Source organism: Gilliamella sp. B2911 (assembly GCF_026536965.1).
In the GTDB taxonomy this organism is placed as follows: domain Bacteria; phylum Pseudomonadota; class Gammaproteobacteria; order Enterobacterales; family Orbaceae; genus Gilliamella; species Gilliamella apicola_E.
This window is the reverse complement of record NZ_JAFNNA010000001.1, coordinates 173015-230685: the sequence shown is the minus strand read 5'-3', so window position 1 is coordinate 230685 and position 57671 is coordinate 173015. Positions and strand designations below refer to the sequence as shown.

At 34.6% G+C, this 57671-nt stretch carries 45 protein-coding genes and 4 tRNA genes (2 of these 49 running past the window's edge); 18 read left to right on the top strand and 31 right to left on the bottom strand.

Annotated features, from left to right (window positions below; all coding sequences use genetic code 11):
- From alaS to J3U27_RS00980, 6 genes are all read left to right on the top strand, one after another.
- Positions 1–879, top strand: the final stretch of a protein-coding gene (alaS, locus tag J3U27_RS01005; protein WP_220225106.1) for an alanine--tRNA ligase. It extends 1755 nt beyond the left edge of the window; only the last 879 of its 2634 coding nucleotides appear in the window; the start codon falls outside the window, past its left edge; its stop codon occupies positions 877–879.
- Positions 880–1018: 139 nt separating this feature from the next.
- Positions 1019–1219, top strand: coding sequence for a carbon storage regulator CsrA (gene csrA / locus J3U27_RS01000; protein WP_065562297.1), 201 nt, complete (start codon positions 1019–1021; stop codon positions 1217–1219).
- 123 nt (positions 1220–1342) lie between these two features.
- Positions 1343–1435 (top strand) — tRNA-Ser (locus tag J3U27_RS00995).
- Between the two features lie 18 nt (positions 1436–1453).
- A tRNA-Arg gene (locus J3U27_RS00990) sits at positions 1454–1530 on the top strand.
- A gap of 16 nt (positions 1531–1546) precedes the next feature.
- Positions 1547–1623, top strand: a tRNA-Arg gene (locus tag J3U27_RS00985).
- A 19-nt stretch (positions 1624–1642) separates the two neighbouring features.
- A tRNA-Arg gene (locus tag J3U27_RS00980) sits at positions 1643–1719 on the top strand.
- Between the two features lie 503 nt (positions 1720–2222).
- Here the strand turns inward: J3U27_RS00980 and J3U27_RS00975 are convergent.
- Positions 2223–2495: a DUF4190 domain-containing protein gene (locus J3U27_RS00975; RefSeq protein ID WP_065734217.1), complete on the bottom strand. Its 273-nt coding sequence runs from the start codon at positions 2493–2495 to the stop codon at positions 2223–2225.
- A 600-nt stretch (positions 2496–3095) separates the two neighbouring features.
- Between J3U27_RS00975 and serS the strand changes: the two genes are divergently transcribed.
- Both serS and rarD read left to right on the top strand, forming a co-directional pair.
- Positions 3096–4388, top strand: coding sequence for a serine--tRNA ligase (gene serS / locus J3U27_RS00970; protein ID WP_065734216.1), 1293 nt, complete (start codon positions 3096–3098; stop codon positions 4386–4388).
- A 74-nt stretch (positions 4389–4462) separates the two neighbouring features.
- Positions 4463–5359, top strand: a complete 897-nt coding sequence (gene rarD / locus J3U27_RS00965) for an EamA family transporter RarD (protein WP_267376592.1) — start codon at positions 4463–4465, stop codon at positions 5357–5359.
- 53 nt (positions 5360–5412) lie between these two features.
- Here the strand turns inward: rarD and pflA are convergent, their stop codons facing one another.
- From pflA to J3U27_RS00930, 7 genes are all read right to left on the bottom strand, one after another.
- The gene (pflA, locus tag J3U27_RS00960) at positions 5413–6189 is read right to left on the bottom strand and encodes a pyruvate formate lyase 1-activating protein (RefSeq protein ID WP_267335049.1); all 777 of its coding nucleotides are present in this window, start codon (positions 6187–6189) and stop codon (positions 5413–5415) included.
- Between the two features lie 243 nt (positions 6190–6432).
- A complete protein-coding gene (gene pflB / locus J3U27_RS00955; RefSeq protein WP_267336726.1) occupies positions 6433–8715 on the bottom strand; it encodes a formate C-acetyltransferase in 2283 nt (760 codons plus the stop codon).
- 64 nt (positions 8716–8779) lie between these two features.
- A complete protein-coding gene (gene focA / locus J3U27_RS00950; RefSeq protein WP_218058385.1) occupies positions 8780–9628 on the bottom strand; it encodes a formate transporter FocA in 849 nt (282 codons plus the stop codon).
- A 293-nt stretch (positions 9629–9921) separates the two neighbouring features.
- On the bottom strand, positions 9922–19743 hold the full coding sequence (locus J3U27_RS00945) for an SdrD B-like domain-containing protein (protein WP_267376590.1): 9822 nt from the start codon (positions 19741–19743) through the stop codon (positions 9922–9924).
- Positions 19743–23285 (bottom strand): hypothetical protein, encoded by a 3543-nt coding sequence (locus J3U27_RS00940; RefSeq protein ID WP_267376588.1) that lies wholly within the window; start codon positions 23283–23285, stop codon positions 19743–19745. Before J3U27_RS00940 ends, J3U27_RS00945 begins: the two co-directional genes overlap by 1 nt.
- 387 nt (positions 23286–23672) lie before the next feature.
- Positions 23673–24743, bottom strand: coding sequence for a membrane-bound lytic murein transglycosylase MltC (gene mltC / locus J3U27_RS00935; RefSeq protein WP_065562304.1), 1071 nt, complete (start codon positions 24741–24743; stop codon positions 23673–23675).
- A gap of 9 nt (positions 24744–24752) precedes the next feature.
- The gene (locus J3U27_RS00930) at positions 24753–25022 is read right to left on the bottom strand and encodes an oxidative damage protection protein (RefSeq protein WP_065562305.1); all 270 of its coding nucleotides are present in this window, start codon (positions 25020–25022) and stop codon (positions 24753–24755) included.
- A 200-nt stretch (positions 25023–25222) separates the two neighbouring features.
- Between J3U27_RS00930 and J3U27_RS00925 the strand changes: the two genes are divergently transcribed.
- The 3 genes from J3U27_RS00925 to J3U27_RS00915 all read left to right on the top strand — a co-directional run bounded on the left by J3U27_RS00925 (position 25223) and on the right by J3U27_RS00915 (position 28112).
- Positions 25223–26434 (top strand): aspartate aminotransferase family protein, encoded by a 1212-nt coding sequence (locus J3U27_RS00925; protein ID WP_267330059.1) that lies wholly within the window; start codon positions 25223–25225, stop codon positions 26432–26434.
- A 67-nt stretch (positions 26435–26501) separates the two neighbouring features.
- Positions 26502–27113, top strand: a complete 612-nt coding sequence (yihA, locus tag J3U27_RS00920; protein ID WP_065562307.1) for a ribosome biogenesis GTP-binding protein YihA/YsxC — start codon at positions 26502–26504, stop codon at positions 27111–27113.
- A 12-nt stretch (positions 27114–27125) separates the two neighbouring features.
- A complete protein-coding gene (locus J3U27_RS00915) occupies positions 27126–28112 on the top strand; it encodes a serine/threonine protein kinase (RefSeq protein WP_267376586.1) in 987 nt (328 codons plus the stop codon).
- An 89-nt stretch (positions 28113–28201) separates the two neighbouring features.
- Here the strand turns inward: J3U27_RS00915 and J3U27_RS00910 are convergent, their stop codons facing one another.
- The 10 genes from J3U27_RS00910 to J3U27_RS00865 all read right to left on the bottom strand — a co-directional run bounded on the left by J3U27_RS00910 (position 28202) and on the right by J3U27_RS00865 (position 36152).
- Positions 28202–28498, bottom strand: coding sequence for a GIY-YIG nuclease family protein (locus tag J3U27_RS00910; RefSeq protein ID WP_065734823.1), 297 nt, complete (start codon positions 28496–28498; stop codon positions 28202–28204).
- Positions 28499–28581: 83 nt separating this feature from the next.
- Positions 28582–29217, bottom strand: a complete 636-nt coding sequence (locus J3U27_RS00905) for a histidine phosphatase family protein (RefSeq protein ID WP_267376584.1) — start codon at positions 29215–29217, stop codon at positions 28582–28584.
- 14 nt (positions 29218–29231) lie between these two features.
- The gene (locus J3U27_RS00900) at positions 29232–29603 is read right to left on the bottom strand and encodes a hypothetical protein (protein ID WP_267336720.1); all 372 of its coding nucleotides are present in this window, start codon (positions 29601–29603) and stop codon (positions 29232–29234) included.
- Positions 29604–29685: 82 nt separating this feature from the next.
- Positions 29686–30720, bottom strand: coding sequence for a zinc-dependent dehydrogenase (locus tag J3U27_RS00895; protein WP_267336719.1), 1035 nt, complete (start codon positions 30718–30720; stop codon positions 29686–29688).
- Complete coding sequence (locus tag J3U27_RS00890) at positions 30698–32230, bottom strand: FGGY-family carbohydrate kinase (RefSeq protein ID WP_267376582.1); 1533 nt, start codon at positions 32228–32230, stop codon at positions 30698–30700. Before J3U27_RS00890 ends, J3U27_RS00895 begins: the two co-directional genes overlap by 23 nt.
- A gap of 200 nt (positions 32231–32430) precedes the next feature.
- Entirely contained in the window at positions 32431–33777 is a 1347-nt protein-coding gene (locus J3U27_RS00885) for a PTS galactitol transporter subunit IIC (RefSeq protein ID WP_267330052.1), read from the bottom strand.
- Between the two features lie 2 nt (positions 33778–33779).
- On the bottom strand, positions 33780–34067 hold the full coding sequence (locus J3U27_RS00880; RefSeq protein WP_220217996.1) for a PTS sugar transporter subunit IIB: 288 nt from the start codon (positions 34065–34067) through the stop codon (positions 33780–33782).
- Positions 34068–34078: 11 nt separating this feature from the next.
- Entirely contained in the window at positions 34079–34537 is a 459-nt protein-coding gene (locus J3U27_RS00875) for a PTS sugar transporter subunit IIA (RefSeq protein ID WP_267336717.1), read from the bottom strand.
- Positions 34538–34559: 22 nt separating this feature from the next.
- Positions 34560–35408: a class II aldolase gene (locus J3U27_RS00870; RefSeq protein WP_267330051.1), complete on the bottom strand. Its 849-nt coding sequence runs from the start codon at positions 35406–35408 to the stop codon at positions 34560–34562.
- A 9-nt stretch (positions 35409–35417) separates the two neighbouring features.
- On the bottom strand, positions 35418–36152 hold the full coding sequence (locus J3U27_RS00865) for a GntR family transcriptional regulator (protein ID WP_267330050.1): 735 nt from the start codon (positions 36150–36152) through the stop codon (positions 35418–35420).
- A 526-nt stretch (positions 36153–36678) separates the two neighbouring features.
- On the opposite strand from J3U27_RS00865, the gene J3U27_RS00860 reads away from it, so the two are divergent.
- The 7 genes from J3U27_RS00860 to J3U27_RS00830 all read left to right on the top strand — a co-directional run bounded on the left by J3U27_RS00860 (position 36679) and on the right by J3U27_RS00830 (position 44103).
- On the top strand, positions 36679–37383 hold the full coding sequence (locus J3U27_RS00860) for a lipopolysaccharide core heptose(II) kinase RfaY (RefSeq protein WP_065734822.1): 705 nt from the start codon (positions 36679–36681) through the stop codon (positions 37381–37383).
- Positions 37384–37572: 189 nt separating this feature from the next.
- Entirely contained in the window at positions 37573–38157 is a 585-nt protein-coding gene (locus J3U27_RS00855) for a hypothetical protein (RefSeq protein WP_065734821.1), read from the top strand.
- Positions 38158–38256: 99 nt separating this feature from the next.
- A complete protein-coding gene (locus tag J3U27_RS00850; RefSeq protein WP_267376580.1) occupies positions 38257–38700 on the top strand; it encodes a hypothetical protein in 444 nt (147 codons plus the stop codon).
- A 433-nt stretch (positions 38701–39133) separates the two neighbouring features.
- The gene (locus J3U27_RS00845) at positions 39134–40429 is read left to right on the top strand and encodes a 2-hydroxycarboxylate transporter family protein (RefSeq protein ID WP_065562313.1); all 1296 of its coding nucleotides are present in this window, start codon (positions 39134–39136) and stop codon (positions 40427–40429) included.
- Between the two features lie 113 nt (positions 40430–40542).
- Positions 40543–41703 (top strand): NAD(P)-dependent malic enzyme, encoded by a 1161-nt coding sequence (locus tag J3U27_RS00840; protein ID WP_065562314.1) that lies wholly within the window; start codon positions 40543–40545, stop codon positions 41701–41703.
- Positions 41704–41810: 107 nt separating this feature from the next.
- Positions 41811–43427, top strand: coding sequence for a DcuS/MalK family sensor histidine kinase (gene dcuS, locus J3U27_RS00835; protein WP_267376577.1), 1617 nt, complete (start codon positions 41811–41813; stop codon positions 43425–43427).
- 4 nt (positions 43428–43431) lie between these two features.
- On the top strand, positions 43432–44103 hold the full coding sequence (locus J3U27_RS00830) for a response regulator (RefSeq protein WP_267376574.1): 672 nt from the start codon (positions 43432–43434) through the stop codon (positions 44101–44103).
- Between the two features lie 53 nt (positions 44104–44156).
- On the opposite strand, the gene yfbR is transcribed toward J3U27_RS00830, so the two are convergent.
- The 13 genes from yfbR to murE all read right to left on the bottom strand — a co-directional run.
- Positions 44157–44750, bottom strand: coding sequence for a 5'-deoxynucleotidase (yfbR, locus tag J3U27_RS00825; RefSeq protein ID WP_065562317.1), 594 nt, complete (start codon positions 44748–44750; stop codon positions 44157–44159).
- 81 nt (positions 44751–44831) lie between these two features.
- On the bottom strand, positions 44832–45776 hold the full coding sequence (lpxC, locus tag J3U27_RS00820; protein WP_065734818.1) for a UDP-3-O-acyl-N-acetylglucosamine deacetylase: 945 nt from the start codon (positions 45774–45776) through the stop codon (positions 44832–44834).
- A 37-nt stretch (positions 45777–45813) separates the two neighbouring features.
- Positions 45814–46947, bottom strand: coding sequence for a cell division protein FtsZ (ftsZ, locus tag J3U27_RS00815; RefSeq protein ID WP_370632624.1), 1134 nt, complete (start codon positions 46945–46947; stop codon positions 45814–45816).
- 92 nt (positions 46948–47039) lie between these two features.
- Complete coding sequence (ftsA, locus tag J3U27_RS00810; protein ID WP_065734817.1) at positions 47040–48293, bottom strand: cell division protein FtsA; 1254 nt, start codon at positions 48291–48293, stop codon at positions 47040–47042.
- A gap of 21 nt (positions 48294–48314) precedes the next feature.
- Complete coding sequence (locus tag J3U27_RS00805; RefSeq protein WP_081299464.1) at positions 48315–49148, bottom strand: FtsQ-type POTRA domain-containing protein; 834 nt, start codon at positions 49146–49148, stop codon at positions 48315–48317.
- A 14-nt stretch (positions 49149–49162) separates the two neighbouring features.
- Positions 49163–50071, bottom strand: a complete 909-nt coding sequence (locus tag J3U27_RS00800) for a D-alanine--D-alanine ligase (protein ID WP_065734816.1) — start codon at positions 50069–50071, stop codon at positions 49163–49165.
- A gap of 2 nt (positions 50072–50073) precedes the next feature.
- Positions 50074–51522, bottom strand: a complete 1449-nt coding sequence (gene murC, locus J3U27_RS00795) for a UDP-N-acetylmuramate--L-alanine ligase (protein ID WP_065562322.1) — start codon at positions 51520–51522, stop codon at positions 50074–50076.
- A 97-nt stretch (positions 51523–51619) separates the two neighbouring features.
- A complete protein-coding gene (murG, locus tag J3U27_RS00790; protein WP_065734815.1) occupies positions 51620–52666 on the bottom strand; it encodes an undecaprenyldiphospho-muramoylpentapeptide beta-N-acetylglucosaminyltransferase in 1047 nt (348 codons plus the stop codon).
- On the bottom strand, positions 52666–53817 hold the full coding sequence (gene ftsW / locus J3U27_RS00785; RefSeq protein ID WP_065562324.1) for a cell division protein FtsW: 1152 nt from the start codon (positions 53815–53817) through the stop codon (positions 52666–52668). The genes murG and ftsW overlap by 1 nt, the downstream gene beginning before the upstream one ends.
- Positions 53814–55148 (bottom strand): UDP-N-acetylmuramoyl-L-alanine--D-glutamate ligase, encoded by a 1335-nt coding sequence (murD, locus tag J3U27_RS00780; RefSeq protein ID WP_267376566.1) that lies wholly within the window; start codon positions 55146–55148, stop codon positions 53814–53816. Before murD ends, ftsW begins: the two co-directional genes overlap by 4 nt.
- Positions 55149–55171: 23 nt before the next feature.
- On the bottom strand, positions 55172–56254 hold the full coding sequence (mraY, locus tag J3U27_RS00775) for a phospho-N-acetylmuramoyl-pentapeptide-transferase (RefSeq protein WP_065734813.1): 1083 nt from the start codon (positions 56252–56254) through the stop codon (positions 55172–55174).
- Positions 56255–56259: 5 nt separating this feature from the next.
- Positions 56260–57624: a UDP-N-acetylmuramoyl-tripeptide--D-alanyl-D-alanine ligase gene (murF, locus tag J3U27_RS00770; RefSeq protein ID WP_267376564.1), complete on the bottom strand. Its 1365-nt coding sequence runs from the start codon at positions 57622–57624 to the stop codon at positions 56260–56262.
- A protein-coding gene (gene murE / locus J3U27_RS00765) for a UDP-N-acetylmuramoyl-L-alanyl-D-glutamate--2,6-diaminopimelate ligase (protein WP_220225122.1) crosses the window boundary here: on the bottom strand, positions 57621–57671 show its 3' end. Its footprint extends 1497 nt past the window's final position; only the last 51 of its 1548 coding nucleotides appear in the window; the start codon falls outside the window, past its right edge — the gene reads right to left on this strand; its stop codon occupies positions 57621–57623. The genes murF and murE overlap by 4 nt, the downstream gene beginning before the upstream one ends.

The following is a 57671-nucleotide window of genomic DNA, read 5'->3' as shown; positions in this document are numbered from 1 at the left end:
TCATTAGTTAACGATAGCTATCTTCGGTTTGATTTTTCACATAATCAACCGATTACATCAGAACAAATTGAAGAAATTGAAAATTTAGTTAATCAACAAATTCGACGTAATTTACCAGTAGACATAGAACTCATGCCTATTGATCAGGCTAAAAATAAAGGTGCTATGGCGCTATTTGGTGAAAAATACGAAGATATTGTAAGAGTATTAACTATGGGAGATTTCTCCATTGAGCTTTGCGGTGGAACACATGTTGATAGAACTGGAGATATAGGGCTATTTAAAATTATTTCTGAGTCAAGTATTGCATCAGGAGTACGTCGTATTGAAGCTACTTCAGGTCAAAATGCGATGGAATATATACACCATGAATCCAATTTGCTAAATCAAATTGGACAATTGGTTAAAAGTGATAAATCTGCTGTTTTATCACGAATTGAGCAACTGCTCGATCAAACCAAAACACTTGAAAAAGCAATAGAGCAGTTAAAAGCCCAACAAGCTAGCCAACAAAGTGGGCAATTGCTTAATCAATGTGTGGAAATCAATAATAAAAACTTACTAATTGCTAAGGTTGATAACGTCGAGGCAAAAATGTTACGTACCATGATTGATGATCTCAAAAATCAATTAAAAACTGGCGTAATTATTTTAGCTGCTGTCAATGATGGCAAAATCAATTTAGCTGCTGGTGTAACCAATGATTTATTAAACATTGTTAAAGCTGGCGAATTAGTTTCTCAATTAGCATTAAAAGTAGGTGGTAAAGGCGGTGGGCGGCCTGATTTCGCCCAAGCAGGTGGAATGGATCTTTCGGCGTTACCAGAAGCGTTATCTTCTGTAAAAAAGGAAATCAGTAATAAATTACAAGCAAGTTAGCCGGAAGTACTCCAGTGTTGTTAATTAGACATTAGTGTATTTCTGTAAAATTACGTCTTTCTATCTCTTCGATAGTAGGCTGACGAAGCTATATCTTAAAATTGTTTGGATATATACTTAACTGATATTAGGAGATCTAATGTTAATTTTAACTAGGAGAGTAGGTGAAACACTTATCATTGGTGACGATGTTGTTATTACCGTCTTGGGCGTGAAAGGTAATCAGGTCAGAGTCGGTATTAACGCACCTAAAGAAGTTTCTATTCATAGAGAAGAAATCTACAACCGTATTCATCAATCACAAGACAAAGTTGATGAATTAGTTCAACCCAAAGAGTAATATTGGGCACTAAATAAACAACCAGCACGTGTTCGCAAAAAAATGTTTGACTTATTTTTTGTAGAACGTAATATGTGCGCCACACATTATGATTTTGTTGTTCAAGCAGAGTCATAATGTTTTGGTGAGATGGCCGAGAGGCTGAAGGCGCTCCCCTGCTAAGGGAGTATGCGGTCAAAAGCTGCATCGAGGGTTCGAATCCCTCTCTCACCGCCATTTTAAAAATTAAAATATGCATCCGTAGCTCAGCTGGATAGAGTACCCGGCTACGAACCGGGCGGTCAGGGGTTCGAATCCCTTCGGATGCACCATTTTAAAATCTAATACGCATCCGTAGCTCAGCTGGATAGAGTACCCGGCTACGAACCGGGCGGTCAGGGGTTCGAATCCCTTCGGATGCACCATTTTTTTACGAACTTACAAGCATCCGTAGCTCAGCTGGATAGAGCACTCGGCTTCGAACCGAGCGGTCAGGGGTTCGAATCCCTTCGGGTGCGCCATTTAAGCATCCTAAAAACCTTCTTCGATTTATAATGCCAATTAAACGTTATATTGAATATCATAAAAGGTTATACTCATTAACAATGTTATTTACTTTTAGCTTATTAGGACTACAAACTATTTTAAAAACGTTGAATGCTATAAATCACTATACAAAGCTTTTTCTGTTTTCCCTTAAATATTACCCTACCCGCTCTTAAAAAGCTTCGTACAAGCTTAAATTTTAAATTGGCAATAATAAAATTAAAGTACATCGACTTAGAAAAATAAAGTTATAAAAAGAACATCAAGGACAACCGAAAAATAATTACTTAAAAGCTTTGTTTATACTTTCAATGATGAAATTAAAGAATTAAATATTAAGAAGCCTATATTGAATGTTTGATATGAAATGCAATGCGTTTATTGCAGAAACAATTGGGTATTTATTAGAACACAATCTTTTATTCATAATAAGCTGACAGCTTTTAATTCACCATAACATTATTCTTTATTTATGAGATTAATGGTTAGCTGATAATAATATACTGCCAATTACGAAAAAGAATAAAAACCATAATACAAGGGTAATGATTCCACAAACGATTCCTGCTGTTGCAAAACCAGAACCACTTTTGTTATTAGTTTTTATATCACTTTTAGCAACTGCACTTAATACTATAGCTACAATAGCTAATACAATGCTTATAAGGCCTATTGGGATTAGTGATATAATTCCGCAAACCATCCCTGCTATAGCTAAACCACTTATTACTTTATATTGCTGTTGATCCACTTAATTTTTGCTCCGTAAAGATTTCGAAAAGTTAAACAAATTGTGATTAAGTATAATATTATCGGTTTAGCAGATCAATCTAAGACAGATTCCACTTTACCAATGGCAAATCATAATAATTTATTCCATTAAATATCTTAATAAGATTTATATCAGCAAAAATATACATATAATCTTAAATAAATGGTTTGTACGTTGATTTACAACTATGAAATACAGAAAAATAGACTTCAACTCAAAATACAGCATTGGTATTATAAAATTTACTAAAAAATGATTGTTAATAACTTGTATTTGTTTTTCCTTTTATGAATAATAGTTAAGTTAAAATATTCAACAGTATTAGCAAATAAAATAATAAATAAAATTTATATATGTATAAAATCAGCGTATATAAAAAATGATTATTTTTTATCCTATTGAACTACATTGGTTTATGGCTATCAGTTAGATTTCTTCGGGTTTACCACTTCGGTTGAAACCCGATATAATTCTAGTATACTAAGCTCACAAATTTCATATGTGTTATTCATCATATTTTTTGTTAACTCAAACAGAAAATTAAATAGATAACATTAATAAACGATAATGGACTTTTTTATGTTGGACCCAAATTTACTTCGAAACGAATTAGATCTTGTTGCTAGCAAATTAGCACGTCGTGGTTTTAAATTAGATGTTGAAACCATTCGACAATTAGAAGAAAAGCGCAAAATATTACAAGTTGAAACTGAAAATTTACAAGCACAGCGTAATGCCCGCTCTAAAGCTATTGGGGAAGCTAAAGCACGTGGTGAAGATATTTCAGTTGTACGAGAAGAAGTAAACCAATTAGGCGAAAAGCTTAACAGCGCTAAAGCAGAGCTTGATATCCTTTTAAACCAAATTAAAGATATTGCATCCAACATTCCAAATATCCCTGATGACTCTGTACCCGATGGTAAAGATGAAAGCGATAATGTTGAGGTATCTCGTTTTGGTACACCAAGGACTTTTGATTTTCCAATCCAAGACCATGTCGCTTTAGGTGAACGTTTTGGTGGCCTTGATTTTGCTGCTGGGGTAAAACTTACTGGTGCACGTTTTGTGGTGATGAAATCACAATTAGCCCGTTTACATCGAGCGATTACTCAATTTATGTTAGATCTGCATACTGAACAACATGGCTATGCTGAAATCTATGTTCCATATCTTGTTAATCATGCTACCTTATTTGGCACAGGTCAATTACCTAAATTTGCAGGTGATCTTTTCCATACTAAACCTCTCGATGAAGAAGCTGAAAGCAGTAACTATGCATTAATTCCAACGGCAGAAGTGCCGGTAACTAACTTAGTGCGTGATGAGATACTTGATGAAAGCCAGCTTCCGATGAAAATGACTGCTCATACACCTTGTTTCCGTTCTGAAGCAGGCTCTTATGGCAAAGATACCCGTGGCTTAATTCGTATGCATCAGTTTGATAAAGTTGAACTTGTGCAAATTGTTAAACCGGAAGAATCTATGAAAGCTTTAGAAGAGCTGACAGCACATGCGGAAAAGGTTTTACAGCTACTTGAATTACCATACCGTAAAATCGTATTGTGTACCGGCGATATGGGCTTTGGTTCATGCAAAACTTACGATCTTGAAGTTTGGGTACCGGCTCAAAACACTTATCGAGAAATCTCGTCTTGTTCTAATATGTGGGATTTCCAAGCTCGCCGAATGCAAGCTCGATATCGTAATAAAGCGGATAACAAAACCTATTTAGTCCATACCTTAAATGGCTCAGGATTAGCTGTTGGACGCACATTAGTGGCAATCATGGAAAACTACCAACAGGCAGACGGAAGCATTAAAGTGCCTTCTGTTTTAGTACCATATATGAATGGTGTTGAAGTAATCGGTTAACCATGTACTAAAAGTTTGCTTACTTCATTTTTAGCGCTATTAATTAGCGCTATTTTTTTATTAAAGGTGGAAAAATGATTAAAGGTGTTGTCCTTTCAATACTCGCATCATGCCTTTTTGGCTTACTTTACTACTATCCGGTTTTACTACAGCCTCTTCCTGTGGTTGACATCTTTTGCTGGCGTTTATTAACCTCGTTTCCAGCCATAGTGGTGTTAGTCTTTATAGAACACCAGTGGTCTGCAATTAGGGATTTATTTAAGCGTATTAGAGAGCAACCGATGATTTTAGTCGGATTGATCTTTTCCTCCCTATTGTTAACTATTCAGATGTTAATTTTCATTTGGGCACCGCTTAATGGGCATGGCTTATCGGCTTCTTTAGGTTATTTCTTATTACCATTAACCATGGTGATTTCAGGTCAAATTTTTTACAAGGAAAAACTCAGTTTTTTGCAAAAGATTGCCGTTTGTCTTGCTGCTATCGGCGTAGCCGTTGAAATCTATACCACAGGCGCATTTTCGTGGGAAACAGCAGTGGTTGCATTGGGTTACCCCATTTACTTTATTACACGTCGTAAATTGCAAATAGAGGGGATTTGTGGCACCTTTTCCGACTTCTTTTTTATATTTATTGGTTGCGTGATTTATTTCGCCTTTAATTACCCATTTAGCCAGATTGTGAGTGATATTACGCACTTTCACATTTTTATCCCAATGCTAGGGATCATTACTGCTATCGCCTTTGCTATGTACTTTTTAGCTAGACGACTATTACCTTTGGGATTATTTGGTTTGCTTGGATATGTTGAACCCGTTTTATTAACGCTTGTATCAGTTCTATTTTTGCATGAATCGATCTCGGCACAACATATTATCTCTTACAGCTTTATTTGGTTGTCAGTATGTGTACTTGCGCTGGAGGGAACGATTTTTGTTTTGCGGGCAATAAAGCGTAAAAGAATTAAATAAAAAAGGATAGCAACTAAAAAGGTACCCTAGCTGGTACCTTTTTTATTATCATGTTATTTACTAAATGTAACCGATTGACCATAACTTTCTATGATCTGTTGTATTCTGTCTAAGGTTTCTCGTGGTGGCGCCTCTACCCCTTCTAACTGATATTTATCCCCTATTGTATCCCATTTGTAAGCGCCCATTTTATGATAGGGTAATAACTCTACTCGCTCAATATTCTCCATACCTTGAATAAATTGCCCTAAAAGATGTGCTGAATTATCATCATCAGTCCACCCCGGAACGACCACATATCGTATCCATGTTCGCTTATTAATTTTTTGTAGATATTTAGCAAACTCGAGCACACGTTTATTAGGTACGCCAACTAGTTTCTGATGTATTTCATCATTGATTTGTTTAAGATCTAACATGACTAAGTCTGTCACTTCCATAAGTGCTTCAACTGTGTGATCTAACTGTCTTGCATAACCATTGGTATCTAAACATGTATGAATACCTTCTTGATGACAAGCTTTAAACCATTCAGTAATAAACTCAGATTGTAGTGTCGCTTCGCCGCCAGAAGCGGTTACGCCCCCGCCATTAGGCATAATAAAACTTTTGTAAGTAACGATCTCTTTCATCAGTTCATCAACAGTGACTTCACGGCCTGCTTTTAAATCCCAAGTATCTCGGTTGTGGCAGTACAAGCAACGCATCAAGCAACCCTGAAAAAAAACAATGAAACGTATACCTGGCCCATCTACGGTACCAAACGACTCATAAGAGTGGATGCGACCTTTGATTGGTTGCTTTGTTGTCATAATAATATTTTGTTCCATAAAAATTCTCTAGTGCTTGCTCATATTACTTTTTTATTGTTTAAGATATTTTAACTCATATGATACTTTCTTACACCAATTGTATTAATTGGATAATCGCTTATTAAATTAATGATGAGAATAACAGTTGAAAAACATTCTTTTTAAGAATATTGATATGGAATCAATAAATCTTAATCTTATTCTGATAAAAAAATAGCGCCTCAAGTAGGCGCCATTTTAAGTTAGTATCAGTTAACTAAATTACATTGATTGTGTGAAAGTACGTGTAATAACGTCTTTTTGTTGTTCTTTAGTTAGTGAGTTGAAACGTACTGCATATCCAGAAACACGAATAGTTAATTGTGGATATTTTTCAGGATGTTCCATCGCATCTAATAATGTTTCACGATTTAATACGTTAACATTTAAATGTTGACCACCTTCAATAGTAGCTTCGTGATGGAAGTAACCATCCATTAAACCAGCTAAGTTACGTTTACGAACATCATCATCTTTACCTAATGCATTAGGAACGATTGAGAAAGTATATGAAATACCATCTTTCGCATAAGCAAATGGTAGTTTAGCAACAGATGTTAATGAAGCAACCGCACCTTTTTGGTCACGTCCGTGCATTGGGTTAGCACCTGGTCCAAATGGCGCACCAGCACGACGACCGTCTGGAGTGTTACCTGTTTTCTTACCATATACAACGTTTGAAGTAATGGTTAATACAGATTGTGTAGGAATCGCATTACGATAAGTTTTAAGTTTTTGAATTTTCTTCATGAAACGTTCAACTAAATCAACTGCAATATCATCTACACGTGGATCGTTGTTACCGAATTGTGGATATTCACCTTCGATTTCAAAGTCCACTGCTAAACCATCTTCATCACGAATAGTTTTTACTTTTGCATATTTGATAGCTGATAATGAGTCAGCAGCAACAGATAGACCTGCAATACCACATGCCATTGTACGAATAATGTCACGATCATGTAGTGCCATTAATGATGCTTCGTAGCTGTATTTGTCATGCATATAGTGAATTGCATTTAGTGCAGTTACGTATTGTTTTGCTAACCAATCCATAAAGTGATCTAAACGTGCAAATACTTTGTCAAAATCAAGATATTCGTCAGTGATTGGATCTTCTTTTGGTCCAACTTGCATTTTAAGTTTTTCATCTACACCGCCATTGATTGCGTATAGAAGAGTTTTAGCAAGGTTGGCACGCGCACCGAAGAATTGCATTTGTTTACCAACGATCATCGGGCTTACACAACATGCGATTGCATAGTCATCGTTATTGAAGTCAGGACGCATTAAATCATCATTTTCATATTGTAATGATGAGGTATCAATAGATACTTTAGATGCGAACTCTTTGAATCCACTTGGTAACTGTTCTGACCAAAGAATAGTCATGTTAGGCTCAGGTGATGGACCCATTGTATATAGTGTGTTTAAGAAACGGAATGAAGTTTTAGTAACTAAAGTACGTCCGTCAACACCCATACCTGCGATTGATTCAGTTGCCCAAATTGGGTCACCAGAGAATAATTCATCATATTCAGGCGTACGTAAGAAACGAACCATACGTAATTTCATAACGAAATGGTCAACAATTTCTTGAGCGTCTTTTTCAGTAATTAAACCTGCTTCAAGATCACGTTGGAAGTAAATATCAAAGAATGTAGAAGTACGACCAAGAGACATTGCCGCACCATTTTGAGATTTAACTGCAGCTAAGTAACCGAAATATGTCCATTGCACTGCTTCTTGAGCTGTTTTAGCTGGTCCAGAGATGTCGTAGCCATATTTAGCTGCCATTTCTTTGATTTGACCAAGAGCACGATGTTGTTCAGCGATTTCTTCACGACGTTGCATAGTCATTGCTAAATCAACACCATTTTCAAAATCAGCTTGTAATGAATTGAATTGAGCAAATTTATCTTGCATTAAGAAGTCGATACCGTAAAGTGCAACACGACGGTAATCACCAATGATACGACCACGGCCATAAGCATCAGGAAGACCAGTGATAACACCTGATTTACGACAACGAAGAATATCAGGAGTGTAAATATCGAAAACACCTTGGTTATGAGTTTTACGATACTCTGTAAAGATTTTTTTGACTAAAGGATCAAGAGTTCGGTTGTATGCTTTACATGAGTTCTCGATCATTTTGATACCACCAAACGGGATAATCGCACGTTTTAATGGTTTTTCAGTTTGTAAACCAACAATCTTCTCTAAATCTTTTTCGATATAACCTGCATCATGAGCAGTAATAGTAGAGATTACACTTGTATCAAAATCTACAGGAGCATGAGTAGCATTTTCAATTTTAATGCCTTCCATGACTTTATCCCATAATTTAGTTGTAGCATCTGTTGCGCCAGCTAAAAAAGATTCATCACCTTCATATGGTGTGTAATTTTTTTGAATGAAATCGCGAACATTGACATTACTTTGCCAATCACCCTCTTTAAATCCTTTCCAAGCCGTTGCTTGTACTTCGTTTAAATTACTCATAGTTATTAACCTCAGGTTTACAAAAATATCTATCTACTCTTACATAAGGGTAAATATTATAAAATCAATGTGGCTTACGAAGATGTAAAGCCCAATTAGGGATAGCGACTAACAAGCCTCCTAAAATATTCCCGATAGTAACAGGAATTAAATTATTTACAATAAAATGCTCAACGGTTAATGCCTTAAATGAATCAGGAGATATTCCAACAGTAGTCCAAAACTCAGGTGATGCAAAATTATTAATTACAATTCCCATAGGAATCATAAACATATTTGCAATACTATGTTCAAAACCACTTGCAACAAACATTGCTACAGGTAATACCATAATTAGCATTTTATCAAGTAGACTGCGACCAGCATAACTCATCCAAGCAGCTAAGCAAACCATTAAATTAGCTAATAAACCAAGAAATACAGCTTCGATGAAAGTATGATGTAATTTATGATCTGCGGTTTGTAATACATTCAATCCCCACAAACCATTGGCTACCATATATTGCCCAGAAAACCAAATAATTCCTACAAATAGTATAGCACCGATAAAGTTACCAATATAGACCAAAATCCAATTACGGAACATTTTTATCCAACTAATTTTATGTGTCATTTTAGGTAAAATGGTTAAAATAGTTGAAGTAAAAAGATCTGTTCCACAACATACAACAAGCATCAAACCTAACGAGAAGCAGATACCGCCAACTAATTTAGCCAAGCCAAAAGCAACGGTTGAAGTCCCTGTTGTAGCAGTAATATAGAAAACGAATGCGATAGAGATAAAAACACCAGCAAGGATAGCTGATACTATAGTACTAGTAGGGTTTTTATTTACTTTATAGTTGCCAAGTTCCTCGGCGATTTGGGTCATTTGCGCGGGAGAAAACGAGTCCACAAGCTTATCATTACTCAAGTTGACATCCTCAAAAAAACTATGCTTTTATGAGGCGCATAGTATACTACTAATTTAAGTCAGATCATCAATTTTTTAGTTAAAAAAAAACATTTTTTTTAACCAATTGTTTTTTTAGTTACTTTTCAATGTTTTTTTTCTGCACTTAAATAGTTAATATTTAGAGATAAACAATTATAAATCAATGTAATTATCAGTTAGAAATAAAAAATTCCGCCCTTTTCCTAATAAATCAGAAAAGGACGGAAATTAAGGTGGTTTAAAATTTGGATCTTACGATCCAAATTCATTTGTTATTGACTCTTTTCCTCTGAAACTGTGAAGTCAACTTTACTTGGTAAGCCTGGTGATACTCTCACTACTTTAGGATTACGCCCAATTACTTCATAGCCTTTCGGTAGTGATCTTGTATCTAATTTAAGAACAAAATTCGCACCTCGTTCCCAACGTCCACCAGATACACCGACTATGTGATAACGACCACTAGCATCAGTTGTAATAATTTCACCACGTACAGTAACTAGTTTTACACCACCTAAGCCTTCTTCACCTTCGTCCTGAACACCATTACCATTTTTATCAACATACACTTTTCCGAAGATTAGTGCATCATCAAATAATGGATCAGCAGTAACAGTTACTGTTGCCTGAGAAGTATTAGATACAACTTTTCCATTTATTGAATTAACTGCTACAGCTGTATTAGTGTATTCACCTTGAGTGACACCAGCACCAACAACAAGCATATAGGTAAAGGTTAATTCACCTTTTGGTTTTAATTGAATAAGTTGTGAATTTACTGTTCTTCCTCCAGTAGGATCTTCAACTTTTTTACCATTAAGGCGAGTGGAGCCTTTAACAAATTTAAAGCCTGCTGGTAAAACGTCTTTGATCTTAATAGTTGAAACGCGTGAACTATTATTCGTTATTTTAATAGAGTAAGGAACAATATCACCAACCGTTACCTTATCTTTTAATGCAATTTTAGCAATAGTTATATCAGCATCTGAACTACGATAACCTAATAAAATTCCATATGCTAAATTACTTGTTCCATCATTTACCATAACTGGTACAGTATGTTCACCACCTACACCATTAAAGTTTATTGTAGCCGGTGGGTTAGAGAGATTAATTAAATCATGCTCTACTAAATTACCACTAGCATCTCTATACTTATCAAATGATGGTATTAGATCATATAAAGGATTACCTCGACCTACACTAACAGTTCCATCATTATAATCGCCATAAAGAACACGGATAAAGTAACGTGCGCTTGTACTACGAGTAGTATCACTGATTAGATTACGGAAATTAAATTTACCATTGTCATTGCTGGTCGAAACAATTGGACGACCATTTCTATCCATTATATGGTTTTTATTACCATCTAATAAGTAAACTTTTACTCCAGATAAACCTTTATAACCAGATACTCCAGTTAAACCAGCACCTTGATTATCATCTAGAACTTTACCTTCGATAATACCACCATTGATATAACCAAAGTTTTGATCAGATAACTTACCTGTAATATTTATGACGGCAATATTCGCAGTTTGCGGTAATTTTAATTCACCACTTGCATTATGATGGGCATCATCAGGGTCAAAGCTAGCTTTTAGTGTTGATGGTACGCCAGCAATTTCAATACTCCATTTGCCCGGAATAAGATTAGCAACATCATAATCTATATCACCAGCAGCTAAATTACGTGTGAAGTTAATTGACGGATTATTCACATTTTTAAAGGTAATTGTTATTGGAGCATTAATAGCTGTATCTATTGAAGGATTATATTCTCCATCATCATTATTATCCAAGAACACTTTACCTTTAATGCCACTAATACCACTCCAAGCAAATGTAACGTTTTTAGCTTGATCTGTTGCACTAGCAAACTGATAGGTTTCTTCCATCAAGTTATCTGTTTTATTGATTGTTGCGGCAATATTACTATCAGTAAGCATGAAGCTACTAATGTAACTATTACTTCCCATACTAACTTTAACTTTATAACTAATACCAGAAGCTAAATTGTCAAATTGATATTTACCAAGCTCATCAATATTTGTTCCAGTAGTAGTTGCGGCTTTCTTATCAATTAAATTATCGTCTACAAATAACTCAACTTGATAATTTGGAATTAGAGAATCAATACCGATATCCCGAGATGAAATAGCATTACCATCTTGAGTATCAACATCAATTACAACTTGACCGCTAATACTTGCTTGTCCCTTCAATCCAAAATCAACATTCGTGACCAAATTAGAAGATGTTGCTTCAATTTTAATTCTTGTTCCATTTGTTATAGATGTTGAATTTGAACCTTGAGGCTGAATCACATAACTGTAACTATAACCTGCAACGGCTGTTGCGTTTACAGTTACATCCCATTGACCTTCAGCTATATTATTAATTTCATATTGACCATTAGGATCACTAATTGCAGTTAATACTATATTATGATCATTAACATCTCTTGCCTCAACGGTAACTCCCGCTAAAGTTGTATCGTATGTTTGATGCACACCTTTTCCAGAAACATCTTTATAAATAGTTCCTTTCAAGGTTTTTTGGCTCTTATAACCATAGTCAATCTGAGCAAGATCTTGAGTAGCAGATGTTAATGCTAATGTATCATGATTAATTGCAGACCCACCATTTATCATAGCTGGACTGAAACTGATTTGATAGCCAGCTCCAGTCAAGTTACTATCATTAACAGTCAATTCATAATCATTATATGCGGTAAGGTTTTCAAACTTATAACTACCGTCACTTCCTGTAGTTGTTGAAATAGCCGTTGTACCGTTTAAACCATTTGCTTTAAGGGTAACCTCTACACCGCTTAATGGTCTATCAATTGATGCTGCATGATAATTTAAACCGACATTATCATTTACATCCACGTCAACAACAACTTTACCTGATATTTTTGCACTACCTTTCAAACCGAAATTAATATTTTTTCCTACCGTATCATTTGACGCGATTATTATTTTCAATTCGCCAGGGTTAACTTCGCTAATAGTTGCATTACCTACGGCAGCATCAAAATAACTATAATTCCAACCTGACGGTGAATTTGAAATTTTAATTATCCAAGTACCAGCAATCAGATTGTTTAGTGAATAACTACCATCTGCAAGAGAAACTGCATTAATAGTTAAATTATTACTTTGATTAACTGCGGTAATTCCAACACCTGCTAGCGGAGGATAGTTAGTATTATGCTGACCATTACCCATAATGTCTTGATAGATATGTCCACTTATACCTAAATTAGATTTATAACCAAAGTCATTCCTATCTGATTGCGCAGCATCGCCTGAAATAGAAATTGTCGCAATATCCGAAGCAGTATTTGCTGATGCTTGACCAGAAGGACTAAAGCTAATGACATAACCATTTAATTTATTAGATGGGTCAGTCACTCTAATTCGGTAGCTACCATTAGCTAAATTATCAAAAGTAAATTCACCATCACTATTCGATACCGCTTCCTTATAAATAACGGTATCACTATTTGGGTCTATCAATTTTATGGTTAAACCATCGACACCAGTATCGAATGATGACAATTGCTCATCCGCATCATTATCAAACACGACTTTACCAGTAATCTTAGCTTGGCCTTTCATACCTAAATCAAGTTTGATCTCATTGCCAGTATTTGAATCTACTTCATAAGTGATACTATTATTATTGACAGCAGTTGGGGTTACCACTTTTTCAACAAAATAACTATAGTTTAAATCAGTTCGTGTCGGATGAGAGACAGATACTGTCCATTTACCTTCAGTAATATTATTGAAGGTAAATTCACCGTTACTTCCTACAGTTTTAGTATGAGTTACATGCTTATTGTTACTCAATTCGCCTTCAACTTTAACTACCGCCCCATCTAGTTTTGGATTAAATGTTTTTTCAGACTCATTCCCACCGATATCTAAATAAACATTCCCTGATAATTTACGATCAAACTGATACCCAAACACTCTTGTATTTGGATTTGCTTCAAAACTTGTATCATTTGGTCCATTTACATTAAAAGTTGCTGTCTCAGATACAGGTGATGGATTTCCAGGACTAAAGACTAATTTATAATTAGAATCACTCACATTACTACTTATTTCATAATTATAAGCGCTCAATCCTGTTATTTCGAAAAGACCAGTTGATGCATCAACAGTAAATTCTTTTGTTTTAAATCCAGCTTTATTAGTTGCCGAAGTTAGTGTTATTTTCGGCGTTATAGGAGTAGCTAGCTGACCAAAGCTTATATCGTTAGAACTATAAACTCCATCACTATCACGATCAATAACGACATAACCGGTAATCTTACTATTACCTCGATAACCAATATCAATGTTATCAACAACATTTTGATCAGCTGTCACTTCAACTTCTAACGATAAATTATTACTTTGTTGTATTGGAACAACATTATTTCCAATAGTCGTATAATTTAGAACATAACTATTCCAATCAGTTATTGTTTGTGAAGATGCTGTTGAAATAGCCCATGTTCCTACCGGAATATTATCAAATACAAAGTTACCATTTGGATCAGTTGTTGCTTCAAATGGAGTTTGTCCACCACTGAAATTTGAACTTGATACTTTCGTTAGAACCAGTTTAACACCTGCAAAACTAGTGTCTACACCGGTTCTATCTTTGCTATCATCAACATCAATAACAACTTGACCTGATACTCGTCCAGTATATTTGAAAGCTGTACTGCTATTAAAATCATTATCAGTTAAAGGTTCAAAATTGAATGTATTAGTATTATTCGGTATATCAGTCGCTGGTACTAATACAGTCGAATTAGGCGTACTAACCTTAATTTGATAATTATAATCTTTTGGTAATTTATCAAACAAATATTGCCCATTTTTCGATGCATTACCATTCAATGCAATGTTAGCCGTTTTTGTCTTGTTAAGCGTTTTAAAAGTATCTGTATTTGGTTCTTGATAAGATAATTCAACCTCAACATCATTAGTCAGTTTTTGATCAGTTTTAATCTTATCACTATTATTATCTATCCAAACATCACCACCTAGTTGTAGTTTACCTAAAACTACATAGTGATTATCTAATGATCCCTCTTCTTTCAATGCTTTTACAGGAATAACAATATCTTGCGCTCTATTACCTGCTTTACTGAATTTAAAGTCATAGCCCGGAAGAGTGTTCATTTCAATTTTAACTGAGTAATCAACATCATTTCCATATAAAAGATCTGCAAAATGATAGTGCCCATTGGTTGTCAATTGTGTCATTAACAACTGACCTGTACCATTTAAACCATCATAAAGCTTAACTGTTACTTGGTTTGAACTATTGATTAAATGTGCATACTCATTCAATCGACTTGTATCAGTATTAGTATCATTAAAATCGACATAAATATCACCTTGGATACCATCATGGCTTGCTTTGCTATAGAAGAAGGTTTTATCCGTTACCCCTGAATTAGTAATAGCAATACCTGAAATAGTATCAATTGGTTGAGTAGTGCTCACACTATTTCGAACAACAACATAATATGCTGGTGGATGTTTCACGTTAACTTTATAATTTCCACTCGGTAAATTATAGAAATGATATTCACCATTCTCATCGCTATTTTGACGAGCCATCTCTTTACCGTTTTCATCAATCAAACTCAATAAAACATTTTTCAATGGTTTATAGTTTGTAGGATCTGGATCATCAATTAATGTTTTACCAGAAATACCACTATTTATTGCTGTAGGGCTAGTAATCCCTGCTGAAGGATTAGGGTTCGTCCCTCCAGCTAACAAGAAGTATTTACTTTGTTGGTTTTGCCTTCCCGAACTAAAGCTAATTGGCGATAAAACTGTATTGGTATTTTTATCAGCATTAGAAATAACACCATACCCACTAGGAGGCACAATTTGAACAACATAAGTATCATTAAGTTGATTTTTATCTAAATCAAAACTATAAACCCCAATTTGATTAGTTTTTATCGTCTTAAATGGACTACCAGTTGCCGTAGGTCCCTTATATAAATTTATAGTAACATTTTGTACTGGCACATCACCTGTTTTATCGAAATTAATATCTGCTTCACCATTATTATTAATATCAATTAACACATAACCATAAATAGAGGAATCACCTTCTTTTTTATAAAGAAAATCTAACGCCCCATTTGGTACAGTTGGATTGCTTTGTGTAATTTTAATATTAGAAATTGTGTCAGATAAACTTTTCAATTCATAACGACTTGTATCTAATCCTTCAGCTGTGACTTTAACTTTATAGTCATCATATAACAGGTTTGTAAATTTATAATTACCATTACCATCTGTCATTGTATATGAGTAAACATTATTAGAACCATTACGATATAACTCTACTCGAACCCCTGTCATTGGCACGTCACCATTATTAGGTTCAAAAATACCATTGTTATCATAATCGTAATAAAGTTTTCCACCAATTTCAGTGGTTTCTCTTAATCTTAGTAACCAATATTGATCTGGAGTACCATTTTGCAATAGTTCTACCTGCATATACTCCAAACCATTTTGTACTTTATTCGGTAAATAGCTGCCTTTCGTTTGACCACTATTACCTACTATTTCGAATGCATTATCCAACCCTTTTAGTTTTAACATCATGTTGGAAATATATAATTTATTCATCAACCTTGCATTTGTCTTGTTATAGACAAATCTAGCGTTGTCTTTTACTCCCTTATCTATAAAATCTGGTGTATTGAATAATGATTCAAAACTTCCACTGTAATGATTTTTATAAAGACGAGGAGTAAATACCCCTTCAACAGTTATTTTGGAAGGATTATACCTTTCGAGTTCTTCTTTAGTTAACAAAATTGACTGATCATTCTTAACATTTGAACCAGTAACATCCAGATAGATATTACCTGAAACAGCTTCAGTTAACGCTTCTGGAGCTGTATTTGCTTGCATAAACCACTGTTTATCAGCTTGCATTCCATTAGCTAAAGATCCATCAGCTTGAACTTCAAACTGCAATGTACCTGGTTCAGTCGCAGGATCTTGATCGGCTATATCAATATAATCATCAGTGCTAGTCTTATGCACAATTTTATATTTACCTTTCGGTAAAGATTTTAAATCGAATGCATGATAATAATCACCAATATCTGCCCAATATTCATAATGATCGTTATCCCAATAATAGAGAGCAAAATTTCCTTTACCGACTTCAATTGTTTGCTCGCCTGCATATTGAGTGTCACCATTTATATCATTAATTGGTGCACCAGAAATAGTACCTTTACCTTGCATAAGGAAGTTTTTAGTAATAGGCGCATCAAGTGTTGTAAATTTAACTCTGTAAAATGGATATAAATTCTCACTAGCGTTTGTAACTGTTTTTATTCCATCATATTTTACCTTAATCATATAATCTGTATTAGGAGTTACATTATTAAGTTGCCCATTAAATGTGTAGTCACCTTTACCATCTGTGATTTGCTTATCAAGAAAGTTTATACCATTTTCCGTACAATCGCTTTCGTTACCATCACGGCAAAGTAGAACTGTTGCATATTTCAATGGCAAATCATTAGAGTTATAAAGTTGTCCTGTTTGGATCTTACTGTCAGCTAACCATGTATCAAGGTATACTGTACCTCGGATAACATAATCATCGACTCTCAACTTATACCAAAAATTGGTATTAGTATTAAATACTCTACCGCCATTAACTGATAATTCAATTTGTGATATGGTTTTTTTGTTATTACCTGGATCTATACTAAACCCTTTATTTTGGTCATTATTTTCAAAAACTAGATCCCCGTCTTTGATATTACTAGCCAAACCATATGTCTGTTTAGCCGTAATTCGATAATCACCATTCGGTAAATTAGTAAATTCATATTTACCATTTTCATCAGTAGAAAAGTTAGTAAATTCGACCCATTCACCGTCAACTTTCCTATCCAAAACAACTCGATTATATTTAATAGCTGTATCATTATTAGGAACATAACTACCTAAAACACCTGGATGACTATTATTTAAATAAACATAACCTGAAATAGTATTTTTCTGTTTAGGTACAAAAATAAGTCTATCGTCCCAAACTCTACCAGGGGTTAGCATCACCGTGAAATTCTGTAATGATGTAGGTTTTTCCAGAAGATTAGTATCATAACCTTCAACCGTATAATTAAATAATCCACAACGGTCAATATAATAATTCTGAAGGTCTCTTAAACCATAATACCCTGGTCTTTTATAAGTTACTTCAAGTTTATTATTTTTAGAGTCAGTTGCTTGGGTAACGCCATCTTCTTCATAAAATACTATCTTAGTATAGGTACTGGCTGAATTTGCCTCCAATCCATTGTAAGTTGTACTCCAACTCCAATGTCCTCCAGCTGTTTCTAAGTAGTTAACAACCATTAAATTACCCAAAGCTTCTTGCACTGGTGAATACCAGAAGTTTTGATATCCTTTCTTAGTATTTAAATTAGGAATAATAATTTCTTTTCCAGCAATATTATCTTTTGTATTGTTGCTTAATGTGACTTTACCTTTATGGCTACTTCTTGAATTTGGTGAAGTACTCGTTGATTTCCCATCAGTATCATTGATGAAATAGAATTTAGTCTGATCAATACCAGATTCAGTCAACAGAACTTTGTAATCTTTACCTTTAGTAAGACCTATAAATTGGTAGAATCCTGTTGTACCATTCGTTTTTGTAGTGGAAATTTTTTTCCATTCTGAACCAGTATGTTGATAAAGTGCTACTTTTGTTGACATTCCTCGGCTACCAACCGAAGTATCATAAAGATTATTATCCGATTTGCCTGAATCGGGACCGCTGCTAAGATATTGTTGTGATCCGATAACAAAAACATTACCTGATATACTAGATAGTGTTGTATCATTTGGGTCAATCTGGAATAAGAAATCAGGACCTGTTGGATTACCTATCTCATCAGGTATTTTCGCTTTCTTTCTCAGATCGCTTGGTAAATATTTAAATGGAGGTGCAGGAACATTTGATACTACAATATCATAACTTGCTACAGCTAAATCACTGAAACCATAAAAACCATCTTCTCCCGTAGTAACTGGATTTGTACCCATAACAGGGATAGTAGTATTCTCATAATAAATATCAACTCTTATTCCTTCTAATCCTGGATCGCTACCGACAGTGTAAAGTCCATCATTATCCATATCAAACGCAATGATACCATCTAGCTTATTCGGATTTCGCTTTTTGAGATTAAAAGAGCCACTTTGTTCAGCGCCTTTCATTGCAAATTTAATTTTATCATCATAGGTATTATTACCATTTGGTAAAGTAACATCCCACAATTTATACTTTAAACGCTTTAAAAAAATATCAACTTCAGCATCAAAGTAAACAGTATATTCATCATTCAATAATGTGTTTTTTATCTCAACCTCACCATTAGAATTAGTATCTAATACTATTACATTTTTTGTTGATGCATTAAGCAATTTAACGGGAAGATCATTAATCCCCTGATTATTATAATCTTTAACTTTAAGGTGAACAGTTCCACCATTACCTTTTAAAAATAGATTTTGACCCAATTCACCAGTCATACCACTGACTGAAACTGACTTGGAAACACTTTCATTATTTGTTGTTTTCACTTCAACACTATAAGAACCTAATGAAGATACATCAAATTCATAAGCTCCATCTTCATCAGTGTTTACGCTAGCAATTTTCGCACCTGTATAATCTTTTAGTTCAACAGGTAAGTTTTTTAATGGGAAGTTGACATTATTAGAGTTACCATCATAATCCAGAAAGACTTTACCTGAAATCGGTATCGCATTTGCTACCGATAGAGCCATAAACGAAATAAAAAATGAGAACAACACTAAATTAAAGTGTTTTATTATCGCTTTATAATTAAAAACTTTTATTAATGATCTTCTTTTAGATTTTGTGTTATGCTCAGTTCGCATTATCTTTTCTCCTGATATGCGTAAATTCTTTTTAACGTTTTCGACTTTTTGATCTGATTTCACTTGCATTTGTAAATGCGGTTGACCATTTTTAACTTTTTGCCAACTGTTCATTAGAAACTCCCCACGACATTTACAAACCAACCATGTGAACGGTAGTTCAGGTGCGTTAAGTTATCGTTATAATCAGTGAAGTTGTAACCTACACCCATCTTGATATTGTCACCAACATTGCGATAAACACTGGTGACTAAACCATCTTTATGGTCATCGGCTAAGCTTGTGCGTAATGTTCTTCCTTCTACCTGATATTCCCAATCGCCAAGTTTGTAATTGACTCTTAAGGCATATAAGTCTGCGCCTGATGAGTACCAATTACTTTCGCCTTTGTAACGTAAATGCCCTTGACGGTGCGCCGCTTTAAACGCCGTCTCCCAATTTGCATTCCATTCATAAACCCCTTCTAGCGACCACACCCAGCTCTTCTGATCATATAAGCTTGATGTGTAACTTTTACTGCCTGATGAGGTAGAGTTTGCGATTAGCTGATCGTCAGGATCTAATCCATATACATAGGTCAGTTTTCCAAATAGATTTAGGTTATTAATGGCTTGTGGCCGATAAGCAAAACCAACCATTGATTCAGTATAATTGCTTACAACCTTATCATCGCGTTCACCTAATGTTTTAGCAAAATCAAACTGAGTAAGCCAACTTAAGTTTTCACTTACGATAGTTTTAGCACGGTTTGTTGTGACCCATTGTTTGATACGCTCACTCGCTTCATCTATACGATATTCAAGGCGATTACGCATTTGAAATTTTTCATTTTTAAAGCCATAACCTACTGCATATACATCTCGGCGAGTTTCATCATTTCCTGTCAAACTGGTACTATTTCGATTACGGTTATTTACTCGACCGATAGAGTAAGACCCTTCGACATATTGCGCTTCGGTTGGTTTATAATTGACACCATAGATATCTGAAGTAGTGTGATCGATTTTGCTGGTTTTAAATTGACGCTCAGAATATAACTCCATTTTACTTGTCGCATTGGTTTTTCCACCAAAAACAGTAGTTATTCCACGACCAGAAGTTGAATCGACATCATTTAATAATTTGGTGTATAAACTGGTTCGTTCATTAACATCCCAGCTACCTTGTACACCACCCCCTGCTCCTCGGTTAGAACCAAAAACTTCAGCACCGATATTGATGCTTTCAGTCACTTGCGAGTTATAACCTAGCGTCGTGCGGTTATCATCGGCAACATCACCTGATTTATTTAAGGTTAATTGTTGGATGATATAACCTTTATCTCGACCATCAAAGAATGAACGTTCTAATTTTGCCGCTACTAATGTTTCTTTAGTTGAATCACTACCATAATTATGATCATTTCGTTGTTGGAGCTCTAAAGCGGTTTTATATAATTCACCTAAGGCAGTGTAGTATTGTGCGCGAGTAATTCGTTCAACGTAATTTGCTTTATCTTTTTCTTGACTATGACCAACCAATACACCTTGTTTATCTGGTTCAAAATCATAACGCAATTCACCGCCCCACTCTTCTAAATCACTACTACGTGCTTTAGCAAAAGATGAAAAACCTTCTTGTTGCATCGAGTAATAGCCTTTGAAACTTAGTGGAACATCTTTTTCAGTAAAATCATTAAAATCGATTTTTTGTTCTATTTTCCAAGCAGCTCCACGAGTATCACCTGATAGCACAGTTTCAGTAAATGATAGACCACCATTGCTCGATACAAATATATCGTTCATTTTCGCTTTGGTTTTGGCGTATTCTAATTGAGTATGTGTTCCTTGCGTTGGTCTTACAATTAAATCCACACCTTTCAATTCATAATTATCACCACTAGCCTGATCTTCACTTAGGTAAGTTCCCCCAATTCGTAGATAATCGTTTAACCAGTGATAAGCTCTTCCACCAAAAACTTTCTGACCTTCAAGGTCAAATCCATCCGAGTAATATTCATATTCAGCAATAATCCAAACTGGATCACCACCAACTAAGTTTCCACCTTCGATAATGGAACTACCCGAGCCACCACTGGAGGTCATTGGTAATGGTTTAGTTAGCATTATACGACCTTGGAATTGGTTAACTTCATAATCCACACCTTCGGTTAAGGTACTGGTACTTAATACTCGTCCAGTGTTACGATCGCGTACTTCGACCGAAAGTTTTAAACTACCTTGAGTTACACGTTGATGTTTCAAAAAGTATAAGCTACCACCAGTTGAGGCTAATTCATTATGACTACCTCGTGTTTCACCATTTGATAAAAATATGGTAGCTAATGTACGAGTATCGCCATATTTTGTCGTCTGCTCACTTTCATGGTAAAGCTTAGCACCGTATAGACTTCGGTTAAAATTTGCAAATTCATTGCCAGTAATTTGGGTATTATAATTACCCCATAACCCGTAATTTTTGCCTTTCTCTAACTTAACATAGAACTTACCTTCGGTATCAACATCACTTTCAGTAGTTGAGTCATCACCATAAATTGGATAATAAGCTTGAGGATCGATTTCTCGAACAAAACGCGTTGGGTCTTTTTCACCTAAATGACCAAATGCATTTTTTAATTTGGTTTCGGTGGTATCTAAATGAGCTGTTAAGCGATAATCTTCTTTATTGGCTTTTAAATAAAATGCAACTCGACCATCCCAACTACCTTTACCACTATAATGATGGCTATCAGCATCTTCTACTATTGATTGGCCTTCACCGCTAACATTATTTTGTGCATATGTGACATCAACAATACCAACATAAAAAATATCATTTTCTTTTTGAACAACTAATTTTTCGTTTTGTGAATGAGTTTGACCAAATTCATCTTTCCAAGTTAAATCGAACTGATATTCTCCTGGCGATAAAATCATCTCTCGCATGGCACGACCACTATTATCCACAACCAATCGTTCACCATTTAACATCACATCTTTTTTATCTTTTAGTCCCGCCATTTGAATGACAACTTTACGATCCTGCGCACCACTGACAATGCCTTGATGATCGATCCGACTTTCTCCAAAACCAGGAATAGTACTATCTGATTTTAATTTACCAAAGGTCAAGTTAGTGGCTGGTGAGGAAGAAATATTGGATTTGCTATATGAAATAAATTCACTCTCTTGTTTTATACCATGGCCTAATGTACTAAAGTTAACAGCATGAACGTTATCTTTTAAGCCGTCATGACTAGTCGTGGTTAAAATCGCTTTATAATCACTATCAATTGACAATGGTTCCCCATTGTCGGTATCACCTTGCCACAATAACGCTTCATATGGGCTAATTTCATTAAACTTCAATGTTTTTATTGGATGTTGGTTATCGACATCAGACTGGCGATAAATAGTGATTTGATATTCTGCTATTTTGCTCGGATAGTTGGTATAGACATAAAGCCCCATTGGGGTATTGAATAAACCTTGTGATGTTAATTTAAGCTTCGGATTATAGATACTTAAATTTAGTTTTTCCGCTGAATTAAATTCATCGCGAATAATATTTAATTTTGGTACGGTCTCTGTACCCGCATAAACACTATTTGAACCAAGTAAAAATGCAGCACTTATACTTAGATAAGAAATGTTACGGAAACGATTAAATTTGACCATGAACTATTATTTCCTTTCACTTAAATACATCTTGTTGTTATAAAAATAGAGCTGAAGAAATTTCAAAATTAAAGAAATGAAAATTTTCTATATATTTATTTACAAACATATAATTATTAAAAATTTATTATAAAAATTTTGATATATTCTAGATTTGACCTTGATAGCCAGCAACTTCATATTTGATAAGAGTTGTAAGCCAAAAAAATGTTATAAAACAAATTATTAAACGTCATACACAACTCTTGAAGTAAGCTTTTTTAAAGAAATGAAAGGGAAAGGTTAAAATATTAAGATTTGCATAAGAAATATAATGTTTTTTAAAAGGACCATCACAATATTACATTATTAAAAATAATGTGATAGCCCTATAAAGAATAGATACTTTTATTTATTATCTAGGATTCTACTAACTTTGATAAGGTAATTTCGTGACTCTTGAGAAACATGTGAAGTCACTAATTTCCGATAAACTTGTTGAGGTGTCATCGAGTTAATTATATTGATCGCCTCATTTCGGTCATCAGAAAAAGTACGTAATACACTTCCTGCTCCACCATTATAAGAGGTGATCATTGCATATCGTAGTGATATTGGATTATTTATACCTGCTAAATACTTAGTTTTTAGTAAAGATAAATAAGCAGTTCCCATATCAACATTATTACGAGGGTCAAGTAAAAACTGACGGCTCGGTTCACCAGGTTTACCCCGCAACTTGAAGATGTCTCGACCAGCAGTGTGTTGCTGTACTTGCATTAATCCTAATGCATCTGTACGACTTACCGCAAATGGGTTAAATGCTGATTCAACTTCCATAATAGCTAAAATCAATCGTTCATCAATAAAGTAACGATTTGACGCTTCAGTCACTAAAGGTAAGAATTTTCTTGCACGTTGATTAATATGGTTTGGAACAAGTTTGATTTCAACATAAGTGATTTTATGAGCTCCAGAAGAACGTACTTTTAAATTATTGGCAAGCAAATAATCGGCAAAGCTATTTGCCCTACCACTCCAACGAATTGGTTGTCTTTCTTGATCAAGAACCTGATTATATAAAAAAGGTTCTTGTGATAAATCCTGACTTATTTTATCTCGCCTGATAATATCAACAGGTTCAGGCATAAGTAATGTTGATACAATTGCGTCCTTCAAATTATTGATTGGTGTATCAGATAAAGTTTCAATGGTAATTATCCCAGAAACAAAATTGATATGAACTCGAGTTTGTAGATTATCTTCATATTGAACATAATCTTTAGGACCAGCAATAAGAACCTCTTTAGGTCCCCAGATTTGTTCTATATTATTAGCGTACTGACTTATTAAAATATTAAATGCATTAGTATCTTTTATATAATAGTCTTCATCAGTTTTTTTGTTATTTGAGCCAGGACAGGCTGTTAATAAACTTACTGAAATGAGTAATGTAAGAATTTTAAAATTGTTTTTCATTGTAATCTCTCAATTTTCAGGTTTATATCCATCAATAACCACGTCTTCACCTTCAAACAAAAACTTTATCATTTCGGTTTCAATTTTTTTACGATGTTCTAAATTCATCATATTAAGCTTATTTTCATTAATTAACATTGTTTGCTTCTTAAGCCATTCTTGCCATGCTATTTTAGAAATTTCATTATAAATACGCTTGCCTAGCTCTCCTGGGTAAAGCTGAAAATCTAGACCTTCGGATTCTTTTTTTAAATAATGGCAATAAATAATACGACTCATATTTATTCCTATTTTATTAACGATTATTAATTAATCGCTAATTATACCCGAAAATAATTGCAGAAAAGAATAAAATATACAAAATATCCAACTTTTTTAAATGAATATAAATTCAATATTTATGAATAAATATTTACTTTACTATCTTTATAAATAACATAAAATAGAAAAAGACTGTTAGATAAGATAAGGATCGTATAATGCAGCCAGAAATAACACGAGAACTGTTTGACAAAGTAATCCTACCCGTTTACTCACCAGCTAAATTTATACCTATTAAAGGGAAAGGTAGTAGAGTATGGGATCAACATGGTGAAGAGTATATCGATTTTGCAGGAGGGATTGCGGTTAACGCGCTTGGTCATTGCCATCCTAGGCTAATTAATGCCTTACATCAACAAAGTGAACAATTATGGCATGTAAGTAATGTTTTTACCAATGAACCGGCTTTACGCCTTGCAAAAAAAATTATTAATAATACCTTTGCTCAGCGCGTTTTCTTTGCTAACTCAGGTGCCGAAGCAAATGAAGCCGCCTTCAAATTAGCAAGATATTATGCGGCGCAAAAATATAGTCCTTATAAAACTAAAATTATCTCGTTTTATCAATCATTTCACGGTCGCACCTTTTTTACAGTATCAGTAGGGGGACAAGCTAAATATTCCGATGGTTTTGGTCCTAAACCTGCTGATATTATTCATGTCCCTTTTAATGATTTAAATGCCGTTAAGGCAGTAATGGATGATCATACGTGTGCAGTGGTGTTAGAACCGGTACAAGGAGAAGGTGGATTAAATGCAGCAACGCCAGAATTTTTGAAAGGTTTGAGAGCACTTTGCGATCAATATAACGCTTTGTTGATCTTTGATGAAGTTCAATGTGGAATGGGGAGAACTGGTACTTTATACACTTATCAGCAATATGATGTGGTTCCAGATATTTTAACTTCTGCAAAAGCACTTGGCGGAGGATTCCCTATCAGTGCAATGTTAACAACCGATGACATAGCATCGGTAATGCACCCAGGTGTTCACGGCACGACTTATGGTGGTAACCCTCTTGCTTGTGCTGTTGGTTGTGAGGCATTTGATATTATCAACACACCTGATGTACTTCAAGGCGTTCAAAAACGCCGAGCAATCTTTATTGAACAACTTGAAAATATAAATGATAAATTCAAAGTATTTCGAGAATACCGTGGTAAAGGACTACTTTTAGGTGCTGAATTACAACCAGTGTTTCATAATAAAGCACGTGACTTCTTGAATGTTGCCTCCGAATTTAAAGTAATGATCCTTAATGCAGGACCAAATGTGCTTCGTTTTACCCCTTCACTAATTATATCTGAAGACGAAATAAACGAAGGAATGAACCGACTTAGCAAAGCTGTCGAAAAAGTTGTCAATTCCTAAGTTTTTCTATACAGTAACGGCATTTTAAGTGATTAAGTGCCGTTAATGCACTTAAAGGACATTTTTTATGACCGACATTCGACCATTAAACTATGCTAAAACGCATTTTATTTTAAGTGCACCCGATATTTCACATTTACCAATTGATAGTGGCGTTGAAGTTGCCTTTGCCGGCAGATCTAATGCCGGTAAATCAAGTGCACTTAACACATTAACCAATCAAAAATCTTTAGCAAGAACCAGTAAAACACCGGGACGAACGCAACTTATTAACCTATTTGAAGTGGAAGAAAATTGTCGTTTAGTCGATTTACCGGGCTATGGTTATGCACAAGTTCCGGAAGCGATTAAACGCAAATGGCAAAAATCATTAGGCGAATATCTGCAAAAACGAGAAAGCTTAAAAGGCTTAATTGTATTAATGGATGTTCGGCATCCGCTTAAAGATCTCGACCAACAAATGATTGAGTGGGCTGTATCAGTTGATATTCCTGTTATGCTACTGTTAACTAAAGCCGATAAACTCGCTTCAGGCGCATTAAAAAAACAGGTTAACATGGTTAAAGAAGCTATCTTACCTTTTCAAGGTGATATTACTGTTGCACCGTTTTCATCGCCAAAACGTATCGGCTTAGAGCCTTTGAAACAGAAATTAGACCAATGGTTCAGCCAGCAATAAAGGAACGTTAAAATGGATAGTTCAGCCTTTTCATTTCAATCATTATCACCCGACGTTATTTTTGCTAGTTTGGCAACCGTTGGTATTCGGGTTGATTCGGGGCTGACTGCTTTAAATAGTTATGAAAATCGTGTCTATCAATTTTCTGATGAGGATCGCATACGATATGTCGCCAAATACTATCGCCCCTATCGTTGGAATCAGGCACAAATTCTTGAAGAGCATCAATTTACTAAGCAACTATCAGAAGCTGATATTCCTGTCACTGCGCCATTAACCTTTAATGGTCAAACTTTGCATGAATATGAAGGCTACCTATTTGCTCTGTTCCCAAGTGTAGGAGGACGGCAATATGAAAGTGATAATATCGAGCAGATGGAATCGGTAGCCACTTTGCTGGGACGTATTCATCAAATTGGTGCAAAACAACCTTTTATTTATCGCCCTACAATTGGACTGGAAGAATATCTTTATCAGCCTAAAGAAGTTTTGTTAACCTCTAATTTGATCCCAAAGAAAATCCATGAAGAACTCAAGACCAGTTTAACCCACTTAATACAGATTGTTGAGCAGCATTGGCATACCGATTGGCAACCAATTCGCCTGCATGCTGATTGCCATGCCGGTAATATATTATGGCGTGATAATGCCATGTTTGTCGATTTTGATGATGCACGTAATGGACCAGCGATTCAAGATATTTGGATGTTACTCAATGGCGATCGAAAAGCGCAACAATTGCAACTTGATAGCATTCTTGAATGCTATCAAGAGTTTTATCATTTTGATATGAACCAACTGAGTTTAATTGAACCACTTAGAGCAATGAGAATGGTGCGCTACCTGGCTTGGATAGTTCAGCGTTGGCAAGACAGAGCTTTTCCAATCGCATTTCCTTGGATACTCGATGCTGATTTTTGGTATCAGCAATTAGCTGAATTTAATCGGCAAAGTCAAGCCATTAAAGCACCACCGCTACAATTGATGTCAATGTTTTAAATTGAGCAGTATCAAGAATAAATTACGCCAAATAACCTCTATCGCAAATCGGGACAATAATATCATTCAATATTCTGCAATTGAGCAAATCATCGATTGATTAAGGTTAATAAATTCACTAAGTCGGGGGCGTTTGCCACCAGTTGCTCTTTTTTCTGTTTTGAAAGCTGTTTTATACGATACTCAAGTTTCAATGCGGTTGATCTGTCACCGACACTGATTTGATAAACAACGGTTAAATTATGATGCCCTTTAAGGTGTTTAGCACCTTTACCATTTTGATGCTGGCGTAAACGCCTGGCGACATCAGTTGTGATACCGGTATATAAAGAGTGTTTAGCCGTTCTGATAATATACAAAAACCAAATAGCAGAATGATTACCCATAACCAAATTTAAAACGCAGATGTAATTTAGATGGATATAATACGCTGTTTAACCAATTTAATCAGTAAAGTCCCGTTCTATTATTAGAGATGATCGGTTTGATTAATCGATGTCAACGTAAAATAACCACACGAGTCAATATCATCTTGTTTATAATTAATAATGCTAATGCTGGTATTTGCTAAAATTTCTGTATTTTGTAAATGTTCTTGCCAATTCCCACCCGCAAGAACATAAATCAGTTGTCTTAACAATGAACCATGCGAAACAATTAAAATATTTCCATGATGATTTTCAGTTATGATATCGTCAATTGCCTGTATGGAACGCATAAATACACTTCTAAAATCTTCCCCTTGATTGTCAGCTATTGAATATTTTTGGGCATCAGTTTGTAAATAGATAAAGTTTGGGTCAGCATAATAATCGGGCACAAATTTACCCTCCCATTGACCAAAATCAATCTCTTTTAATCCTTCATGCAAATTTAAGGAAATATCTCGGTTATTAATAATAAGCTTTGCAGTATCAACAGCCCTCTTTTGTGGGCTTACGTAAGCGTTAACAAAATTCACCTTGTCTACTGCTTTAGCAGTTAATTTTGCTTGATTAATACCATTTAAAGTGAGTTGAGAATCTGATGATCCTTGAAATAACTGTAATTGATTCCATTTTGTTTCACCATGGCGGACAAAATAAAGATTGATGTTTTTAAACATAAAGTTGTTACCTTTCAATTTTTTGAAGTAGAGAAATATTTTTTGAGGCTGATTGATTTGATGACATAAATAAATAGTGAAAAATAGATCAAAAAATAAATCATATTGTTACCTGTACCGATTTGCTGTGAAGATAAATAGATAATCTCTACCGTTGTGGTAATTAAGCAAAGAAAAAAGTAAAAAGTGAGATAAATTGGCGTGTTCTGATTTTTTTTGATAATCAAATAAATCAACAGCGCAATACAGCACAGTATGACCAAGTAAAGCAGTGTTGAAAAAACATCTAATTGAGAATGAGCAAAATTCGAATATAAACCATAACTGATAGAATAAAAGTTAATCAACAACACAACTAAAATAAAAATAATCGATACTTTTTTCATCTGTTCTACCTTATTAATACTAAATTTTGCTCATCTCATCATTGCCAATGATTGTGCTGTTTTAAACAAAGTAATTGGCTTGTTATAGCTCAGTTTTTATAACAACTTTTAATACTGATTGTTTAGGATTAGTCGATAAGTCAATCGCTTCGCTTAATTTATCTAAAGGAAAAACGTGGGTTATCATTTCTTGAGTATTGAGCTTTTTCTTCTCAAGCAGATCTAACGCTTCCGGGAACTCATAAGGTGTCACCGAATAAGTGCCGATAATACTAATTTCATCCTTAAAGAAACGGCTGGCATCAATATTCACCATTTTATTTTTATCAAACCCGGAAAAGACAATGATTTTCCCCGCCCTTCTTACCAGATTAATTGCATCAGACACTAATGATGAAACCCCGGCAGCAATAACAATGACATCAACACCTTGCCCATGGGTGATTTTATTCACTTCTTCAAAAATATTTTTCTCTGCAATATTAATTGCATAATCACATCCTACTTTTAGTGCTGTTTGTAATTTAAATTCAGACATATCACTAATAATGACTTTATTTGCGCCTTTAATTTTGGCTAACTGCGCATGTAAGATGCCGATTGTTCCGGCGCCCATAATAAGTACACTATCATTAGGTCTAATATCTGCTTGCTTAAGACCATGCAAACAACAAGCAATAGGTTCAATTAAGGTAGCTTCTTCATCTGTAACACTATCGGAAACCTTATGGGTCAAATGCTTTAAATGTAATTCGGGAATACGAATAAATTGGGCAAAACCACCGGGATCGATATTATTTGTTCTAAATTGCTCACAAATTGTGTAATGTCCTTTATTACAATAGTGGCAAGTAAAACAAGGAACATGTATTGCGGTGATAACTCTATCGCCCAGCTCAAAACGATCAACGTTTTGGCCTTTTTTAACAATCTCACCGACTACTTCATGTCCTAGCACGGTAGGCTTATTAACACTATCGCCCCTAATTTTTTGAATATCGGTACCACACAAACCACAGGCGAGCATTTTTATCAATACTTCATTATCAGAAATATCAGGAATCGGAAGATCCTCTGTTCTTAAATCGTTTTGTTTATAACATACTGACGCTTTCATCTTTATTGTCCTTTTTACTTTGAAATTCTAAACGGTTTTTTAAATCAAAAAATGGCTGGTAATAGCGTTTAAAAACGGAATTGTAATAGTGATTTATTTGCAAATTGGGGATATACCGAACCATATAGTTATCACTCTGCTTATCTGAATTTTTATCAATATAGTGATTTTGATATCCGGCTAACATGACTGCACCTTTGCAAACCGCTTCTTTGATATTACACGATATGATTTCTCGACCAAGAATGTCGGCTTTTAACTGCAACCACAGTGGATTTTTTGCCGCCGCACCGATTACCTTTATTATGGGGTGATAGCTTGCGGTTAATTGCTCAATAGTGGTCAAGGTATTTTTTAATTCAAAACACAATCCTTGAAAAACAGCCAATAATATATTTGATAAAGTGCTGTTTTCATCAAACCCATACCAAAGCCCTTTGGCATCAATATTACGCTTAGGTGGTCCACTTCCCCGCAAATGCGGAATAAAGATTGATAGGTTTGCTTTGAGGTAAGGTAAATCGGTCAATTTGCCAAACAATGAATCGATTAATTGATTAAATTCATCATCACTCACCGAAAAAGATCGTTTAAACCACTCAATGCTATATCCCGCTGACGGAAGCGAAGCATAAAGCGTATATAAATCATCAATAACATATTGCCCATTTGACAGATGACTATCTAAAAAACCGTTGTCAAAATTGGCTTGATTACGTAATAACAGTAATCCTTCAGTGGTGCCGGTTGAGTTTAGAATTTCACCCGGTTTAAGTTCGGCTGCGATTGAACCACACATATGGTCATGACCACCAATCGAAACCATGATTGACTGACTACAATTAAGTTTTTGGGCCAACGCTGGTTTAAGTTTCGCAATATTTTTGCCGGATTGAACAAGATCGCAAAATAGATGATTGAGCGCAAAAGCTGACGCAATTTTTTGTGACCAACAATGATTTTTCAGATCATAAACCAGCGTTCTTGACGCAAGTGAAGGCTCTGCTCTTTTTACATCAGTCAATTTATAAGCCATATATTCGGCAATACATAACCATTTAACTTTATCGATATCCAAATCAATGTTTTTTCGAATCCATAAGATTTTAGTTAAACTATAGTTACTATGCACAGGAATACCGGTAATTGCATAAAGCTCATCATCGGTGAATTTTTGATTAATTTCTGCTACATTTTTCTTAGTTCTGGTGTCATACCAAGTGATTGCCGGGCCTACCACCTCGCCTTTTTCATTAATCAGTACACCTGATTCACCTACGCTTGCAATAACGATATTTTTGACATTTTGCGCTTGAGAAGATGAACTAATAAGCGTAATGATAGCCTTTTCGAGCTGGTTATATAACGATGTAATATCAAAGTCCGATCCATATTCTGAAATCACTTTAGGGGTTTGAAAAGCAACGCTATCAACCAGTTTTAGTGAAGGCAATTCAAAAACACATAATTTACAATTTGTTGTCCCGATATCGATCCCAATCGAGTACATATTAACCTCCTTACTTACCCTTTCGCTCGATAGTTTTCAAGCAAATTGAGTGTATACCCACCATAAAATAACAAGTTAATCATATAGTTAAATTTATTGACTTTGAAAAAAAGTGTAGTTTTCTCCATTCCGATAAGTTGCCTTATCAGATTCATTACCTCAATTAAAAGTGTTATTTATAGTGGGTATACGTTATTTTTTTAGGCCAGATCCCATGTTTTTTTAGTGTGGCGATACAATAAAAGACAAGTGATGAAAATTATTGGAATTAACGCTAAAGCGATATAATTTCCTTCAAATACTTTTACTGCCCAAAAACGGTAGGGATTACCACCATCTAATAAGCTTGAAAATTCACCGTCGGTTTTTACCGGGAAATTAATACTTTTTGCAATGTTGGTAATTATCGGCGCCACTGCTGAAGCAACATAAAGATTCACAATTAAGCAAGGTATGCCGATAATAAATGATCTCACAATATTGCCACGACAAGCTAATACCACCATGGAAATAGGTACCCAAATATTGGTTAAATCGCCAAGTGGTAATAACCTATTACCGGGTAATATGATTGATAAAATCAATCCAACGGGAATAAGTAAAAGTGCAGTAGAAAGCACCGATGGATGCCCAACAGCAACAGCAATATCTAAACCAATGTATAAATTTTTTCGGTTAGGAAATTTTTTATTTAAAAATTGCTTCACTGCATCGGATAATGGTAACAATCCTTCCATGAGTAATTTAACCATTCGTGGCATAATTAACATGACAGCACCAAGATTAATCGCTAAGTTTAAAATCCCTTTAACATCATAACCCGCCGCTATACCAATTGCGCCACCTATGACAAATCCAATCATCATCGGTTCGCCAAAGATACCAAATCTTTTTTGTATCGTTTGAGGATCGGCATGCAATTTTTGTAATCCCGGTATTTTATCTAAGATAAGATTACCTAACACACCAATAGGAAAGAAGATAACAGATGATAGTGTCGGAAGTGATATACCGGGTAACTCAAAATACTTTTGAATCATAGGCGCACACCAGTCAGCCAAAACAAAAGTTATCACGGCAGTAACCCCTGCTATAATCAATCCATAGACAAAGCTGCCAGTACTGCTATAAACCAGCGCACCAACAAAGGTAAAATGCCAGAAATTCCATAAATCAATATCGACAGTTTTAGTCCAATTAACGGTTAACATCACAATATTGATAATAATGGTCATTGGAATTACAAAAGGGGCAATCGGTGAAGCCCAAGCAATTGCTGCTAACGGTGGCCACCCAAGATCAATGACGGGTAAATCAATTCCGGCATGTTCAACTAAATCAGTTGTTGCACTGCCAAGACTGGTTCCTAACAAGTCAAAAATAACAAAGATACCAACAAAGCCCATTCCAATGGTTAATGATGAACGAATTGCCCGCCCTATTTTTACCCCTAAACACAGTGCCATTATAAAGATGACAACAGGTAACATGACGGTCGGCCCGAAGCCCAAAATGTATTGGACAATTTCAAGTAACTTATCAGCCATAATCAATCTCCTTGCAAGATCCTAACGATTTCGGCTAAGACTTCTTCTTCACCTATAGTGGTAATTAAAGGTACCCCATTGATAATTGGTGTTTTCTCTAATTGATAAGACACTTTAGAAGTCACGATAATTAAATCAGCCATACCGTCTTGAGATTGTACAGTTGCGACATCAGACTGAATGTTTTCAACCTCGATACCATGCTCGGCACAATAATTTTTAACTTTCTCAGTTGCAATAGTTGAAGTTGCAATACCACTGGTACAGGCAAAAATGATTCTTTTTTTCATAATAAAGCTCCTTATTTCAAAATATCTTTTAAGATTTTTTTGATTTCAAATTTGTTATTACTTTCAACTATTTTTTGCAAAATCTGATCATTGCTGAACGATGATGCTAATTTCATTAAAAAAGTTAAGTGGGTATCGGATTGTTTTAACAGTAAACCAAATACGATATTGACGGAGAGGTCTTCATCAGTTTCGGCATTTTTAAAAATAATGCCTTGTTTACTGGTCACAACAAACATGCCGTCTTTTTTTACAAACTCACTGTCAACATGAGGCATCGCAACATTAAGGGTTTTTAATTTAAATCCGGTTGGATGTTCATTCTCTCGTTCAATAACTTTTTGTAAGTATTGTTCTGTAACATAATGATTTGCTAATAATTCATGGCTAATGGCTTTAAACATTGCTTCACGGCTTTCAAAGCTTTTGTTTAAAAAAATAATATTGTCATCCAATTGTTCTAATTGCATATTTACCACCTATGACGTTAGTTTAACGATGAATGTTTAATAAATTCATAGATAGTATTTTGTTGTAAACAACTTGCTTCACATCGCCTTTTGCTTTTAACAATACTTTAATAAGATTATATTCATTATTATTAGCGACATATTGTTTACCAATTGAACTAATATAAGCTCTACGCAAATCACCACCAATATTGAGTTTAACAACATTATATTGGCTGATTTTTTGCAAAGTTTGATCATCAATTCCTGAACCACCATGGATGACCAATGATACGGGAGATATGTCGGATAGTTTGCCAAGTAAATCAAAGTCTATTTTAGGCTGTTGTTCAAAACCATGCACATTACCAACTGATACAGCCAAAGTTGCACAGCCAGTTCGTTTAACAAATTCTTGAACTTGATTAGGATCGGTTTTGCGATCGGCTTCATTAACTTCATCGTCCTCTTTACCGGTGATGGCGCCTAACTCTGCTTCAACCGGAATGTTGTATCCACCACAAAAATCGACCACTTTTTTTGTCAATTGAATATTTTCTTCAAAAGGTAAATGAGAGCCGTCAATCATAATTGAGGTAAAACCAGCCTCAACCGCTTGCTTAACATCTTCAAAAGTTTTGCCATGATCCAAATGCAGACAAAATGGTGTCTTCATGGTACTAGCTCGATTACGAACCATATCGACAATATATTTATAACCCGATAACACGATGTTTGTCGGTGCAATCTGCACCATGCTTGGTATGTTGCTCTCTTCAATTGCATCTAATATGGCTAAAGTTGTTTCCAAATTTGTTGTATTAAATGCGCCAGCTAGTGTTTTTTGTTTTTTAGCTTCACCTAATAAAGTATACCCATTGACTAATGCCATAACTAACTCCTACTTTCGTCTAAGTGTTGTCCCCAAGTAGTTTACGTTTGATTTTAGCCATACATTACCAAACTCGATTGGTAGACCATTATCAAGGTAAACTAATTGTTCTAAATGAAGAACGGGGGAGATATCACTAATATTTAATATATCTGCCCGTTCCTTACCTACCACTCGGGCTGAATAACGGCAGTCCGAATGATCTATTTTTTTATGGGTAATACGTTCAATTTGGTTAAATAAACTATGTTTGGTAAAATCAACCAGCTCTATTTCAGGACATAAAGCTAAATTGATTCGGTTTTCAATAAACATGATTTTTTCACCATTGACGCTTCTTACCCTTTCCATATAAAAAATATTTGCGTTAAGCGGAACTTGTAATTTTCCACTAATATATTCATTTGCTTTCTCTACTCTTTTGGTGATAACCTCGGTGGTGAACTTGACGTGCTGCATTTCTAACGATTCGGCAAATGACTGTAGTCCATAACCTAATTGATAAGAGATGTTTTCAGCTTTTACATACGTTCCTTTACCTTGAATCTGTTCCAGCACAGATTCATTAATCAGTAACTCTACCGCTTTTCGAACTGTGCCTCGACTAACAGAAAGTAGGCTCATGATCTCGTTTTCCGACGGGATTCTGTCGCCCGCTTTTAAATCATTACGATAAATCTGATTTCTTATCCACTCTTTGACTTGTACATAAAGTGGTGTGCTAGAAAATTTATTGATACTCATTGGTTACCCCAAAATGTTGGTTAAGTTAAATATACATCCATAGACAACTATGTACAACTATGGACAACTAGTTTTTAAACAAAATGTGAGTTTAATCACATTTTCATATTTATCAATATAATTTAGAAAAAGGATTGCATTTAGTTTCAGCATTAATCAAAGATAATGAGATCCTAATTAAGGAATTGTTGAAGAAATTGAATTATTTTGCAAATAAAAAAATCGTGTTTGATCCACTTTTAACAATAAACTCATTTATATTTAATCGCTAAGCTAAATTGCATAATTAGAGTAAAGATTGATTTAACTTTATTGACAATAAATACACTGAGACATAGCAAAAATACTATTGTAGTAAACGTTACTTGCCCGTCTTTTGCCAATTTTATGTAAAATAAATTTCAGCTAACTAGTAACCAATATTTTTTCGCACGCATCACCTGTTAATATTGACAGTTTCATTTACTTTAAGCTTGATAGTGTTTAAGATAAACTCATTTTTTGATGTATCTTAGGACTTTAAAACTTGAATAACTTTGCAAACATTATTGAAATCGAGCGCGGCAATATGAAGTTCGCTTACGTACAAAATGATGAGATAAATTATTTGGAACTTTTTGACCAATTTTTGGCCGAAGAAGGACATCATGAGCTACTCGATCCAAGTGATAAAATTGAGAGATATACTTATCTAATTAATCACAATCAATCTAAATTTATTTTCAAAATAGATGGCGGTGTTGAGCATCGTTTAGAACGTCGACTTATTGCTAAAATCACTGGTGATTTTTATTTTAATCTAATTCGTAAGCTGGCTAAAATTTCGTTGGATAAATGCGATATCGCTTATGAACTCTATTTAGTCGCTTTTGATAAAACCACCAATCGCCACTATATGATCTTTAATTTTATAGAAGGACGTTCATTAACATGGGATGAAATGCGTGAATATGGAGAGCAAGTTAAAGCATGTATTGAAAAACTGCATAGTTATAATCTTGTTTCAAACGATGTTCACGGTGGTAACTTTATTTTAACTCCAGAGGGTAAAATCAAAGCAATCGACTTAACTAACTCCGGTTTTATTTGGTTAACTAAAGCCAATGATGCAATCGAATTGCGTGAGCGCTTTGGTATTAAAATTAATGTTCCTTTCTTGGCTATGGCAATTAAAAAATTTACTCACGGATTTAAACGGTTATCGCGTAAAATTCGCGGTAAAGAAGATTAATAAATTAAATGAGAGAAAGACAAGCTTCTCTCATTTTTCTGCAAATAAATATAATTAATTCAATATATTAAATTATACATTTTAATGCTTTTCAGCTCTAAAAAATATTTAAATTCTTCTGTTCTAAATACTGGTAAATACTTTTATAACCGTTTAGAATAAAACTAATCATGCAAAGAAGGATGAGTTATGAGAAAGTTAATTGGTTTTACTGTTTTAGTTGCGTTGCTAACTGGTTGTTCTTCTCAGAAGATGCTGTCAATCTATCAAACAGATGGTGTAGAAATTACTCAAAACACGTTTGGTGAGGATATCATAAATAAATACAGTACTTCACAACCAATTACCATTCTTCATTCTTCATTATCACTCTGTATTACACAAGAACTTGATAATCGCCCAGTAGTTTTGAACCGTGAAAACTATTTAAGTTCGGCATGGTGGCCATATTATAATATGGCTTCTCTACAAGCAATTACGATAAATGGTGGTGATACTCTCATATTAGTTGAAGGAAATAATGTTGTTGCTAACGCTATTACCAATTATCAATCACAATCTAAATACTTCGTTAGTTATACATTAACCGCAACTCGCAATGCCAAAAATATTCATTACTTATTTAGCAATATCAAACAAGCTCAACAATATACTGCTTCTATTGGCAATGAAGGGTTTGAAAATGTAAAAACCTTGGAAAGAACCCACCCAGATTTAGTTATTGATGCACTCAATAAAGAAGTCGATAAAATTCAGGCTTGTTTATTACATTAATACTGTACGCTAAAAAAAATTACAGTTGAGAAACGGGGGTTTTAAGCCTAAAATTGATACAAAATTCTTATCAAGATATTTTAAAAAGTAAAACTCATCATGAAAAAAATTCTTTTTTTATTATTGCTTCCATTTTCTAGCTTTGCACAAAATGACATAAATGACTTTTGGAAAAATGATTTTTGGCAAATTAATGAAGTAGTAAATCATGAATTGGATTTATTTGAGTTATCCAATCCCCCCGCTGAAAGATTACATATAAGTTCGGATGGAACGAAATTTATTTACGGTAACTCGCTAACTTTTAATACTAATGGTACTTTCTTATCAAAATACTCTGCTAGGTGTGGTAACGATTGTTTTACCGGTTCGGAAGGTACTTTTGAAAAAATTGATGAAACACATCTTCGATTACAAATCAATTTATTCTCGCGTTCTGGCGATTGTGAAGGCGTAGAAGATAGAACAGTTCGAGATTTAGGAACTTTTGAAATTAAACCAACTGAAAATGGCTATCAATTAGTTAAATTAAAGGATGAATGAAGACTAGCTATAAAATAATAAGCTAATAAGTAAGTAATATCCTTCTTTTCATTAAATTAATTAAACTAACTCCTTAATTTATTATTCCCTAAATTATTTGTTATCTATTAGATAAACAATACAAAAATTGTTGATTCATTGATGTATAAAAAAAGTTGAGGAGCGGGGTTTTTTGAGTTTAAAAATAGTCAAAATTTGACATCAATCCATTCTTTAATTAGATAACTTATAAAAGTCTTTCTAATAAATTAGTCATTACTAATTCTTCCATTTTAAAGGTGACTTTGTCATAAAAACCTATATAAATCAATCATAAAATTATTAAGATACTTACATTAGTTACAAAACTAGTTAGTTAACTTTCTTATTCTTCTGATTTCTTTCTGCATAACTATACTGCATATGTGCTATAAAAAAATAAAGAGGTTTAGTTATGAGTATGTTACAAGATATAAAAGAAAACAAAATGTATATAGGTTCACTTCCCCTCCCCATATTTTTAGTTTGTTCGATTATCGTTATTATTGCTGCACAATTAGATATGCTACCTAAAAGCCTTATTGGTGGTTTTGCTGTGATATTACCTTTAGGTTGGTTTTTAGGCACTGTCGGGCAGAATATTCCATTTTTCAAAAAATTTGGGGCGCCTGCCATTTTGTCACTTATCGTTCCTTCATTATTGGTTTACTACAACGTTTTTGATGAGAATACTTTATCAGCAACAAAGATGTTAATGAAAGACTCTAACTTTTTACTCTTTTATATCGCCAGTTTAGTGTGCGGTAGTATTCTTGGTATGCATCGAGTTATTTTAGTTCAAGGCTTTATTCGAATGATGATTCCGATGCTATTAGGTATGTGTTTAGCTGCGTTTGTTGGCGTCTGTGTCGCCGTAGCTTTTGGTGATGATTGGGAGCACGCCTTCTTTTATACAGTTTCACCAGTAATGGCAGGAGGAATTGGTGAAGGTGTTTTGCAACTGTCCAATGCCTACAGCAATATCCTTAATCAAGATTATAATGTTTTTGTTAGCGCATTAATTCCTGCAACTGTTGTAGGTAACTTTTTTGCAATCACTTTTACGGCGATTATGAGCCGAATTGGTGAAGTTAAACCTCACTTAAGTGGGCACGGTCAATTAGTAAAAATTGAATTTGATGGCTTAGCTGAAGCGTTAAAAGATGATAAGACACCACTTGATGCTCGTGCAATGAGTGGCGCAGTTATGATTTTAGCTACGTTATTTATCTTCGGTATGATTTTAGAAAAAGTAACTCATTTCCCTGGTCCTGTTTTAATGATTATTGCTACCGCTGTAGTTAAATATTTTCGTTTATTACCAGCGAGTGTAGAACGAGGAAGCCAACAATGGTACAAATTTATCTCAGGCAACTTTACCTTTCCTTTAATGGCAGGACTTGGGCTACTTTATATAGATTTAAATAGCGTAGTTAAAGTATTAACTATCCCATACTTTATTACCATTATCTCTATCGTCTTCACTGTTTCAATGACAGGATTTGTTTGTAGCTTCTTCTTAAAAATGTATCCAGTTGAGGCATCTATTATTTCATCTTGCCAAAGTGGAATGGGTGGAACTGGTGATGTAGCAATACTTTCAACAGCCAATAGAATGAACTTGATGCCTTTTGCACAAGTTGCAACACGATTAGGGGGAGCTTTAATGGTGATATGCACCACGGCACTAATGCGTTATTTACATATGTAGTTTTATAAACATTAAAAAATTAATTAGAAGTTTTAAAAGCAGTTTGAGATAAATATTGGTTTGATCTCAAAAAATATTAAATATAGTTTTAAGTATTTAAAAAGGTAAGCATTATGACAACAGTACAAGAAAAAGCGTTAGCAATCAGTAAACAAATGCACGGTAAATTTGAAACCCACTCGAAAGTCCCTGTTAATTCAATGGCAGATCTTAGTGTTGCTTATACACCAGGCGTTGCAGCAGTCTGCACCGAAATTGCTAAAAATCCCGATTCAGTTTATGAATATACTAGTAAACGTAATTTAGTTGCGGTTATCACTGATGGTTCAGCTGTTTTAGGGTTAGGAAATATTGGGCCAGAAGCAGCAATTCCAGTAATGGAAGGCAAGGCAATTTTATTTAAACAATTTGCAGATGTTGATGCAATACCTTTATCAATTAATACTCAAGATCCAGATGAGTTAGTTAAACATATAGCAGCATTAGCGCCCTCATTTGGCGGTATCAATCTGGAAGATATTAGTGCACCAAGGTGTTTTGAAATTGAAAAACGATTACAAGAATTATTAGATATTCCTGTATTCCATGATGATCAACATGGTACAGCAATCGTTGTATTAGCAGCGCTTTATAATGCACTTAAAGTTGCAGGTAAGTCGATCGAATCGGCCAAGGTGGTGATTAACGGTGGCGGAGCAGCTGGTTTAGCAATTGCCGATATGTTATTAGCCGCTGGAGTAACCGATCTTAAAATTGTTGATAAGATTGGTATTTTATCCGAAGATGATCTTTCTTTACCACCTCACCATTTAGCCATGGCGAAGAGAACCAATAAGAACAAACAAAAAGGTACATTACAAGATGCGGTTAAAGGTGCTGATGTGTTTATTGGTGTTTCAGCCCCAGGAGTATTAAAAGCAGATTGGGTTAAAACGATGGCAGAAAAATCAATTATTTTTGCTATGGCAAATCCAACACCAGAAATATTCCCAGACGAAGCTAAAGCAGCTGGTGCTTATATTGTCGGTACTGGGCGTAGTGATTATCCGAATCAAATTAATAATGTTTTAGCATTCCCTGGCATATTTAGAGGCGCTTTAGATGCTAGAGCAAAAAATATTACATTAGCCATGCAGCTTGCAGCAGCAAAAGGATTAGCCAATATCATTACACCTGACAAACTATCAATTGATTGTATATTGCCAAATGCATTTGAACCTAATGTAGCCAAGGTGGTTGCTGAAAGTGTAAAAAATGCAGCAAATAATCTTTAATAGTCGATTAAATTAGCTATAAACCTACTAATACGAAATTTATTAGTAGGTTTTCCTGCCTAATAAGTTATGATAGTAAGTGATCGCTTTTTATACAGTAAATGAGAATGAGATATTTATTTAATAAATTACCACTCAACGTTAAGTTAATAAGCCTGATTTGCTTAGTGTTTATACTTTCAGTTATTGCACAAAATATTTATATTGTTCATGTAGTGAATAACGAATATCTTATCAACTCTCGCCAACGAGTTGAGAATATCGCAAATATTATCTCTACATCACAAAGTATCATTGACGAAATACAAAATCCTACACCACAAAATATTGCTTCCATTCAAAAAACAACAGAACAATCCAGAGTATTAACACAAACTGATTTTATTGTGATATTTAATATGCAAGGCGTTCGATATTCACATCCCGATGAAAATAAAATAGGTCAAACTATAGTCGGTGGAGATGAACAGCGCGCATTAAATGGTGAGTCCTATACTTCAATTGCGAAAGGCACATTGGGGGATTCTGTTCGGGCATTTAAGCCAATTATGAATGATAAAGATCAACAAATTGGTGTAGTTTTAGTTGGTCAGACCTTGCAAAAAATTAATCATTTAGCATCAAGAACAAGTCAGCCGATTTGGCTATCCTTGTTTGCTTCATTATCGATAGCTATTCTTTTGGCCTATTTGTTATCTCGCAATATAAAGAAAATTTTATACGGCCTTGAACCAGTTGAAATGGCGCAGCTATTTGCTGAGCGAAATGCTATTATCCGAACGGTAAAAGAAGGCATTGTGGTTATCAATCGAGATGGATTAATTACACAGATCAATGATGAAGCAATTAGAATTTTGCGCATAAAAAAAGATAAAGAAAATATTATAAGCTTACCTATTGGTGACTTTATTCCAAATACTCGACTGCACGAAGTGATGATGAGTGGAAAAGCTGAATATGATTGTGAACAAAATATTAATGGCGTGGTGATACTAACCAATCGAACTCCATTATTTGTTAATGATATTTTAGTTGGAGCTATTGCTTCATTTAGAGATATGACAGAAGTACGTAGATTGGCAGAAAATTTAACAGGAGTTAATCGTTATGCCGATGCTTTACGTTCACAATCTCATGAGTTTAATAATAAATTACATGTTATTTATGGGTTAGCCTTTAATGACAATAAATCTGAATTAATTGATTATCTTGAAGAAATTATTGGCAATCAACAAGCGGAATCTAAACTTGTTAGTCAATATATTAAAGATCCAATTATTGCAGGATTTTTAAATAGTAAATTTAGCCGAGCACGTGAGCTAAATGTGACATTAACGTTTAATATTGATGGTATTTTGGCACCAATAACAGATACATCTGTGACACATGGTTTAGTTACAATACTTGGTAATTTAATTGATAATGGACTTGATGCAGTACAATTTTTGGATGATAAGCAGATAAAGGTGAGTTTAGTTATTGATAATTCTAATTTTCAGATTGAAATCAATGATAATGGTGAAGGTATTTCTGAAAATGATATTCAATATATTTTTCAAAAAGGCTATTCGACAAAGGGCGATAATCGTGGTTTTGGGCTTTATTTAGTGTTAGCTAGTATTGATGAGTTAGATGGGCAAATACAATTATGTGATTCTGATAATAAAAAAGGGACTTGCTTTAAGGTATTATTACCATTAGAAGAGATTTATAGGAAAAAATAATCATATGGTAGAAGTTTTAATTGTTGAAGATGATCCGATGGTAGCAGAGCTCAATAAAAAATATTTGCAAATGCTTCCTGGTTTTAATTTAGTGGCAACTGTTACTAATGGAGAACAAGCGCTACATTTTATCCATGATAATCATATTGATCTATTGTTGCTTGACGTTTTTATGCCAAAACTAAATGGTCTTGATCTGTTAAAATATATTCGAATTAGTTACCCTAAAATAGATATTATTATGGTAACCGCCGCATGTAATACCAATGATATCCAAACCGCATTACGTTTAGGAGTCATTGATTATATTGTTAAACCCTTCACTTTTGAGAGATTTCGTACGGCTTTGATTTCATATCAAGAACGGATTCGCCTATTATCATCTTCCGAAATACTAAACCAGAATCAATTAGATGATCGAATTTTCACTAAAAACTTTAATACTACAAATAGATTACCAAAGGGAATCGACTCACAAACTTTACAATCTGTTCGAGATGTTATTGTTAACTATCAACAAGATTTCTCTATGAGTGATATTATCGAATTGATTCCTTTATCTAGGATATCGGTTAAGAAATATCTTGATTATTTAGAAGAGTTAGGAGAAATAGAAAGCCATTTGACCTATTTACCAATTGGCCGTCCAGTAAGACGTTATATTTATCAAAAATAGTTTATTTAGTTTGTTATTAATTGTGCTGTAAATGATTACTAAGTTGACTAAAACTATTCATCCATTGTAATTTCATCTAATGATAAGCTGAAACTTGGGACAAATACATCTAAAAAATAATCCATTTCTGGAGTATTACGATCTGATAATGTTTTTTTCAATCGTTGTTCTGCTAACCTAAACTCATTATTACCCGCACTAAGCTCTTCAATTGTTTTAAGATATGCACACAAAGCATCTGCTTGTTTTACAATGCTTTTTTCATCTTCATCATAATAATCGTCATCAATTAGTGTTTTAAAGTCATCTTGTAACTCTTTTGGCAACATATTAATGAGTTTATTTTGAGCTATTTTTTCAATCTTTTTGTATTCAGATGTGATCTGTGGGTTGTAATATTTAGTCGGTGTCGGTAAATCACCTGTTAATACTTCTGATGCATCATGATACATAGCCAGTAATGCTATGCGTTCAGGGTTAACATTACCATTAAATCGTTTGTTTTTAATTATCGCTAAAGCATGTGCAACAAAAGCAACTTGAAGGCTATGTTCTGATACATTTTCAGTTCTCACGTTACGCATTAAAGGCCAACGATTAATTAGTTTTAAACGCGATAAATGAGCAAAAAAATGGCTGTTATTCATTATGATTATCTCATTGATTCTAAAATAAAAAACGCCTCCAAATCGGAAGCGTTAGTAAATTTATAATACGATTTTAATGACTTATGCTAAAACAAGCTGTCTTGTACCTAAAGCAACAGGAACATTTTGTTCTTCATCAAAGGTGACATATTCCCAAGCATCTTGTTTAGCTAATAACGCTTGCAATAGTTGGTTATTTAAAGCGTGACCTGATTTATAACACACTACTTCACCAATCATATTGTGGCCACTCATGTATAAGTCACCAATGGTATCTAGCATTTTATGACGTACAAATTCATCTTCAAAACGAAGACCATCTTCATTAAGAACTTTATAATCGTCAACAACAATTGCACAATCTAAGCTACCGCCTAAACATAATCCTTTAGATTGTAATGCTTCAATATCTCGCATAAATCCAAACGTTCTTGCACGACTGATTTGACGAATAAAAGACTCTGAAGAAAAATCCAATTGGTAACGTTGTGAACTGTTATCAATAGCTGGATGACGAAAATCAATAGTGAAATCTAATCGAAAACCACTATATGGTCTTACTTCTGCCCATTTATCACCATTTTCGACACGAACAGTTTCTTTAACTCGTATGAATTTTTTCAGCGCATTTTGCTCAGTAATTCCAGCATCTAATAATAAGTAAACGAATGGGCTTGCACTTCCGTCCATAATTGGAATTTCGGGCGCATTTACTTCAATAATAATATTATCTATACCGAGCCCAGCTAATGCAGAATTGATATGTTCAACAGTTGAAATACGAACATTATCTTCATTAACCAAACAGGTACAAAGCATTGTATCACGCACAGATTTTGCATCCACAGGAAAATCAACATACGGATTTAAATCTGTACGGCGATAAATAACACCTGTGTTCTCTGGCGCAGGACGTAAAGTCAAAGTAACTTTTTTGCCAGTATGTAAACCGACACCAGTTGCTTGAATTGTCTTTTTTAAGGTTCTTTGTTTCACTTCGCACCTACTCTTTTTATTCGCTTCCATTATTCATTAGACAATAAGAAATCAAATAAGTTCAATACTAATTAGCCTGCTTACGGATAAAAGCAGGAATATCTAAAATTTTATGTTCTTCCATTGGAGAAACCGCTGGTTCATTAACAACTTTAGGCATTGGTTCCTCTTGTTGCTGTGGCAAATGATTTGTTTGGCCAAATAATGAACCATGTGATGTAACTGGTTTATTAATTTTAACTTCTGGACGTTTATCCATACCAATACCAGTTGCAACCACTGTAACACGAATTTCATCAGACATGTCTGGATCAAATGTAGTACCAACAACCACAGTTGCATTGTCAGAAGCAAAAGCTCTAACAGTACTACCAACAGTTTCAAATTCTTCTAAACCAAGATCAAGACCTGCTGTAACATTAACTAACACGCCACGCGCACCCGATAAATCAATATCTTCAAGTAACGGGCTTGAAATAGCCATTTCAGCAGCTTCTTCGGCACGGTTATCACCACTCGCACGACCAGAACCCATCATAGCGTAACCCATTTCGGACATTACCGTTCTAACGTCGGCAAAGTCAACGTTGATATGACCTGGTTTGGTAATTAATTCAGCAATACCTTGTACTGCACCTTTTAAAACACCATTAGCAGCAGCAAAAGCGTCTAATAGCTTAACGCCTCGACCTAATACTTTTAATAATTTATCATTTGGAATTGTGATAAGAGAGTCAACGTGTTTAGCTAACTCAGCAATACCTTGCTCAGCAAAAGCCATACGTTTTTTACCTTCAAATCCAAAAGGCTTTGTAACAACAGCTACAGTTAAAATACCGAGTTCTTTAGCAATTTCTGCAACAACTGGAGCTGCACCTGTTCCTGTTCCGCCACCCATTCCGGCTGCGATGAATACCATGTCGGCACCCTCAATCGCACTACGAATAACATCACGATCTTCTTCTGCTGAATTCCTTCCCACTTCTGGATTAGCTCCAGCACCAAGTCCTTTGGTCACATTATTACCGATTTGGATAGTTTGACCAACTTTAATTCTTTTCAATGCTTGTGCATCAGTATTTGCTGCAAAAAACTCAACGCCTTCAATATGTTCAGCAATCATATGCTCAACAGCATTACCGCCGCCGCCACCTACACCAATAACTTTAATGACTGCTGCTGGCTCATCATCCGCAACCATAGGCTCAAACATAACTTATCTCCAAATTTACGATCTAACAACATTGTACAGATAACCAGCTACAATGTCTACGAAGTTATTAAATATATTAGCTAAAATTCTTTTTTAAACCAACCGGTCAATCTTTTAGCTATCCCTTTCAATGATGATTTATTGCTATCTTTAGTATCATCATTTAATAAACTTTGTTTTCCATAGTGCAATAAGCCTACGGTTGTAGAACAATAAGGCTTTTGCACATAATCAGTTAATCCTGAAATATTCAAAGGTTGTCCAATACGAACTTGATTTTGAAAAACTTTTTCAGCACATTCAACCATGCCTTTAATTTGAGATGCTCCACCAGTTAAAACAATCCCTGCTGCCAACTGATATTTCACATTTTGTTTCTTAAGTTCATCTTGTAACACTAGTAATTCTTTTTGGACTAAAGATAAAAGTTCTGAATAGCGTGGTTCTATTACATCTGCTAATGTTTGTCTTTGTAATGAGCGTGATGGTCGTCCTCCAACACTCGGCACATCAATAACTTCATCTTTACCAACTAATGAACCGACAGCACAACCATAACGAATTTTGATATTTTCAGCATCCATTGGTGGTGCACCAAATGCATAAGCGATATCACTAGTAACAACATTGCCAGCATAAGGAATAACTACCGAATGACGTAATGCACCACCTGTATAAACAGTAACATCCATTGTTCCGCCACCGATATCAATAACACATACACCTAATTCTTTTTCATCATCAGTCAAGACTGCATAACTAGAAGCCAACCCAGAGAAAATAAGTTGATCAACTTTTAAACCACAACGTTCAACAGCCTTAACAATATTTCTTGCCATATCATTATGACAGGTGACCAAATGAACTTTCGCTTTCATTCTTACACCAGATAATCCGATAGGATTTTTAATGCCTTCTTGTAAATCAATTGAATACTCTTGAGCAATAACGTGCAAAATACGATGTTCATCTAATATTCGAACGGACTTAGCTGTATGAACTACGTTTTCGACATCTTCTGCCGTAACCTCTTCATCAGCAATTGGCACCATACCTATTTCATTTTGACAACGAATGTGTTTACCCGATAGGCTTAAATAAACAGAAGATATTTGGCAATCAGCCATTAATTCAGCTTGGTCAACTGCTCGTTGGATTGATTTAACAACTGATTCAAGGTCATTTACACCACCTTTATCAACGCCTTTCGATGGACAATGTCCAACACCAATAATATTGACCACACCATCAGGAAGCACTTCACCGACAAGGGCAAGTACTTTGGATGTGCCAACTTCAAGTCCAACAACCAATTTTTTCTCTGTTGCTTTCATACTTAAGCCTTTATTTATTCCTTATTGCGATATTTTTTCTCGTTGTACTGCGATGCCGTTTTCATAACGCAAATCAGCAGCCGTTATTTTTTCATCAGCTGGCATTCGAGACTGAATTTCAGGAAATAATTTAATAAATTGTTGATAGCGTTGTTCTATTTTTTCACTACCAACTATCAATTTTATATCCTGACTTTCAGAACATAAATCAGCTGTACATTGTTTAATCAGCAATTGCCAAGCATTACGTTCATCAGCTATAGCTGCTTTAATTTCTGATGCAAACTTGTTATTAGCTAACTTTCTAGAAATTTCTTCTAGCTTAAAATACGTTTCTAATATTGTTTTTGCTTTACCTTCAGGGCCATATATCCTAGGTAATTGCAATTCACCCAAACGATCTAATGGCACACTAAATACATTGCCAGCATTATCAAGTAGATATAAATCATTCCAGTAAAATGCAGGTTTGTATTCTTCAATATAAACAATCAACCTATCCGGCCATTGCTTACGGATACTAGCTTGTTTAACCCAAGGGTATCGCATTATTTCTTGTTGAATATCGTCAACATCCTGTCCTATATAGGTATTTGGCAATCCTAAACCTAATATTGCTTGTCGAAGATCATCTTCAGTTGTGTAAGTATACTCTCCACTTAAAGTCAATTGTGATAAAACCATCTGATCTGGATCTTCCATCCAGTTCTTAACACAATTGATAGCCCAGGCACTAATACAAATAATTATAATAAAGAACAAAAAACCTATCATTTGTTCTGAATTACGAAAAACAAGCAACCTTCTTCTATTTTGATGTTCTCGTTTGTGCGCTGCTTGTCGGACTTTTTTCATAAAAATAAAGCCAATTATATGGTTGCTAATTGTAAAATACGTTTAACCAATTCACTAAATGACCATCCGTATTCTTTTGCTGCCATTGGTACTAAACTATGGTCTGTCATGCCTGGAGCAGTGTTTACTTCAAGTAAATATGGTTTTTCATTATTATCAAACATAATGTCCACTCTACCCCAACCTCGGCAACCAACGGCTTTATAAGCATCTAAAGCTAATTTACGAATCTCTTGTTCTTTTTCATCAGATAATCCGCTTGGACAGAAATATTGGGTTTTATCTGACAAATACTTTGCATCATAATCATAAAAATTGGTAGCAGGCTTAATGTAAATTGCTGGTAAAACCTCATCACCAACTATCGCAACGGTAAACTCAGGGCCTGATAAAAACGATTCAACCATTACGGTATTATCATATTTGAATGCAACATCAATAGCAGCTTTTAATTCTTCTGCCTTATCAACTCTTGTCATACCAACACTTGAGCCTTCATGGCTTGGTTTAACAAATAATGGTAATCCAAGATTTTTAACAATATTTTCAATGTCAATTAATTGCGATTTTTCAACCATAACGTAATCAGCAACAGGTAAACCAAGTGATTTCCAAACTAGTTTTGTTTTTAACTTATCCATGGTTAAAGCTGATGATAAAACATCACTTCCGGTATAAGGAATGTTTTGATAAGTTAAAATAGCTTGGGTAATACCATCTTCGCCACCTCGACCATGTAAAATAATAAAAGCTTTAGTAAACCCTTCTTGCTTCAAATTTGTTATACAATGATCTTTAGTATCGATAAGATGAGCATCAATACCATTTTCTTGTAACCCTGAAAATACTGCTTTACCTGATTTTAGTGATACTTCTCGTTCAGCAGAGGTCCCACCATACAACACAGCAACTTTATCAACCATTATTATAAAACCTCTTTTGAAAATAGTTGGCTACTGGCTAATTGACGGGCAACTCGGCCAACGCTTCCAGCACCTTGAGTTAATAACAAATCCCCACCTTGTAATAATTCTTTCATTATTTCAGGTAGAAGATCTAAATCAGAAACGTAAATTGGATCAACTTTTCCACGATTACGAATTGAACGGCAAAGTGATCGACTATCTGCACCGGCAATAGGCTGTTCACCAGCAGAATATACATCTAACATAACTAACGCATCAACTTGAGAAAGAACCTGCGCAAAATCATCAAATAAATCACGAGTACGCGTAAATCTATGTGGTTGAAATAACATCACCAATCTACGGTCAGGCCAACCATTTCGAGCTGCCTGAATTGTGGCATTAACTTCGCTTGGATGATGCCCATAATCATCAACCATCATAATATCTTTTCCATTTCCATCTGGAAAAATACCTAGTAGATCGAATCGACGGCTAGTTCCAGCAAATTTTGCTAAGGCTTGTATAATTGAATTATCATCAATACCATCTTCAGTCGCAGCGATAATTGCTGCTGCTGAGTTTAAGGCATTATGTTTGCCAGGTGCATTTAATTCAATTTCTAAATCGTTATGATCTGGGCGACATACTGTGTAGTAACTAACGCCTCTTTCCTGACGATAATTTTTAATAACAACATCGGCTTCTTCACTAAAACCATAAGTGATAATTTTACGACCAACAATCGGTAACAATTCACGATTAATAGGATCGTCATAACACATAACAGCTAATCCATAAAAAGGAAGATTACGTAAAAAGGAAATAAAGGTTTGTTTAAGATTCTCAACACTTCCTTGATAAGTATCCATATGATCAGGTTCAATATTAGTTACTATAGATACCATAGGCTGTAAGTGTAAAAATGAAGCATCACTTTCATCGGCTTCTGCAATAAAATATCGACTACTACCTAATCTAGCATGGGTTCCTGCTGCTTTAACCAAACCACCATTTACAAAAGTTGGATCGAGTTTAGCTTCTGCATAAATAGCCGTTACCATTGCTGTGGTAGTCGTTTTACCATGGGTTCCTGCAATAGCTATACCATATCGAAAACGCATTAATTCGGCTAACATTTCAGCTCGTTGAATCACAGGAATACGAGCTTCTCTAGCTGCAACGACTTCTATATTATCTTGAGAAATCGCTGATGAGATAACAACAACACTTGCACTAAGAACATTTTCAGCAGCATGTCCGATAACAATCTTTGCGCCTAATGTTTCTAAATGTTGTGTTACTGCATTTTCAGCAATATCAGAACCGCTAATTTGATAGCCTTCATTAGCAAGAACTTCAGCAATCCCTCCCATTCCGGCACCGCCAATACCCACAAAATGGATATGTTTGACACGTTTCATTTCTGGAATGATTGCTCTTAATTCAGCTAATTCCTTAGTATTCACTATTAAACCCCTGGTTAATTATTTATTAAGTAAAGTCATTTTTTGATCTCAAACAGAACTTAACAAAACTGTTACTTAAAATTATAAATAAAATTCGTTATTTTACCACTGAAATCAGTGTTTCTGCCACTCTTTCTGTCGAATTTATAATGGATAAACTTTTCGCTTTTACAGCCATTTCAACTAATTCTTGTCGACTTAGGTTTGAAAGTAATTGAAATAATGAATCAACATTAAAATCAGGCTGTTCAATAATCTTAGCAGCATCAATATCAGCTAAAGATTTTGCATTCCAAAATTGCTGGCGATCTTTATGCATAAAAGGAACAAAAATAGCACCAATACCAACAACTTCTATTTCACTCACAGTTAATGCACCGCTTCGACAAATAACTATATCAGCCCAGCTATAGGCTTCTTTAACATCACTAATAAATTCTGTTACTTGGTTAATGTTACAGTTCTGATAAGATTTAATTACATCATCTAACATTCCTTTGCCCGTTTGATGCCAAACAATAAATTTATCAGACAATTTTGAAATTGCTTGAGGAACAACAGTATTGATTACTTTGGCGCCTTGACTACCACCCATAACCAAGACTCTAATAGGGCCTTGTCTATTTTTGAGTCTTTCACTGGGTTCTTCAATTGTTAATAAGTCACTACGAACTGGATTACCAACCACTTCAGCATTTTTAAATGCTGTTGGAAAAGCTTGTAAAACTTTAGTTGCAATTTTAGCCAAATATTTGTTTGTTAATCCCGCAATGCCATTTTGTTCATGTAGTACCACTGGAATACCTAAACTTTTGGCAGCTATTCCACCAGGCCCTGAAACATACCCACCCATACCTAAAACAACATCAGGACGATACGCTTTTAAAATTTTCCTAGCTTGTAAAACAGCTTTCAATATTTTATAAGGCGCTTTTAATAATGCTAGTTTACCTTTGCCACGTAGGCCAGATATTTGAATAAAGTCTATTTCAATTCCATTTTCAGGCACTAACTGTGCCTCCATACGATCAGCTGTACCTAACCATCTTACTTGCCAACCTTGTTTCATTAAATGATGAGCAACAGCAATACCAGGGAATACATGCCCACCAGTACCACCAGCCATGACTAATAACTTTTTCATTATTTAATTGACCTTATTCTTGCTTGAGCTTGTTGTTGTCTAAACTCAAAATCTATTCTTAGTAATATTGCAACTGCAATACTCATTACAATAAGGCTTGAGCCTCCATAACTAATAAATGGCAAAGTTAAACCTTTTGTAGGTAACATACCGGATGTTACACCAACATTAACAAAAGTTTGAAAACCAAACCAAATGCCAATTTCACAAGCTAAATAGCCTGAAAATTGAGATCCTTCGTTTAACGCCCGATATCCTATAGCTAATGCTTTAAATGTTAGAAAGAAAAGTAATAACAACAAAGCTACGACACCGATATATCCATACTCTTCTGAAATAATTGAAAAAATAAAATCAGTATGACATTCAGGTAGATAGCGTAATTTAAAAATAGAATTACCAATTCCTTGTCCAGTTATACCACCATTACCAATAGCCATTAATGAAGCAACAAGCTGATAACCGGCTCCAGTGGCATCTTGCCATGGATCAAGGAATGTCATTAAACGTGTCAAACGGTAAGATTCATATAAAATAAGGCAAGCAACTGCACCAACCCCAGTTAGTAAAATGGCAATAAATTGCCATAATTGAGCACCAGCAATAAATAAAATGCCGATTGTGACCATGAATAATACAATCACCGTACCTAAGTCAGGCTGTTTTAGTAATAAAATTGATAAAACAGCCATCACCACCATAGGTTTAAAAAAGCCCCAAAATCCGTTTTGAACTTCATCTGATTTACGAGCTAGATAACCTGCTAAAAATAGAAATAATGATAATTTAGAAAGCTCAGCTGGTTGAAAATTAAAAACACCTAACGGAATCCAACGCGACGCACCATTAATTGAAGAACCAATCCCCAAAACAACTATCAGCATAATAATTGAAATAATTAATAAAACTGATCCAAATTGTTGCCAACGTTGCATAGGAATATATAAAGCTATACACATTAAAAATAGCGACATTCCAATTTGGATTAACTCGCGTTGGGTATAAAAGAAAGGAGCACTTTCACTAAATGCCATTGATGAGGATGTCACCATAATTAAACCAAATATCATTAAACCAATCACTGTCCAAAGCAACTGGTTATCGAAAGGAATATTTGGATTTACTTGTTTTCTTATCCAAAAGAATGTCATTTTTCACCCCTTTGAGTATACTGCTTAGCAAGTTGTGCAAAAAGATTTCCGCGCTCAATGTAATTTTTAAACTGATCTAAACTTGCACAAGCAGGCGAAAGCAACACCACGTCTTTTGGTGCTACTTTTTTAGCTATACATTCAATAGTTTCAGCCATCGTTTCTGTAATCGTTGATATATTAGGCGCTAAATTAGCAAGTAAATTTCGATCTCGTCCAAAACAGAAAATTTCAATATTTCTATCTTTTAAATAAGGAATCAAAGGTGAAAAGTCTGCTGATTTGCCATCTCCACCTAGCAATAAAAACAATTTTCCATTACATATAACACTATTTAAAGCAGCTTCTGTGCTACCTACATTTGTTGCTTTAGAGTCATTAATCCATTTTACCCCATTGCTCTCAAATACTAACTCAAAGCGATGAGGTAACCCCTGAAAATTAGCAATAGTTTTCAAACTTGAATCACGATCAATGTTTAAACTATCGGCAATAGCTAATGCTGCTAATGCATTCAAATAATTATGACATCCAATTAATTTCATTGCGTTAGTCGCTAGGACTGGCTTTTGTTGTGCAATCAAGTATTCATAATTATCATCTAAATGATAATCCCCAGCCTTTATTCCAAATGAAACACAGTGGTGATGATTATTCTTTGGTTTAGTTAATTTATCATCATGATTAATTACACAACATTTTGCATTGTGATAAATGCGTTGTTTAGCTTCAGCATACTGCATTAAACCAAGAGGATAACGATCCATATGGTCTTCGGAAATATTCAATATTGTTGCCACAGAAGCTTGTAAGCTTGATGTCGTTTCTAACTGAAAACTCGAAAGTTCTAACACATAAATATCACAATCTTGTTTTAATAGTGAAAGAGCAGGTTCACCGATATTGCCACCAACGCCAACTTTTAATCCAGCCTCTTTGACAATATCCCCAACCAATGTAGTAACGGTTGTTTTACCATTTGCCCCTGTAATAGCAATAATTTTTTTATTTCTATCTTGATTAACTTCACGGCAAAAAAGCTCGATATCACCAACAATCTCAATACCTTTTTCAGCGGCTTTTTGTAATTCAGGTGTAGATAATGCAATACCAGGACTGGCAATAATCAGATCTGCTTCAAATAGCCAGTCTATATTTAGATTTCCTAAATGATAAATAACACGATCATCTAATTGCTCTAATCCTGAGGGAGATAAACGTGTATCAATCACTTTCGGTATAACATTCTGAGCAAGAAAATAGTCAACACACGAAAGTCCTGTTATCCCTAATCCGATAATAACAACTTTTTTACCTTGATAGTCAACCATGATGCAATCCTACTCTATTTTATTTAACGTAATTTCAAGGTTAATAAACCAATTACGACTAACATCAATGAAATAATCCAAAACCGAACAATTACTCTTGGTTCTGGCCAACCTTTTAATTCATAATGATGGTGAATTGGTGCCATTTTGAAAATTCGTTTACCTCTTAATTTGAACGAACCTACTTGTAAAATTACGGATAAAGTCTCTATAACAAAAATTCCACCCATTACTAATAATAAAAATTCTTGTCTCAGTAGTACTGAGATAATCCCAAACACACCACCTAAAGCTAACGAGCCTACATCACCCATAAAAACCATCGCTGGATAGGTGTTAAACCATAGAAAGCCAAGACCTGCACCAATGATTGCAGTACAAACAATCATTAGTTCGCCACTAAATTTGATATATGGAATATGTAAATATGCAGCAAAGTTAACATTACCTGTCGCCCAAGCAACAAGAGCAAAACCAGCAGCTACAAACACAGTTGGCATAATTGCTAGGCCATCTAAACCGTCAGTAAGATTTACTGCATTACCTGCACCAACAATAACCACATAAGTCAGTAAAATGAACCATAACCCTAATTGCGGCATAACATCTTTGAAAAAAGGAACAACTAATACTGTTACGGAACTATCTTTCCCATATGCATAAAGACCAAAAGCCACAATTAATGCAATAACTGACTGCCAAAAATATTTCCACCTAGCAATTAAACCCGCAGTATTTTTACGGATAACTTTTAAATAATCATCAGCGAAACCAACAAGACCATAACCAAGTAAAACAAATAAGGTTACCCAAACATAAGGATTTCGTAGATCTGCCCATAGAAAAACAGAAAACGAAATAGAAGCTAAAATAAGCGTTCCACCCATTGTTGGTGTTCCCTTCTTACTTAAATGAGATTCAGGACCATCGTGGCGAATAACTTGACCAATTTGTAATTTTTGAAGCCAATCAATTACTTTTTGCCCCATAATTAACGAAATTGCCAATGATGTTAATAACGCAAGAATAGCCCTTACCGTTAGATAAGAAATAACATTAAAAAAAGTAAAATATTTAACTAAATATTCTGATATCCACACCAACATAATTTTTAATCCTGACCTGTTTTTAATTGAATTTCTGTGATTAATTCTTCCATTCTTGCACTACGCGAACCTTTAACTAACATAGTTAAGTTTGGATATTTTTGTAATAACGCTAACAAAAACTCCACTGCTTTATGTTTATCAACAAAATGGTGTCCAACACCACTAAATTGGCTAATCAATTCGCTTAAATCACCAACACTGACAACACAATCAATTTTTTGTTGTTTAGCTAATTCACCAATTTGTTGATGATAATTTTTTGCGTTATGTCCCAATTCCGCCATATCACCTACAACTAAAACTCGATAACCTGGTTGAGTTGCTAAAACATTAATAGCAGCCGACATTGACCCAACATTAGCATTATAGGAATCATCCCAAATTAATTGAGTTTGATTTAATTTAATTGGGTAAAGACGCCCTTTCACTGATTTCGACGTTGCTAATCCCTTCTTAACTTCTATTAAAGTTGCACCTACTGATATTGCTAAAGCTGCAGCAGCTATTGCATTAGATACATTATGCTCACCAACTAATGGTAAGGTGATTTCACTCTCACCAATTGGTGTGCACAATGTGAAAATAGTCTGATCCATTACTTTTATATTACTAGCATAAAAATCAGCAGAAGAATTATGTAAAGAAAAGGTCCAAACAGTTTTATTATTTAGCTCTTTTAACCAATTATCAGAACAACTATCTAAATTAATAATCGCGATGCCGTTTTCTGAAAGCCCTTCAAAGATTTCACCTTTAGCTGTTGCTACCCCTTCAAGTGAACCAAAACCTTCAATATGAGCTAAAGCAATATTATTAATGAGTGCACTATTTGGTTTAACTAAACGAGTGGTATAAGCAATTTCACCAATATGATTTGCACCCAGTTCAATAACTGCAAATTGATCTTGCTTTGATAATCTTAATAACGTTAATGGAACTCCAATATCATTATTAAAATTACCTTGAGTATAAAGTGTTTCACCACACTGCTGTAAAATAGTAGCAGTCATTTCTTTCACAGATGTTTTACCTGATGAACCAGTCAACGCGACAATTTTAGCTGAGCTTTGATCTCGCACAAATGAAGCGATTTGACCTAATGCTAAATGGGTATCATTTACTACTATTTGAGGAATATCATCGTCGAGTTTGTGATTAGCAATTACCAAACAAGCTCCATTTTTAATAGCTTGTTTAGCAAATAAATGACCATCAAATTTATCACCCACTAATGCAATAAATAGTGATTTATGAGTAATTTTTCGTGAATCAGTACAAATTTCTTCAATAGTTAATCTCTCATCTTGAATATGATAAGAAGTCCCATTAACTATTTTTTCAACTTGCTTAATATCTAAAGGAATCATGATTGATTCTCTACTCCTAAAATCTGTTTTACGGTTTCTTGATCTGA

What these genes read in the sequence shown, in the direction of transcription:
- murG (WP_065734815.1), bottom strand. Translation starts at nt 52,666, where the DNA reads ATGAAAAAGTTATTAGTCATGGCTGGTGGTACTGGTGGGCATGTATTC.
- J3U27_RS00855 (WP_065734821.1), top strand. Translation starts at nt 37,573, where the DNA reads ATGAGAAAGTTAATTGGTTTTACTGTTTTAGTTGCGTTGCTAACTGGT.
- rarD (WP_267376592.1), top strand. Translation starts at nt 4,463, where the DNA reads ATGATTAAAGGTGTTGTCCTTTCAATACTCGCATCATGCCTTTTTGGC.
- ftsW (WP_065562324.1), bottom strand. Translation starts at nt 53,817, where the DNA reads ATGACATTCTTTTGGATAAGAAAACAAGTAAATCCAAATATTCCTTTC.
- csrA (WP_065562297.1), top strand. Translation starts at nt 1,019, where the DNA reads ATGTTAATTTTAACTAGGAGAGTAGGTGAAACACTTATCATTGGTGAC.
- J3U27_RS00910 (WP_065734823.1), bottom strand. Translation starts at nt 28,498, where the DNA reads ATGGGTAATCATTCTGCTATTTGGTTTTTGTATATTATCAGAACGGCT.
- J3U27_RS00900 (WP_267336720.1), bottom strand. Translation starts at nt 29,603, where the DNA reads ATGAAAAAAGTATCGATTATTTTTATTTTAGTTGTGTTGTTGATTAAC.
- pflB (WP_267336726.1), bottom strand. Translation starts at nt 8,715, where the DNA reads ATGAGTAATTTAAACGAAGTACAAGCAACGGCTTGGAAAGGATTTAAA.
- J3U27_RS00840 (WP_065562314.1), top strand. Translation starts at nt 40,543, where the DNA reads ATGACAACAGTACAAGAAAAAGCGTTAGCAATCAGTAAACAAATGCAC.
- J3U27_RS00850 (WP_267376580.1), top strand. Translation starts at nt 38,257, where the DNA reads ATGAAAAAAATTCTTTTTTTATTATTGCTTCCATTTTCTAGCTTTGCA.
- J3U27_RS00800 (WP_065734816.1), bottom strand. Translation starts at nt 50,071, where the DNA reads ATGGTTGATAAAGTTGCTGTGTTGTATGGTGGGACCTCTGCTGAACGA.
- J3U27_RS00915 (WP_267376586.1), top strand. Translation starts at nt 27,126, where the DNA reads ATGGATAGTTCAGCCTTTTCATTTCAATCATTATCACCCGACGTTATT.
- J3U27_RS00845 (WP_065562313.1), top strand. Translation starts at nt 39,134, where the DNA reads ATGAGTATGTTACAAGATATAAAAGAAAACAAAATGTATATAGGTTCA.
- J3U27_RS00885 (WP_267330052.1), bottom strand. Translation starts at nt 33,777, where the DNA reads ATGGCTGATAAGTTACTTGAAATTGTCCAATACATTTTGGGCTTCGGG.
- yihA (WP_065562307.1), top strand. Translation starts at nt 26,502, where the DNA reads ATGACCGACATTCGACCATTAAACTATGCTAAAACGCATTTTATTTTA.
- mraY (WP_065734813.1), bottom strand. Translation starts at nt 56,254, where the DNA reads ATGTTGGTGTGGATATCAGAATATTTAGTTAAATATTTTACTTTTTTT.
- J3U27_RS00895 (WP_267336719.1), bottom strand. Translation starts at nt 30,720, where the DNA reads ATGAAAGCGTCAGTATGTTATAAACAAAACGATTTAAGAACAGAGGAT.
- J3U27_RS00905 (WP_267376584.1), bottom strand. Translation starts at nt 29,217, where the DNA reads ATGTTTAAAAACATCAATCTTTATTTTGTCCGCCATGGTGAAACAAAA.
- J3U27_RS00940 (WP_267376588.1), bottom strand. Translation starts at nt 23,285, where the DNA reads ATGGTCAAATTTAATCGTTTCCGTAACATTTCTTATCTAAGTATAAGT.
- J3U27_RS00890 (WP_267376582.1), bottom strand. Translation starts at nt 32,230, where the DNA reads ATGTACTCGATTGGGATCGATATCGGGACAACAAATTGTAAATTATGT.
- ftsA (WP_065734817.1), bottom strand. Translation starts at nt 48,293, where the DNA reads ATGAAAGCAACAGAGAAAAAATTGGTTGTTGGACTTGAAGTTGGCACA.
- pflA (WP_267335049.1), bottom strand. Translation starts at nt 6,189, where the DNA reads ATGGAACAAAATATTATTATGACAACAAAGCAACCAATCAAAGGTCGC.
- J3U27_RS00830 (WP_267376574.1), top strand. Translation starts at nt 43,432, where the DNA reads ATGGTAGAAGTTTTAATTGTTGAAGATGATCCGATGGTAGCAGAGCTC.
- ftsZ (WP_370632624.1), bottom strand. Translation starts at nt 46,947, where the DNA reads ATGGTTGCGGATGATGAGCCAGCAGCAGTCATTAAAGTTATTGGTGTA.
- J3U27_RS00875 (WP_267336717.1), bottom strand. Translation starts at nt 34,537, where the DNA reads ATGCAATTAGAACAATTGGATGACAATATTATTTTTTTAAACAAAAGC.
- dcuS (WP_267376577.1), top strand. Translation starts at nt 41,811, where the DNA reads ATGAGATATTTATTTAATAAATTACCACTCAACGTTAAGTTAATAAGC.
- murD (WP_267376566.1), bottom strand. Translation starts at nt 55,148, where the DNA reads ATGGTTGACTATCAAGGTAAAAAAGTTGTTATTATCGGATTAGGGATA.
- yfbR (WP_065562317.1), bottom strand. Translation starts at nt 44,750, where the DNA reads ATGAATAACAGCCATTTTTTTGCTCATTTATCGCGTTTAAAACTAATT.
- murF (WP_267376564.1), bottom strand. Translation starts at nt 57,624, where the DNA reads ATGATTCCTTTAGATATTAAGCAAGTTGAAAAAATAGTTAATGGGACT.
- J3U27_RS00945 (WP_267376590.1), bottom strand. Translation starts at nt 19,743, where the DNA reads ATGAACAGTTGGCAAAAAGTTAAAAATGGTCAACCGCATTTACAAATG.
- J3U27_RS00925 (WP_267330059.1), top strand. Translation starts at nt 25,223, where the DNA reads ATGCAGCCAGAAATAACACGAGAACTGTTTGACAAAGTAATCCTACCC.
- J3U27_RS00865 (WP_267330050.1), bottom strand. Translation starts at nt 36,152, where the DNA reads ATGAGTATCAATAAATTTTCTAGCACACCACTTTATGTACAAGTCAAA.
- lpxC (WP_065734818.1), bottom strand. Translation starts at nt 45,776, where the DNA reads ATGGAAGCGAATAAAAAGAGTAGGTGCGAAGTGAAACAAAGAACCTTA.
- serS (WP_065734216.1), top strand. Translation starts at nt 3,096, where the DNA reads ATGTTGGACCCAAATTTACTTCGAAACGAATTAGATCTTGTTGCTAGC.
- J3U27_RS00870 (WP_267330051.1), bottom strand. Translation starts at nt 35,408, where the DNA reads ATGGCATTAGTCAATGGGTATACTTTATTAGGTGAAGCTAAAAAACAA.
- J3U27_RS00880 (WP_220217996.1), bottom strand. Translation starts at nt 34,067, where the DNA reads ATGAAAAAAAGAATCATTTTTGCCTGTACCAGTGGTATTGCAACTTCA.
- J3U27_RS00805 (WP_081299464.1), bottom strand. Translation starts at nt 49,148, where the DNA reads ATGAAAAAAGTCCGACAAGCAGCGCACAAACGAGAACATCAAAATAGA.
- J3U27_RS00930 (WP_065562305.1), bottom strand. Translation starts at nt 25,022, where the DNA reads ATGAGTCGTATTATTTATTGCCATTATTTAAAAAAAGAATCCGAAGGT.
- mltC (WP_065562304.1), bottom strand. Translation starts at nt 24,743, where the DNA reads ATGAAAAACAATTTTAAAATTCTTACATTACTCATTTCAGTAAGTTTA.